Source organism: Azospirillum sp. TSH100 (assembly GCF_004923295.1).
In the GTDB taxonomy this organism is placed as follows: Bacteria; Pseudomonadota; Alphaproteobacteria; order Azospirillales; family Azospirillaceae; genus Azospirillum.
On the sequence record NZ_CP039634.1, the window covers coordinates 825,001 to 880,674 of the forward strand.

Annotated in this window: 57 protein-coding genes and 1 tRNA gene (1 of these 58 only partly in view); 35 read left to right on the forward strand and 23 right to left on the reverse strand. The window is 67.4% G+C overall.

The window, feature by feature from the left end; all coding sequences use genetic code 11:
- Positions 1-208: 208 nt before the first annotated feature.
- The gene (locus E6C72_RS03940) at positions 209-1,591 is read left to right on the forward strand and encodes a peptidoglycan DD-metalloendopeptidase family protein (protein WP_109085133.1); all 1,383 of its coding nucleotides are present in this window, start codon (positions 209-211) and stop codon (positions 1,589-1,591) included.
- A 44-nt stretch (positions 1,592-1,635) separates the two neighbouring features.
- Here the strand turns inward: E6C72_RS03940 and E6C72_RS31675 are convergent, their stop codons facing one another.
- The 4 genes from E6C72_RS31675 to E6C72_RS03955 all read right to left on the reverse strand — a co-directional run bounded on the left by E6C72_RS31675 (position 1,636) and on the right by E6C72_RS03955 (position 4,519).
- The gene (locus tag E6C72_RS31675) at positions 1,636-1,809 is read right to left on the reverse strand and encodes a hypothetical protein (protein ID WP_158280129.1); all 174 of its coding nucleotides are present in this window, start codon (positions 1,807-1,809) and stop codon (positions 1,636-1,638) included.
- 119 nt (positions 1,810-1,928) lie between these two features.
- A complete protein-coding gene (locus E6C72_RS03945; RefSeq protein WP_109085132.1) occupies positions 1,929-2,888 on the reverse strand; it encodes a GNAT family N-acetyltransferase in 960 nt (319 codons plus the stop codon).
- Positions 2,889-2,918: 30 nt separating this feature from the next.
- Positions 2,919-3,779, reverse strand: coding sequence for a flagellar motor stator protein MotA (gene motA / locus E6C72_RS03950; RefSeq protein ID WP_109074851.1), 861 nt, complete (start codon positions 3,777-3,779; stop codon positions 2,919-2,921).
- A gap of 365 nt (positions 3,780-4,144) precedes the next feature.
- Positions 4,145-4,519, reverse strand: a complete 375-nt coding sequence (locus E6C72_RS03955) for a hypothetical protein (protein ID WP_109085131.1) — start codon at positions 4,517-4,519, stop codon at positions 4,145-4,147.
- A 363-nt stretch (positions 4,520-4,882) separates the two neighbouring features.
- On the opposite strand from E6C72_RS03955, the gene E6C72_RS03960 reads away from it, so the two are divergent.
- On the forward strand, positions 4,883-5,488 hold the full coding sequence (locus tag E6C72_RS03960; RefSeq protein WP_109085130.1) for a glutathione peroxidase: 606 nt from the start codon (positions 4,883-4,885) through the stop codon (positions 5,486-5,488).
- 22 nt (positions 5,489-5,510) lie between these two features.
- On the opposite strand, the gene ccmB is transcribed toward E6C72_RS03960, so the two are convergent.
- Together ccmB and ccmA are read right to left on the reverse strand one after the other, a co-directional pair.
- Entirely contained in the window at positions 5,511-6,176 is a 666-nt protein-coding gene (gene ccmB, locus E6C72_RS03965; RefSeq protein WP_109085129.1) for a heme exporter protein CcmB, read from the reverse strand.
- Complete coding sequence (gene ccmA / locus E6C72_RS03970; RefSeq protein WP_109085128.1) at positions 6,173-6,868, reverse strand: heme ABC exporter ATP-binding protein CcmA; 696 nt, start codon at positions 6,866-6,868, stop codon at positions 6,173-6,175. The genes ccmB and ccmA overlap by 4 nt, the downstream gene beginning before the upstream one ends.
- Before the next feature lie 566 nt (positions 6,869-7,434).
- On the opposite strand from ccmA, the gene E6C72_RS03975 reads away from it, so the two are divergent.
- The 5 genes from E6C72_RS03975 (at position 7,435) to E6C72_RS03995 (ending at position 12,560) form a co-directional block, all read left to right on the forward strand.
- The gene (locus E6C72_RS03975) at positions 7,435-9,114 is read left to right on the forward strand and encodes a putative transporter (RefSeq protein WP_247875604.1); all 1,680 of its coding nucleotides are present in this window, start codon (positions 7,435-7,437) and stop codon (positions 9,112-9,114) included.
- Positions 9,115-9,251: 137 nt separating this feature from the next.
- Positions 9,252-10,058: an ABC transporter ATP-binding protein gene (locus E6C72_RS03980; protein ID WP_109085127.1), complete on the forward strand. Its 807-nt coding sequence runs from the start codon at positions 9,252-9,254 to the stop codon at positions 10,056-10,058.
- A gap of 86 nt (positions 10,059-10,144) precedes the next feature.
- The gene (locus tag E6C72_RS03985) at positions 10,145-10,999 is read left to right on the forward strand and encodes a lysine/arginine/ornithine ABC transporter substrate-binding protein (RefSeq protein WP_247875602.1); all 855 of its coding nucleotides are present in this window, start codon (positions 10,145-10,147) and stop codon (positions 10,997-10,999) included.
- A gap of 162 nt (positions 11,000-11,161) precedes the next feature.
- Positions 11,162-11,866: an ABC transporter permease gene (locus E6C72_RS03990; protein WP_109085125.1), complete on the forward strand. Its 705-nt coding sequence runs from the start codon at positions 11,162-11,164 to the stop codon at positions 11,864-11,866.
- 4 nt (positions 11,867-11,870) lie between these two features.
- A complete protein-coding gene (locus E6C72_RS03995; RefSeq protein WP_109085124.1) occupies positions 11,871-12,560 on the forward strand; it encodes an ABC transporter permease in 690 nt (229 codons plus the stop codon).
- A 72-nt stretch (positions 12,561-12,632) separates the two neighbouring features.
- Here E6C72_RS03995 and E6C72_RS04000 read toward each other — a convergent pair whose 3' ends face one another.
- Complete coding sequence (locus E6C72_RS04000; protein WP_247875601.1) at positions 12,633-13,790, reverse strand: penicillin-binding protein activator; 1,158 nt, start codon at positions 13,788-13,790, stop codon at positions 12,633-12,635.
- A gap of 104 nt (positions 13,791-13,894) precedes the next feature.
- Here E6C72_RS04000 and rsmI point away from each other — a divergent pair, with 104 nt between their 5' ends.
- From rsmI to E6C72_RS04030, 6 genes are all read left to right on the forward strand, one after another.
- Positions 13,895-14,800, forward strand: a complete 906-nt coding sequence (rsmI, locus tag E6C72_RS04005; protein ID WP_247882078.1) for a 16S rRNA (cytidine(1402)-2'-O)-methyltransferase — start codon at positions 13,895-13,897, stop codon at positions 14,798-14,800.
- Complete coding sequence (locus E6C72_RS04010) at positions 14,797-15,165, forward strand: YraN family protein (protein ID WP_042699844.1); 369 nt, start codon at positions 14,797-14,799, stop codon at positions 15,163-15,165. The genes rsmI and E6C72_RS04010 overlap by 4 nt, the downstream gene beginning before the upstream one ends.
- A 27-nt stretch (positions 15,166-15,192) precedes the next feature.
- Positions 15,193-16,035: a SirB1 family protein gene (locus E6C72_RS04015; RefSeq protein ID WP_109085121.1), complete on the forward strand. Its 843-nt coding sequence runs from the start codon at positions 15,193-15,195 to the stop codon at positions 16,033-16,035.
- A gap of 22 nt (positions 16,036-16,057) precedes the next feature.
- Positions 16,058-17,005, forward strand: a complete 948-nt coding sequence (gshB, locus tag E6C72_RS04020; RefSeq protein ID WP_109085120.1) for a glutathione synthase — start codon at positions 16,058-16,060, stop codon at positions 17,003-17,005.
- Positions 17,006-17,459: 454 nt separating this feature from the next.
- Positions 17,460-18,458 carry a tryptophan--tRNA ligase gene (gene trpS, locus E6C72_RS04025; RefSeq protein ID WP_014249259.1) on the forward strand — a complete coding sequence of 333 codons (999 nt, stop codon included), beginning with the start codon at positions 17,460-17,462 and terminating at the stop codon, positions 18,456-18,458.
- A gap of 27 nt (positions 18,459-18,485) precedes the next feature.
- On the forward strand, positions 18,486-19,175 hold the full coding sequence (locus E6C72_RS04030) for a pyrrolidone-carboxylate peptidase (RefSeq protein ID WP_109085119.1): 690 nt from the start codon (positions 18,486-18,488) through the stop codon (positions 19,173-19,175).
- 7 nt (positions 19,176-19,182) lie between these two features.
- On the opposite strand, the gene E6C72_RS04035 is transcribed toward E6C72_RS04030, so the two are convergent.
- On the reverse strand, positions 19,183-19,557 hold the full coding sequence (locus E6C72_RS04035) for a MarR family winged helix-turn-helix transcriptional regulator (RefSeq protein WP_085090502.1): 375 nt from the start codon (positions 19,555-19,557) through the stop codon (positions 19,183-19,185).
- Between the two features lie 942 nt (positions 19,558-20,499).
- On the opposite strand from E6C72_RS04035, the gene E6C72_RS04040 reads away from it, so the two are divergent.
- Positions 20,500-22,026 (forward strand): alpha/beta fold hydrolase, encoded by a 1,527-nt coding sequence (locus E6C72_RS04040; RefSeq protein WP_247875600.1) that lies wholly within the window; start codon positions 20,500-20,502, stop codon positions 22,024-22,026.
- A 21-nt stretch (positions 22,027-22,047) separates the two neighbouring features.
- Here E6C72_RS04040 and E6C72_RS04045 read toward each other — a convergent pair whose 3' ends face one another.
- Positions 22,048-23,580: a YifB family Mg chelatase-like AAA ATPase gene (locus E6C72_RS04045; protein WP_109085117.1), complete on the reverse strand. Its 1,533-nt coding sequence runs from the start codon at positions 23,578-23,580 to the stop codon at positions 22,048-22,050.
- A gap of 229 nt (positions 23,581-23,809) precedes the next feature.
- On the opposite strand from E6C72_RS04045, the gene E6C72_RS04050 reads away from it, so the two are divergent.
- From E6C72_RS04050 to E6C72_RS04060, 3 genes are all read left to right on the forward strand, one after another.
- A complete protein-coding gene (locus E6C72_RS04050) occupies positions 23,810-24,214 on the forward strand; it encodes a YeeE/YedE family protein (protein WP_109085116.1) in 405 nt (134 codons plus the stop codon).
- A 9-nt stretch (positions 24,215-24,223) separates the two neighbouring features.
- Complete coding sequence (locus E6C72_RS04055) at positions 24,224-24,682, forward strand: DUF6691 family protein (RefSeq protein WP_109085115.1); 459 nt, start codon at positions 24,224-24,226, stop codon at positions 24,680-24,682.
- Between the two features lie 100 nt (positions 24,683-24,782).
- A complete protein-coding gene (locus E6C72_RS04060; RefSeq protein WP_109085114.1) occupies positions 24,783-25,529 on the forward strand; it encodes a creatininase family protein in 747 nt (248 codons plus the stop codon).
- A gap of 55 nt (positions 25,530-25,584) precedes the next feature.
- On the opposite strand, the gene E6C72_RS32600 is transcribed toward E6C72_RS04060, so the two are convergent.
- Positions 25,585-28,377 (reverse strand): DUF4347 domain-containing protein, encoded by a 2,793-nt coding sequence (locus tag E6C72_RS32600; RefSeq protein WP_158280128.1) that lies wholly within the window; start codon positions 28,375-28,377, stop codon positions 25,585-25,587.
- 474 nt (positions 28,378-28,851) lie between these two features.
- Here E6C72_RS32600 and hrcA point away from each other — a divergent pair, with 474 nt between their 5' ends.
- From hrcA to E6C72_RS04080, 3 genes are all read left to right on the forward strand, one after another.
- On the forward strand, positions 28,852-29,892 hold the full coding sequence (gene hrcA, locus E6C72_RS04070; RefSeq protein WP_109085112.1) for a heat-inducible transcriptional repressor HrcA: 1,041 nt from the start codon (positions 28,852-28,854) through the stop codon (positions 29,890-29,892).
- A 56-nt stretch (positions 29,893-29,948) separates the two neighbouring features.
- Entirely contained in the window at positions 29,949-30,548 is a 600-nt protein-coding gene (gene grpE, locus E6C72_RS04075) for a nucleotide exchange factor GrpE (protein WP_109085111.1), read from the forward strand.
- A 158-nt stretch (positions 30,549-30,706) separates the two neighbouring features.
- Positions 30,707-31,072 (forward strand): response regulator, encoded by a 366-nt coding sequence (locus E6C72_RS04080; protein ID WP_109085110.1) that lies wholly within the window; start codon positions 30,707-30,709, stop codon positions 31,070-31,072.
- Positions 31,073-31,079: 7 nt separating this feature from the next.
- Here the strand turns inward: E6C72_RS04080 and E6C72_RS04085 are convergent, their stop codons facing one another.
- The 6 genes from E6C72_RS04085 to E6C72_RS04110 form a co-directional block, all read right to left on the reverse strand.
- The gene (locus tag E6C72_RS04085) at positions 31,080-31,964 is read right to left on the reverse strand and encodes a DUF1848 domain-containing protein (protein WP_109085109.1); all 885 of its coding nucleotides are present in this window, start codon (positions 31,962-31,964) and stop codon (positions 31,080-31,082) included.
- A gap of 82 nt (positions 31,965-32,046) precedes the next feature.
- The gene (locus tag E6C72_RS04090; RefSeq protein ID WP_109085138.1) at positions 32,047-32,604 is read right to left on the reverse strand and encodes a NifU family protein; all 558 of its coding nucleotides are present in this window, start codon (positions 32,602-32,604) and stop codon (positions 32,047-32,049) included.
- Between the two features lie 157 nt (positions 32,605-32,761).
- A complete protein-coding gene (locus tag E6C72_RS04095) occupies positions 32,762-33,271 on the reverse strand; it encodes a universal stress protein (protein ID WP_109085108.1) in 510 nt (169 codons plus the stop codon).
- A gap of 18 nt (positions 33,272-33,289) precedes the next feature.
- On the reverse strand, positions 33,290-34,075 hold the full coding sequence (locus E6C72_RS04100; RefSeq protein WP_109085107.1) for a TIGR02186 family protein: 786 nt from the start codon (positions 34,073-34,075) through the stop codon (positions 33,290-33,292).
- Positions 34,075-34,992 (reverse strand): sulfite exporter TauE/SafE family protein, encoded by a 918-nt coding sequence (locus tag E6C72_RS04105; protein ID WP_109085106.1) that lies wholly within the window; start codon positions 34,990-34,992, stop codon positions 34,075-34,077. The genes E6C72_RS04100 and E6C72_RS04105 overlap by 1 nt, the downstream gene beginning before the upstream one ends.
- 110 nt (positions 34,993-35,102) lie before the next feature.
- A complete protein-coding gene (locus E6C72_RS04110) occupies positions 35,103-35,636 on the reverse strand; it encodes a coiled-coil domain-containing protein 30 (RefSeq protein WP_247875598.1) in 534 nt (177 codons plus the stop codon).
- Between the two features lie 98 nt (positions 35,637-35,734).
- Between E6C72_RS04110 and E6C72_RS04115 the strand changes: the two genes are divergently transcribed.
- Entirely contained in the window at positions 35,735-36,214 is a 480-nt protein-coding gene (locus tag E6C72_RS04115) for a hypothetical protein (RefSeq protein WP_109085105.1), read from the forward strand.
- 106 nt (positions 36,215-36,320) lie between these two features.
- Here E6C72_RS04115 and E6C72_RS04120 read toward each other — a convergent pair whose 3' ends face one another.
- Positions 36,321-37,331, reverse strand: coding sequence for an adenosine kinase (locus E6C72_RS04120; protein WP_109085104.1), 1,011 nt, complete (start codon positions 37,329-37,331; stop codon positions 36,321-36,323).
- A gap of 198 nt (positions 37,332-37,529) precedes the next feature.
- On the opposite strand from E6C72_RS04120, the gene E6C72_RS04125 reads away from it, so the two are divergent.
- Together E6C72_RS04125 and E6C72_RS04130 are read left to right on the forward strand one after the other, a co-directional pair.
- Positions 37,530-38,225 carry an EI24 domain-containing protein gene (locus E6C72_RS04125; RefSeq protein WP_109085103.1) on the forward strand — a complete coding sequence of 232 codons (696 nt, stop codon included), beginning with the start codon at positions 37,530-37,532 and terminating at the stop codon, positions 38,223-38,225.
- 136 nt (positions 38,226-38,361) lie between these two features.
- Complete coding sequence (locus E6C72_RS04130; protein ID WP_109085102.1) at positions 38,362-39,240, forward strand: polymer-forming cytoskeletal protein; 879 nt, start codon at positions 38,362-38,364, stop codon at positions 39,238-39,240.
- A gap of 91 nt (positions 39,241-39,331) precedes the next feature.
- Here the strand turns inward: E6C72_RS04130 and nth are convergent, their stop codons facing one another.
- Positions 39,332-39,967, reverse strand: a complete 636-nt coding sequence (nth, locus tag E6C72_RS04135; protein ID WP_109085136.1) for an endonuclease III — start codon at positions 39,965-39,967, stop codon at positions 39,332-39,334.
- Between the two features lie 306 nt (positions 39,968-40,273).
- Here nth and E6C72_RS04140 point away from each other — a divergent pair, with 306 nt between their 5' ends.
- Entirely contained in the window at positions 40,274-40,750 is a 477-nt protein-coding gene (locus tag E6C72_RS04140) for a hypothetical protein (protein WP_109085101.1), read from the forward strand.
- 227 nt (positions 40,751-40,977) lie between these two features.
- On the forward strand, positions 40,978-41,424 hold the full coding sequence (locus tag E6C72_RS04145) for a DUF2244 domain-containing protein (RefSeq protein WP_247882080.1): 447 nt from the start codon (positions 40,978-40,980) through the stop codon (positions 41,422-41,424).
- 7 nt (positions 41,425-41,431) lie between these two features.
- Here E6C72_RS04145 and E6C72_RS04150 read toward each other — a convergent pair whose 3' ends face one another.
- The gene (locus tag E6C72_RS04150) at positions 41,432-41,917 is read right to left on the reverse strand and encodes a low affinity iron permease family protein (protein ID WP_109085099.1); all 486 of its coding nucleotides are present in this window, start codon (positions 41,915-41,917) and stop codon (positions 41,432-41,434) included.
- 127 nt (positions 41,918-42,044) lie between these two features.
- Positions 42,045-44,405: a mechanosensitive ion channel domain-containing protein gene (locus tag E6C72_RS04155; protein WP_109085098.1), complete on the reverse strand. Its 2,361-nt coding sequence runs from the start codon at positions 44,403-44,405 to the stop codon at positions 42,045-42,047.
- A 225-nt stretch (positions 44,406-44,630) separates the two neighbouring features.
- Between E6C72_RS04155 and E6C72_RS04160 the strand changes: the two genes are divergently transcribed.
- Together E6C72_RS04160 and E6C72_RS04165 are read left to right on the forward strand one after the other, a co-directional pair.
- Complete coding sequence (locus E6C72_RS04160; protein WP_199228715.1) at positions 44,631-45,356, forward strand: molybdopterin-dependent oxidoreductase; 726 nt, start codon at positions 44,631-44,633, stop codon at positions 45,354-45,356.
- Positions 45,357-45,428: 72 nt separating this feature from the next.
- Positions 45,429-45,505, forward strand: a tRNA-Arg gene (locus E6C72_RS04165).
- 28 nt (positions 45,506-45,533) lie between these two features.
- Here the strand turns inward: E6C72_RS04165 and ybaK are convergent.
- The 3 genes from ybaK to apaG all read right to left on the reverse strand — a co-directional run bounded on the left by ybaK (position 45,534) and on the right by apaG (position 47,558).
- Complete coding sequence (gene ybaK / locus E6C72_RS04170) at positions 45,534-46,016, reverse strand: Cys-tRNA(Pro) deacylase (protein WP_109085097.1); 483 nt, start codon at positions 46,014-46,016, stop codon at positions 45,534-45,536.
- 74 nt (positions 46,017-46,090) lie between these two features.
- Positions 46,091-46,717: a GTP cyclohydrolase I FolE gene (gene folE / locus E6C72_RS04175; RefSeq protein WP_199228716.1), complete on the reverse strand. Its 627-nt coding sequence runs from the start codon at positions 46,715-46,717 to the stop codon at positions 46,091-46,093.
- A 448-nt stretch (positions 46,718-47,165) separates the two neighbouring features.
- Entirely contained in the window at positions 47,166-47,558 is a 393-nt protein-coding gene (apaG, locus tag E6C72_RS04180; protein WP_109085096.1) for a Co2+/Mg2+ efflux protein ApaG, read from the reverse strand.
- Positions 47,559-48,016: 458 nt separating this feature from the next.
- Between apaG and E6C72_RS04185 the strand changes: the two genes are divergently transcribed.
- From E6C72_RS04185 to metK, 8 genes are all read left to right on the forward strand, one after another.
- Entirely contained in the window at positions 48,017-48,730 is a 714-nt protein-coding gene (locus E6C72_RS04185) for a GNAT family N-acetyltransferase (protein WP_109085095.1), read from the forward strand.
- A gap of 180 nt (positions 48,731-48,910) precedes the next feature.
- Entirely contained in the window at positions 48,911-50,305 is a 1,395-nt protein-coding gene (miaB, locus tag E6C72_RS04190; RefSeq protein ID WP_109085094.1) for a tRNA (N6-isopentenyl adenosine(37)-C2)-methylthiotransferase MiaB, read from the forward strand.
- Entirely contained in the window at positions 50,302-51,426 is a 1,125-nt protein-coding gene (locus tag E6C72_RS04195; protein ID WP_109085093.1) for a PhoH family protein, read from the forward strand. The genes miaB and E6C72_RS04195 overlap by 4 nt, the downstream gene beginning before the upstream one ends.
- Entirely contained in the window at positions 51,423-51,929 is a 507-nt protein-coding gene (ybeY, locus tag E6C72_RS04200) for an rRNA maturation RNase YbeY (RefSeq protein ID WP_109085092.1), read from the forward strand. Before E6C72_RS04195 ends, ybeY begins: the two co-directional genes overlap by 4 nt.
- Positions 51,926-52,882: a hemolysin family protein gene (locus tag E6C72_RS04205; protein WP_109085091.1), complete on the forward strand. Its 957-nt coding sequence runs from the start codon at positions 51,926-51,928 to the stop codon at positions 52,880-52,882. The genes ybeY and E6C72_RS04205 overlap by 4 nt, the downstream gene beginning before the upstream one ends.
- Positions 52,883-53,009: 127 nt before the next feature.
- Entirely contained in the window at positions 53,010-54,623 is a 1,614-nt protein-coding gene (gene lnt, locus E6C72_RS04210) for an apolipoprotein N-acyltransferase (protein WP_109085090.1), read from the forward strand.
- 130 nt (positions 54,624-54,753) lie between these two features.
- A complete protein-coding gene (locus E6C72_RS04215; protein WP_109085089.1) occupies positions 54,754-55,248 on the forward strand; it encodes a helix-turn-helix domain-containing protein in 495 nt (164 codons plus the stop codon).
- A gap of 302 nt (positions 55,249-55,550) precedes the next feature.
- Positions 55,551-55,674 carry the beginning of a methionine adenosyltransferase gene (gene metK / locus E6C72_RS04220; RefSeq protein WP_109865438.1) on the forward strand. 1,043 nt of this gene lie beyond the right edge of the window, so the window shows 124 of its 1,167 coding nt (coding positions 1-124); the start codon lies at positions 55,551-55,553; its stop codon lies beyond the right edge, outside the window.

Below are 55,674 nucleotides of genomic sequence, written 5' to 3' on the forward strand. Positions count from 1 at the left end.
CGTGGCCGGCGACCGTCCGTGCACGCCAATCGATAGTGTACCCCTTGGAAGCCATGGTGTTTCCAGCGGGCCCATCCCTGCGGTCTCGTGTCGGTTGACAGGGTCGGAGCGGTCCAGCATCGTCCGACCGATAGGCTTAACACCTTCGGTGACGGCCATCGCCGACAACCTGCTGGACGGCCACAGGGGTTACAGGAGGAGGACGACGGTGCGTTCGAGGCTTTCCCGCCTTCCCACGCTCGCCTTGCTTGCCATCATCACGGCCGGTGCGCTGACGCCTGCGACAGGTGTCGCGCGCAACGCCGATGCGCCGAATGGCAGGGCTCTCAATACCTATAAGCCGGCAGTAAAGCCGAACCCGGGTACGGAGGCCGCCACGGAGGCCAAGGACGACAATGAGGATGACGGCCCAGCCACCGGACCGGTCGATCGCCGTACCCTGTCGATCGGCCGCGGCGACACGCTGATGGATCTGCTGGCGACCGCCAACGTCCCGACCAACGACGCCCACGACGCCGTCGCCGCCCTGCGCGACGTCTACAACCCGCGCCGTCTCCAGGTCGGCCAGCATGTGACCGTACTGTTCGAGCCGCGCCGCGGCGGCGCCCGCAAGTTCGTCGGCTTCGAGTTCGCCCCCGATCCGCTGCGGTCGGTGTCGATCGCGCGCAAGGGCGATGCCGGCTTCACCTCAAGCCAGACCGAGAAGCCGGTGACACGCAAGCCGGTGGCGGCGCAGGGCGTCATCCGGTCCAGCCTGTTCGAGGCAGGGGCACAGGCCGGGGTTCCGATCTCGGTCATGATGGCCTTCATCCAGAACTTCTCCTACGACGTCGATTTTCAGCGCGACCTCCAGCCCGGCGACCGGTTCGAGATCCTGTATGAGAAGCTGGTCACAGCAGACGGCACCCAGGCCGGCGAGGGCGAGCTGCTGTATGCCTCGCTGACGCTGAGCGGCGACGACATGCCGATCTACCGCTTCAAGACCCGCGACGGCCGCATCGACTATTTCAATGGCGACGGCGAGAGCATCCGCCGCGCCCTGCTGCGCACGCCGATTGACGGCGCCCGCATCACCTCGGGCTTCGGCATGCGCCACCACCCGATCCTGGGCTTCAGCAAGATGCACAAGGGAGTGGATTTCGGGGCGCCGACCGGGACGCCGATCTATGCGGCCGGTCGCGGCACCATCGAGATAGCCGAGCGCAGCAGCTCCTATGGCAACTATGTCCGCATCCGCCACAACACCGAGATTTCGACCGCCTACGCCCATATGAGCCGCTTCGCCAAGTCGATCCGGCGCGGCTCGCGGGTCGATCAGGGCGACATCATCGGTTATGTCGGCACCACCGGCCGCTCCACCGGGCCGCACCTGCATTACGAGGTGCTGAAGGCCGGGCATCAGGTGAACCCGCGCTCGGTCGACCTGCCGACCGGAGAGAAGCTGGAGGGGCGGGAGCTTCAGGCCTTTCAGCAGGCGCGGCGATCCATCGAGAAGATGTTCGAAGAAAGCCGCAGCGGCATGCAGCTGGCCCGTACACCGGCGCCGGCCTCGGCCGAGGACAAAGGCTGCAACAAGGCCAGCAGCTGCTGACCAGCGGTTGAACGGAACACCGGCGGCGAGGGCTGCCGGTGCACCTACTCCTTGTTCATCATGTTGCGGATGGCACCGACGAACTGGCGGGCGTTGTCCTCGCTCTCCAGCATCTTCTGCAGCCTGTCACGGATGATCATCGCCTTGGGGCGCTGCTGCATCGCGCGTTCGATGGCGACGTCGGCTTCGCCGGGCTTCAGGGGTTCGAGGTCTGCCATGGCGGATATCCCATGCGGAAGAAATGGCCTTTGTGGAAGTGCCGTTGAGTCGGCACACAGGTAAGGATAACCGCAACGGCGGCGGCCTTCATCAGACAAAGCATCTCAACCGTAAAGCCTCAACGATACTGGCCGACGGTCTCCACCGCCTCCCCGCCGGTGCCGAGTTTAAACTCGGTGACGCCGGGGGCGGTGTCCGGGTTGCTGCCGCCGAGGTCGAGAGCGCGGACGCCGCGCTGCTTCAAGTCCTGCATCGCCTTCCACAGAACCAGCCGCATGGCACCGCTCTTGCGGCCGGACTCGCTGGCCCAGCTGATCTGGCTGGTGGCGCAGATGCCGTGACGGAAGAACAGGCCGCAGGCGACCGGCTTGCCGCCTTCAAGCGCGGTCACCATCACAGCCCCGTCGTTGCGGCTGCCGCCCTTGACCATGGCGTTGCGCAGGCGGACGGCCAGTGGCCCGGTCATGGCGCGAAAGCCCTTGCCCAGGGCCTGGTCATGTTCCTGCTTCATCAGCCAGGGCAGATTGTCGGCCTTCCAGTCGACATCCAGAACGAGGCCGGCCTTTTCCGCCCCGCGCAGACGCTGACGCCAGTCGCGGGCGAAGCCAGCGCGCATCGCCTCCTCGTTGCGGGTCAGGTCGAACCAGACGGTCTGATAGCCGGGACCGACCTTGCGGAAGCCGCAGCGGGCGAGTAGCGCCTCGTTCTCCGGGCCGGCCGGGAGTTCAGGCAGCAGGTTGGAGCGGCTGAGCGGGTTACCCGGACAAGCGCGGCGCAGCAGGCGGAACACCGCCTCCAGCGTGTCGGCATCGGGGATGGTGCCGTCCAGCCAGAGCGGACCGCGGTAGCATTGCCGGTCGTGGAACAGCTTCAGCATGCGGCGGTCGAGCGTCTGGACAACGCCGATCGGCTCGCCATCGCGGCGGATCACGCCGAGCCGCGGAACATGGCCGTAGGTGCGCCCCATGGCACGGCCATAGGCAAAGCTCTGCAGCAGGGTCGAGCGCGGAACCCGGGCGAACAGCGCATCCCAATCGCCGACGGTACCCTCGTTCCAGGCGATGTCGATGTCCGGCATCGGCGTCTTCTGCAGGATCAGGTGGCGGGGTCAGGCGGGCGGCAGGGCGGAGGTCGCCTCTTCCACCTGGGCGAAGGTCGGCCGGTATTCCGGTTCCAGCACGTTGCGGGCGTATTCCACGGAAATGGCGGGTGCGTAGCCGGACAGATGGGCGATCAGGCCGGTCTTCATCGCCTGATAATACTTGCCTTCGGCGTGATAGATGTTCTTCAGGCCGCTGGCGATCGGAGCAAGGAAGCCATAAGCGACCAGAATGCCGGTGAAGGTGCCGACCAGCGCGCCGCCGATCAGCTTGCCCAGAACTTCGGGCGGTTCGGTGATCGAGCCCATGGTGTGAATCACGCCCAGCACCGCCGCCACGATGCCAAGCGCCGGCACCGCGTCGGCCACCGCCTGGATGGCGTCGGCGATGCGCTGGTGTTCGTGGTGCATCGTCTCGATATCCTCGTCCATCAGGTCGACCAGCTCATGCGGGTTGTCGGCGCCGAGCGACATCAGACGAAGATAAGTACAGAGGAATGCGATGGCGTGATGGTCGCCATAGAATTTCGGAAATTGCTGGAAGAGCGGCGAGTCCTCCGGCTTTTCGATATGTTGTTCCAGCGCCAGAAGTCCCTTGGTCTTCGCGATCTTGAAGACCTGATACATCATGGTGAGGACCTCCAGGAAGTCCTCCTTCTTGTATTTCGGGCCTTTGAACAGGTGGCCCAACTCCTTGCCGGTGTGGGTGACCACTGATTTTGGATTGGCGATGAAGAAGGCACCGGCACCGGAGCCCAGGATGATCATGAACTCGAACGGCATCCACAGCACGCCCATATGGCCACCGCCGAGGATGTAGCCACCGAACACGCTGAAGATCACGATGCCGAAGCCGATCATCACGAACATTCGGTCTCTCCCTCCCTCATACCGACCACGGGCCGCAGGATGCTCCCGGCCGACACATGGCCGGACATCGGTTGAGTTTCCGTGAATCACCCGAACGGCCTACCGCCTTCGCGACAGGCCGGGCGATCCTAGCGGTGCAGGCGGGTCCTGTCACGAAAGGACTGAGGAGTCAGGGTTTTCAACAGGTGCAAGGCCGGTGGAGAGGAGCCGGGCCGAAGGATCGGCTGCCGGGGCGTGGAAAAGTCCAGGTGGAATGCGGCGGAAGGGCACAGGATGGTCACAGCCTGAAACGTCATGCTGAAATGCGAAACGCTCCGGCGCCGGAGAGTGACCGGATCGCCAGAGCGCTCGGGGAACAAAGAACATTACCGAAGCGGAATGTTCATCTGGACGCTGACGCCCGGCTGCGGAGGCGGCGGGGCGTAGATGACCGGGGGCGGCGCATAGGACGGGGCATACACGACGCGCGGCGGAGGTGGCGGAGCCGGGACCACGACCACCGGCGGCGGCGCGCCATAGATGACGACCGGGCCGTCATCGTCATGGTGATGCTTCTTGTGGTGGCCCCAGGCATGGCCGCGGCCATGCTCGCCAGGGTCGGCGAGGGACGGCGTCGACAAGGCGGCGCCGAACAGCAGCACGGCTCCGGCAATACCGGCGGCTTGCGTCGCGGCCAGGACCACCCGGCGCATCGCCGTCCGCGGCATCTGAGGCTCCTGCATGGTGGCTGCGGCGTTCATCGGCCTGTTCTCCTGGGATGGACTTGCATCGGCAGCGGGGCATGCGCGCGCCAGACGGGCGGGAACATACCCATTTCGATGGGATAGACTCTTATGCTCAGGCTTAGGTTCGATCGGGTGGGACATTTTTCGGGCGCTGCGCGGTCAACTGGTTCGGGTAAAAGGTCGGCAGCGGGAGAATGCCGCGTTCCCTCACCCATGAAGCTGTTGATCGACAGCCGCGGGCGCTACCCGTCCGATAGGGGTAGACCGAATGCGGGGACGGAGGTATGGCGCCGTGATGATCCGGTGGGCGCCGGTCCTCGTATCAGGCAACGTATGAGTAAGGATGCGCCCGCTCCAACCACACACCGAGCCACGTCGATGACCGTCCGAGCCAGCCTTCGCACCGCCGCCATGGCGGCGGTTCTCTCCATGATGGGAGCAGCCAGCACCATGGCCGCCAGCAGTGCCGTTCCAAACAACTCCACCCCGGGCAACGCTTACGACTTCACCTTCCAGGGCATCGACGGCAAGCCACTGCCACTGTCGCAGTTCAAGGGCAAGGCGATCCTGGTGGTCAACACCGCCTCGCAATGCGGCTTCACCCCGCAATACAAGGGGTTGGAGGCGCTGTGGCAACGCTACCGCGACCGCGGGCTGGTGGTGGTCGGCGTGCCGTCCGACGACTTCGGCGGGCAGGAGCCGGGAAACGCCAACCAGATCAAGGATTTCTGCGAGGTGAACTACAGCATCGACTTCCCGATGGCGGACAAGACGGTGGTGTCGGGCGACAGCGCCCACCCCTTCTACCGCTGGGCAGCCGACGAACTCGGCTTCCTCGCCAAACCGCGCTGGAACTTCCACAAATATCTGGTGGGGCCGGACGGCAAGCTGGTCTCCTGGTTCTCCACCATGACCGACCCCGAGGCGGACAAGGTGCGCGAGGCGATCGAGACGCTGCTGCCGGAGAAGGCGCCGAAGTCGTAACGGGTGCCGGCGCCTTCTCTCCTTACTCCACCGCCTGCCGCAGAGCCGCGGCACTCGCCCAGGGGGCGAGCGGCAGGGCGGCGGCGAGGATGCCGGCAAGCAGCAGCAGGTGCGGGCGCGGAGTCAGCCCGTTGATGGCGGCGTCGATGGCGCCGGCGCCGAAGATCAGCACCGGGATGTAGAGCGGCAGGATCAGCAGCGACAGCAGCACACCGCCGCGCCGCGCCCCCAGTGTCAGCGCGGCGCCGATGGCGCCGATCAGGCTGAGGATCGGCGTGCCCAGCATCAGGGTCAGCACCAGGATGCCGAACCCCTCCGCATCCATGTTCAGCAGGACGGCCAGCAGCGGCGCGGCGACGATCAGCGGCACGCCGGTGACCAGCCAATGGGCCAGCGTCTTCGCCAGCACCGCAGCTTCCAGCGGCAGGGAGGACAGCGACAGCAACTCCAGCGAGCCGTCCTCGTAATCGGTCTGGAACAGCCGCTCAAGCGACAGCAGCGAGGCGAGCAGCGCCGCCACCCAGATCACGCCGGCGGCGATGCGGGCGAGGATGTTCGGCTCCGGACCGACGCCGAAGGGGAACAGCACCACGCACAGCACGAAGAACATGACGGCGATGGTGGCGTCCGACCCCTGACGCAGCGCCAGCCGCAGGTCGCGCGCGACAAGGCGCAGGAAACGGCTCATGGCTCGGCCCCCTCTTCCTCATACCCGCCCTCGCCAACGTCTTCGACGCCGTCTTCGCCTTCGGCGTAGGGGGTAAAGTCGTCCAGATGCAGTTCCTCGCCGCCGGGGGTGGCGATGTTGGTGTGGGTGGACAGCACCACCATGCCGCCCTCCGCCCGATGTTCGGCGATCAGCCCTTCGAACAGCGCGATGGCGGCACGGTCGAGCGCCACGGTCGGCTCGTCCAGCAGCCACAGCGTCGCCGGTGCGGCGACAAGCCGCGCCAGGTTCAGCCGGCGCTTCTGCCCGGCCGACAAATAGCGGCCCGGCACACCCGCGATGTGCGGCACCCCCATCCGGTCGAGTGCCACCCGCGCGTTGGCGGCCGGGTCGGCGGCCCCGGCCAGCGCCGCCCAGAAGGCGAGGTTCTCCGCCGCCGTCAGAACCGGCTTCACCGCATCGAGATGGCCGACATACTGCACCCGCGCCCGGTGGGCGTCGGGGTCGTCGGCGACCGATACGCCGTCCCAGCCCAGCGAGCCTCGCAGCGGCTTCAACAGCCCGGCCATCACCCGCAGCAGGCTGGACTTGCCGCTGCCATTGGGGCCGAGCAGCACCAGAGCGCCACCGGGGGCGATGCGGAACTCCAGCCCGGTGAAAACCAGCCGGTCGCCACGCAGGCAGGTCAGCTCTGATCCGGCAAAGACGGGCATGGGGACGGGTCGCGCTTCCGGTTGAAGGAGGCGCTGCTATAGCACAGCGCGGCGGGAAAGCCGGAGCGAGAATACTGTCGCCGTCATCGCAGCAGTTCAAAGGCAGCAGGACAAAAGAAAAAGGCCACCGCGAGGGGGTTCTCGCGATGGCCTTGCGTCCAGCCGGGTCCGGCCGGTCGATACCTTGTGGAACGGCTTCGTTCGTCGCTGCGATGGCGCTAGGGGGGAACGCCGGTACGCGCGACCTCTGGGGCCGGTTGCTTGGGTTATCGTCTAAGGGAAGAAAGTGGCAAAATTTGGATGGAGTTCGAGGAATTGGATGCAGATGCCATGATGGGCCGAAGGCCTCGCAGCGCTGAACTTCCATGCGCGCACCGCAGCACCGGGTGCCGGGATTGTCATGGCGAAAGGCAGAACGCTTGTTCTGAATCAACGCCTTGGCCGCCGTCCTGACGCATCGTAACGCCGTCATTCCCCCGATAGAACGGGGACCGCCGCATCCATTCGAGGATTCTCAAGGCCACGGCGGCATCTGCCCCAATTGTGTTCAGGAAGCGAGTTGTCCCATGTCGGCCTTCGCAGACATCCTCCAGGCCATGCCGCCGATCGCGCGGGTGGTGCTCATGCTCGGTCTCGTGTCGGCGGCAGGCGTGGCGCTCGGCCACATCAAGATCCGCGGGGTCGGGCTCGGCATCGGCGGCGTGCTGTTCTCCGGCATTGCCGGCGGCCACATCGCCAAGGAGGCGGGCATCGCCTTCAATCCGGAGATGATGGACTTCATCCGCGACTTCGGTCTGATCCTGTTCGTCTACACCATCGGCATCCAGGTCGGCCCCGGCTTCTTCGCGGCACTCCGCCGCACCGGGTTGGCGCTGAACGGGCTGGCGCTGCTGATGGTGGGGTCCAGCATCCTGCTGACCGCGGCGCTGGTGTCGTCGGGGGCGCTGTCGCTGGGATCCTCGCTGGGGGTGTTCGCCGGTGCCGTGACCAACGCCCCGGCGCTGGCCGCCACCCAGCAGGTGCTGACGGAGGTCGGGGCGGGCGCCGGGGTGATGGCCCTGCCCGGCCTCGCCTTCGCCGTCACCTATCCGTTCGGCATCGCCGGCAACCTGCTGTCGATGGCTGCCGTGCGCATCCTGTTCCGCATCGATCCGGAGGCCGAGGCCACCCGCTTCGAGGAGTGCCGACGCGCCGAGGTGTCGACGCTGGAGACCATGGATCTGGCCGTGCGCAATCCGGCGCTGGAGGGCAAGGCGATCGGCTCGATCGAGCTGCTGTGCGGACAGGGGGTGGTCGCCTCGCGCCTGCTGTGCGATGGCAGGTTGTGCGTCCCGCATGACGGGACCTGCCTGAAACTGGGCGACGTGCTGCATGTGGTCGGGCCGCGACCGAAGCTGGAACAGGTCCGGGCATTGCTGGGTCAGGAGTTCGACCGGCCGCTGACCACCAAGGGCACCGACCTGAAATGGGAGCGCATCGTCGTCACCAATAACGCGGTGCTCGGCAAGTCGATCGCCGCGCTGAACCTGCAGGACGCCTATGACGTGGTGGTCAGCCGCGTCAACCGGTCTGGCGTGGAGCTGGTGCCGACCCCGGCGCTGAAGCTTCAGTTCGGCGACATCCTGACGGTGATCGGCCGGCCGGACAGCCTTGCCGCCGTCGGGCAGATCTTCGGCAACTCCGCCCGCAAGCTGCAGCAGGTGGAGATGATCCCGATGTTCCTCGGCATCGCGCTGGGGGCGGCGCTGGGTGCCGTCCCGATCTTCCTGCCGGGAATGCCGGCGCCGCTGCGGCTGGGCCTTGCCGGCGGGCCGCTGATCGTGGCGCTGATTCTGGGCCGCGTCGGCCATGTCGGGCCTCTGGTCTGGTTCATGCCGCCGGCTGCCAACCTGGCGCTGCGCGAGATCGGCATCATCCTGTTCCTGGCCGTGCTGGGCATCGCGTCGGGCGACCGCTTCGTCGCCACGCTGGCCAGCGGCGCCGGCTGGCCCTGGATGATGTGGGGCGTGCTGGTGACCCTGGTGCCGCTGCTGCTGACCGGGCTGGTCGCGCGCGGGCTGATGAAGCTGAACTTCCTGACCATCTGCGGCGTCCTGGCCGGCGCCCAGACCAATCCACCGGGTTTGGCCTATGCCAACGCGCTGGTCGCGTCGGAGGCGCCGGCGCTGGCCTACGCCACCGTCTACCCGCTGGCGATGTGCCTGCGTATCCTGGGACCGCAAATTCTGGTACTATTGTTGTGGTGACGCACCATTTTCCGACACAAGCGACACAACGTGCGCGCAGTGTGAAATCCGCGTTGCGGAACCCCTGCGCCCCGGTCTAGCCTGTGCCGCAATGGTCAGCCAATAACCAGCCCCCACAACCCAGCCGGTTCCCCCGCATGCATCGCCATCCGCCCGTCAGCGAGTCCGCTCCCGCCGCCGTCGTCGTGGAGGATTTGCACAAGCGGTTCGGCGAGCTGGAGGTTCTGAAGGGCGTATCGGTGACCGCGCGCGAAGGCGACGTCATCACGCTGATCGGCTCGTCCGGCTCGGGCAAGAGCACGCTGCTCCGCTGCATCAACATGCTGGAGATCCCGGACGACGGCCGCGTGGTGATCGGCGGCGAGGCCATCGCGCTGAAGAAGACGCGCGGCGGGGCCAGCGTCCCCGCCGACTCCCGGCAGGTGGAACGCATCCGCACCCGGCTCGGCATGGTGTTCCAGAGCTTCAATCTCTGGACCCACATGACCATCCTGCAGAACGTGATCGAAGCGCCGGTGCATGTGCTGGGCGTGCCGAAGGCGGAGGCCATCGACCGCGCCCGCATGCTGCTGGACAAGGTCGGCATCCTGGCCAAGGCCGACAGCTACCCGGTCCAGCTGTCCGGCGGACAGCAGCAGCGCGCCGCCATCGCGCGCGCGCTCGCCATGCAGCCGAAGGTGATGCTGTTCGACGAGCCGACCTCGGCCCTGGACCCCGAGCTGGTCGGCGAGGTCCTGCGCGTCATCCGCCAGTTGGCGGACGAAGGCAACACGATGATCCTGGTGACGCACGAGATGGGCTTCGCCCGCGAAGTGGCGTCCAAGGTGGTTTTCCTGCACCAGGGGCGGATCGAGGAGGAGGGGTCACCCGACAAGGTGCTGACCAACCCCGACTCGGACCGGGTGCGGCAGTTCCTCTCCCGCCATCTGTCCGGCGCGGCGTGAGGGGACGAGGCAGAGGGCAGGACCGGACCGTCAGAAACAGCCCGGCCCCGAACAGGGGCCAAAGAACGGGCGAACCGAACAGAGGAGTGTGTTCCTTGAAGAAGATCGTTTCGGCCCTGGCGCTCGGCGCCATGATGGCCGTCGCCGCTGCCGGCGCCGCCGGTGCGAAGGAATGGAAGACGGTCCGCATCGCCAGCGAGGGCGCCTATCCTCCGTGGAACGCCACCGACACCTCGGGCAAGCTGACCGGCTTCGAAGTCGATCTCGGCAACGACCTGTGCAAGCGCATGAAGGTCACCTGCGAGTTCGTCGCCCAGGATTGGGACGGCATCATTCCGGCCCTGCAACAGGGCAAGTATGACGCCATCATGTCGGCGATGACCATCACCGACGAGCGCAAGAAGGTCATCGACTTCTCGGTCCCCTACGGCACCGAGCCGTCGGTCTTCGCCGTGCTGACCGACTCGCCGCTTGCCAAGGCGCTGAACCTCGGCGCCGACCGCGTCGACCTGAACGACCAGGGCAAGGCCAAGCCGACGTTGGACAAGCTGGCCACGGCGCTGAAGGGCAAGTCGGTCGGCGTCCAGGTGTCGACCATCCAGGCCGACTTCATGGACAAGCATCTGCCAAAGGTGACCATGCGCACCTACGACAAGATCGACAATGCCGGCATCGATCTGGGCTCGGGCCGCGTCGACGCCATGCTGGGCGACCGTTCGGTCGTCGAGGCGGTGGTGAAGGCGACGCCGGGCAAGATGGTCATCGTCGGCCCGAACTTCATCGGCGGCGTGATCGGCGAAGGCATGGGTGTGGGCCTGCGCAAGGACAGCGCCGATCTGAAGGCGATGTTCGACAAGGCCATCGCCGCGGCGCTGAAGGACGGCACCGTCAAGAAGCTGAGCACCCAGCATTTCGGCTACGACATCTCGCCCACCAAGTAAGATGACCAAGTAAGGCGGGCCTGCGGGCTCTCCTGTCTGATCGGTACGGCGCCCGGCGGCCTTCATGGCGACCGGGCGCCAGTCGTTCAGTAACCTCCGTTCGCTGACCCCCGTCCGGCCGGCGCTCCGCGCCGCGCCCGGCGGGCCTTACCGGGCGTGCCAATGCTGGAACTCCTTTCCTTCGGTCCCAACGGCTGGGGCGGACAGCTGCTGATGGGCACCGCGATGACGGTCGCTGTCGCCGTGTCGGCCTTCGCTTTCGGCATCCTCGTCGGATCGCTCGGCGCCTCGGCCAAGCTCAGCCACAGCATGGCGCTGAACGTGGTGGCCGACATCTACACCACCGTCGTCCGTGGCATTCCCGAACTGCTGGTGATCTACCTGCTGTTCTTCGGCGGCAGTGGGGTCGCCACCTCCATCGCCGCAGCCTTCGGCTATGACGGGCGGATCGACCTGAATGCCTTCACCATCGGCGTGCTGGCGGTCGGGCTGATTTCCGGCGCCTATTCGACGGAGGTGATCCGCGGCGCCGTGCAGTCGGTCCCCTTCGGCCAGATCGAGGCGGCGCGCGCCTGCGGGATGAGCCGCTGGCTGATCCTGCGCCGGGTGCTGGTGCCGCAGACCCTGCGCTTCGCCCTGCCCGGCCTCGGCAATGTCTGGCAGCTGACGTTGAAGGACACGGCGCTGGTGTCGGTGACGGCCTTGGCCGAGTTGATGCGCATCACCCATCTGGCGGCAGGCGCCACGCGCCAGCCCTTCCTGTTCTACAGCACCGCCGCAGTGCTGTACCTGATGCTGACCACCGTTTCGACGGCGCTGTTCAATCGCGCCGAAATCTCCGCCAATCGCGGCGTCCGGAGGGCCTGAGGCCATGAACTGGCAACTGATGTGGGACAGCCTGCCCCGCATGCTCGGCGGGCTGTCGCTGACGCTGCAACTGATCGTCGGCTCGCTGGCGCTGGGGGCGCTGGTCGCCTTCGCCGTGGCGCTGCTGCGGCTGTCGGGCAACAGGGTGGTGGAGACGCTGGCCGCGGCCTATGTCTTCGTCTTCCGCGGCACGCCGCTGCTGGTGCAGATCTTCCTGGTCTATTACGGGCTGGGCCAATTCGAGTTCATCCGCGACAGCATCCTGTGGCCCTTCCTGCGCGAACCCTACTGGTGCGCCATCCTGGCGCTGACGCTGAACACCGGCGCCTACACCAGCGAGGTGCTGCGCGGTGCCATCCTGTCGGTTCCCTCGGGACAGGTGGAGGCGGCGCGGGCCTGCGGCATGTCGCGGGCGCTGGCCTTCCGCCGCATCGTCCTGCCGGTGGCGATCCGCCAGATGCTGCCCGCCTACGGCAACGAGGTGATTTTGATGGTCAAGGCGACCTCGCTCGCCAGCACCATCACGCTGATGGAGGTCACCGGCATCGCCCGCCGGATGATCGCCCAGACCTTCGCGGTCTTCGAGCTGTTCATCGTCGCCGGCGCGATCTATCTGGTGCTGAACTTCATCGCCACCCGCCTGATCAAGTTCGCCGAATGGCGCCTGACCCCCTACCTGCGGGCACGGGCGTAAGTAGGGGGCGTAAGTAAGGATACCAATGAAAAGGCTCTCTCCCGGTTCGGGAGAGGGCCTTTTTCGTATCCGTCACTGCCCCAGCATCTCGAAGGTCGGCGGCGCCGGGTCAACCACGCGGGAGCCGGTGGGGGTGATCTCCATCACTGCCAGACCACGCTCGACCAGACCGTCGGCGCGCAAGCGGAACAGGCCGTCCAGCCCCTCGAAGCCGTTCGGGTTGGTCATCGCCATGCGGTCGAAGGGCACCGGGCCGCCGCTGCGGGTCAGCACCGCGGCAATCGAGGTCGCGTCATAGGCCAGCGTGGCGATGCGCGGCGGCTTGCGGCCATAGACCTGCTCGAACTGCGACTCGAAGCGGGCGCGGGTCTGCGGCGCCGGTGCGGCGTAGAGCGCACCGACCAGCGCCGGCTCCTGCCCGAGCGCACCCTGCGAGGTGTCGTCCCATAGGCCGGTGCCCAGCAGCTTGACCTGCTGCGGCTGCACGCCATTGGCGGCCAGCGCCTGGGCGATGCCCTGGGCGCGCGGACCGCCTTCAGCCAGCATCACCGCCTGCGGCTGCGGAGTTTCCTGTGCCACCTGCTTGGCCGGGGTCGACAGGTCGGTGACCGCCGGGTCATAGCGCTCGACCTGGGTGGTCATGGCACCCAGCCGGGGCGCGATCTGCTGCATCGCGTTCACCACCGCCTCGCCATAGGGCGAGCGCGGCGCCAGCACGGTGAAACGCGTCGCCCCGCGCGAGCGGGCATAGCCGGCGACGCGGCTGACCTGATCTGCCGGGACGAAGCCCAGCACATAAGTGCCGTTGCCGGCCTGGGTGGCATCGTTGGTGAAGGCCAGCACGTCGACGCCGGCATTCTGGGCGATCGGCCGCACCGCAGCGACGTCGGCAGCGAACAGCGGGCCGATGATCAGGCGGGCACCCTCGGCCAGCGCCTGGCGCGCTGCGTCGGCCGCCCCGCTCGGTGTACCCTTGGTGTCGCGCGGCAGCAGTTGCAGCTGGTCGCCAGCCATGTCGAACAGCGCCATCTGCGCCGCGTCCAGCATGGCCTGCCCGATGGCGGCGCTCTGGCCGCTGAGCGGCACCAGGACGGCGACTTTGATCGGGCCCTGCGCTTCCGGCAGGGGAGCCACCGGAGCCGGGACCGGTTGCGGCGCTTGTGCCACCCGCGGCGGCGCGCTTACAGTCGAACAGGCCGACAACAGGCCGGCGACCAGCAAGGCTGCCACGCCGTGACGTTTCAGACCCTGTGAGAAAGCTGTTGCCAAGCGTGCCACCAATCGTCTCCACATCTGCTGAAACGGCCGCCGATACCGAAGGCGAGACCCAAGGCATGGTCCCCGCCGAGCCGGCCGAAAGTGGCGCTCAAGGTAGCCCCCTCGCCGCGCCAAGTAAACTCGCGGCCGGCTTGTATGTGGTCGCCACCCCCATCGGGAACGCCGGGGACATCACCCTGCGGGCGCTCGATACGCTGAAACGGGCCGACGCCATCGCCTGCGAGGACACGCGCGTCACCGCCAAGCTGATGGGCATCCACGGCATCCACACCCCCTTCGTTTCCTACCACGAACACAACGCCGCAAAGATGCGTCCGATCCTGATCGAGCGCATGAAAAAGGGCGAGGCCATCGCGCTGGTCACCGATGCCGGTACGCCGCTGGTCTCCGACCCCGGCTACAAGCTGGTGCGGGACTGCGTGGCGGAAGGGGTGGCGGTGACCACCCTGCCCGGCGCCTCGGCCCCGCTGGTGGCGCTGGTGCTGTCCGGCCTGCCGACCGACCGCTTCCTGTTCGCCGGCTTCCTGCCGAACAAGAGCAGCGCGCGCCGGGCCACCGCCGGCGAGCTGAAGGGCGTGCCCGCCACCCTGGTCTTCTTCGAATCGCCGCAGCGCCTGCCGGAGTCGCTGGCCGACCTCGCCGAAATCCTGGGCCCGCGCGAGGCCGCCGTCGCCCGCGAGCTGACCAAGCTGTACGAGGAGGTGCGGCGCGGCACCCTGCCCGAGCTGGCCGCCCATTACGCCGAGGCCGGACCGCCGCGCGGCGAGGTCGTGCTGGTGATCGGCCCGCCGGGAGAGGAGGCGACGCCAGGCGAGGCCGATGTCGACGCCCTGCTGCGCGAGGCGCTGACCCGCCTGTCGGTGCGCGACGCCGCCGCCGACGTCGCCGCCCGCACCGGCCAGCACAAGCGCACCGTCTATGCCCGCGCGTTGGAACTGGCGCGGGAGGGAAAAGCGAAATGACCGACCTGGATGCGCGGCGCCTGCGTGCCGAAAGCCTGGGCCGCCGGGCGGAGGCGCTGTGCCGCCTGTCGCTGCGGCTGCGCGGCTACCGCATCCTGGCCAGCCGCCTGCGCACGCCAATGGGCGAGATCGACATCGTGGCGAAGCGCGGCAAGACCATCGCCATCGTCGAGGTGAAGGCGCGCGGCGACTGGGACACCGCCAACGAGGCGCTGAACGCCCGCCAGCGCGGCCGGCTGGCCCGCGCCGCCCATGCCTTCCTCGGCGCCAACCCGCGCTATGCCGGCTATGTCTTGCGCTTCGACGTGATGCTGGTTACCCCTTGGGCTTGGCCACGCCATCTGGTCGATGCCTGGAGGGCGTGAGAGGGCCGTTATGAGGGGGCGACAGTCTTGAGCAACCGCGCGGAAGCCCGCGAAATCCTGCGCCGCATCGGCGACCAGCCGGACGACGAGATCGATCTGGCCGAAGCCGGCCTGGCGCTGGGCGCGCTGGAGCTGCCGACCGCTGACCTTGCCCCCTACCGCGCCCATATCCGCGCCATCGTCGGGGATCTGGCCGCCCGTGTCGCGGCACAGGATCCGGAGAGCGACAGCCTGGAGACCCGCATCGCCCATCTTCATGCGGTGATCGGCGAGCGCCACGGCTATTCCGGCGACCACGACACCTACGACGATCTGCAGAACGCCAACCTGCTGCGGGTGGTAGACCGCCGGCGCGGCCTGCCGGTGGCGCTCGGCATCCTCTATATGCATGCCGCCCGCTCGCAGGGCTGGCCGATGGTCGGGCTGAACTTCCCCGGCCATTTCCTGGTCCGCATCGAGAAGGACGGCGCCCGCGCCATCCTCGACCCCTTCAACGATGGACAGACCCGCAGCGTCGTCGACCTGCGCGACCTGCTGAAGGCCACCGCCGGCAGCGCCGCCGAGCTGGAGCCCGGCCATTACCAGCCGGTGTCGAACCGCGACGTGCTGCTGCGGCTGCAGAACAACATCAAGCTGCGCCACCTGTCGGCGCACGAGGTGCCGAAGGCGCTGGAGGTGCTGGAGGCGATGCGCCTGTTCGCCCCGCACGAGCCGGCGCTGTGGCGCGAGACCGGCCTTCTTGAGGCCCATGCCGGCAACCTGAAGGACGCCATCACCGCGCTGGAGACCTTCATGGCGCTGACCGGCGACGACCATCACCGGCACCAGACCGCCTCCTTGATCCAGCAGTTGAAGAACCGCCTGAACTGACCCCGTTCCAGAGGGACCCGTCATGAGCCTCGCCGTCGCCTTCCAGATGGACCCCATCGAGTCGATCAACATCGACACCGATTCCAGCTTCATGATGGCGCTGGAGGCGCAGAAGCGCGGCCATCGCCTGTACCACTACCACCCGCGCGACCTGATCCTGACCGGCAACCGCCTGACCGCGCGGGTGCGCGAGATGACGGTGGTGCGCCAGCGCGGCGCCCATTACACGCTGGGCGAACCGGTGCCGACCGATCTTACGACCATGGACGTCATCCTGCTGCGGCAGGACCCGCCCTTCGACATGGCCTACATCACCTCCACCCATCTGCTGGAGCATGTGCAGCCCAAGGTTCTGGTGGTCAACGACCCGGCCGAGGTGCGCAACGCGCCGGAAAAGCTGTTCATCACCAAGTTCCCCGACCTGATGCCGCCGACGCTGATCACCAGCGACAAGCAGGCCATCCTGGAGTTCCGGGCCGAGCACAAGGACATCATCGTCAAGCCGCTGTTCGGCAACGGCGGGGCCGGCGTCTTCCACCTGAAGCCGGACGACGAGAATCTGGGATCGCTGCTGGAGCTGTTCACCCAGCTCTACCGCGAGCCGGTGATCGTGCAGAAGTACCTGCCGGAGATCCGCCAGGGCGACAAGCGCATCATCCTGGTCGACGGCGAGCCGGTGGGTGCCGTCAGCCGCATGCCGCTGGAAGGCGAGGCCCGCGCCAACTTCCACGCCGGCGGCAGCGCCAGGAAGACCGAACTGACCGCGCGCGAGCGCGAGATGTGCGCCGCCATCGGCCCGGTGCTGCGCGAGAAGGGGCTGGTCTTCGTCGGCATCGACGTGATCGGCGACTACATGACCGAGATCAACGTGACCTCCCCCACCGGCATCCAGGAGATCAACCGCCTGAACGGCGTGGCTCTGGAAGCCCTGCTGTGGGACGCCATCGAGCGCCGCCGCGCGGAAAAATGAAAATGCGCCGCCGCGCGGGGAAGTAAGGATACGGCGCGGGAATACGCTGGGCGATTGTGCAATTTTTTCGGGAATGGAACACCCGCATACCCTTGCAGGGCATAAGGGTTGATATTACCTTGAACCGTGGGAGCGGCGGCTCCGACCCCGCCGCTCCCTGGTCCAGCCTTAACCCTGGCAGAGTTCAAGCAGACGCTTGATGATCTCCAGGATCAGGACCAGAAGGATAAGGATCTCTTTCATCCTTCTTCTCCTTCTCGTGTGGCGGGGGCGGCGGGTCCGCCCCCTCCCAACCACACGAACGCGGCGGTAGCATACAAAGGCGCGCAATACAACCGTGACCATGCGCCTGCGGCGATCAGCGTGGATGGCGTGTTGAACGCACCGCGCCTTGACCGGCGGACTTCGGGGGGCGATAACTGCCGCCTCCCAGAGTTTTCGAGCGAGACCACCCGTGAACCGCATTTTCTCCGGCATGCAGCCGACCCGGCAGCTTCACCTCGGCAACTATCTGGGGGCGCTGCGCAACTGGGTGGAGTTGCAGAACAGCTACGAGTGCATCTTCTGCGTCGTCGACCTGCACGCGCTGACCATCGACCAGGATCCGGAGGTTCTGCGCAACAACATCCGCGAGGTCGCCGCGGCCTACATCGCCGCCGGCATCGACCCGGACAAGAACATCCTGTTCAACCAGTCGGTCGTGCCGGGCCATGCCGAGCTGGGCTGGATCCTGTCCTGCCACACGCCGCTGGGCTGGCTGAACCGCATGACCCAGTTCAAGGAAAAGGCCGGCAAGCAGAAGGACATGGCCAACCTCGGCCTCTATGCCTACCCGACGCTGATGGCCGCCGACATCCTGCTGTACAAGGCCACCCATGTGCCGGTGGGCGAGGACCAGAAGCAGCATCTGGAACTGGCGCGCGACATCGCCGGCGCCTTCAACCGCCGCTATGAGACCGAGTTCTTCCCGCTGCCCGAACCGCAGATTCTGGGAGAGGCGACGCGGGTGATGAGCCTGCGCGACGGCAAGAAGAAAATGTCGAAGTCGGACGAGTCCGAATATTCGCGCATCAACATGACCGATGATGCCGACACCATCGCGCAGAAGATCCGTAAGGCCAAGACCGACCCGGAACCGCTGCCGGAAACCGTGACCGAGCTGGAGGCCCGTCCGGAGGCCGACAACCTTGTCACCATCTATGGCGCCCTGGCCAGCCAGTCGCGCGAGCAGGTGCTGGCGCAGTTCGCCGGTTCCCAGTTCTCCGACTTCAAGAAGTCGCTGGTCGACCTCTCGGTGGACAAGCTGGCGCCGATCACCACCCGCATGAAGGAACTGCTGGCCGACAAGGCAGAGATCGACCGGCTTCTGAAGAAGGGCGGCGAGCGTGCCGCCGCGATTGCGGAAAAGAACCTGAACGACGTGAAGGACATCATCGGCCTGCTGCGACCGTAAGGATGAGACCATAAGGATGTCCTGCCCGTGACGGCCCCCATCCTGATCACCGGCTTCGCGCCGTTCGGGACACTCCCGGACGGCGAGCCGGAACCCGCTCCCGCCGATCATCCTGCCGCCGATCATCCCCTCACCGGTCATCCATGGACGGCCGATCCGACCGCCCTGCTGATGGAGCGGCTGGCGGCGGAGCCGGGGGTCGTCACCGCCACCCTGCCCCCTCTCTATGACGCCTGTGGCGACGTGTTCGCCGAGTTGCTGGCGGAACACCGGCCGCTGGCGGCGCTCGGCTTGGCCTATTGGGAAGAGAGCGATTACATCCGGCTGGAACGGCTGGCCTGGAACCGCGACGAAAGCCCGCTGGCCGATGCCGCCGGGACGGTGCGGGAGCACGCCGACATCGTGCCCGGCGGGCCGACCGCCTATGGCAGCACCCTGCCGGTGCCGCGGGTGATGCGCGAACTGTCGATGGCAGGGCTGCCGGTGACCTTCGGCGACTTTTCCGGTGGCTTTCTCGGCAACCATCTGTTCTACCGGGCACGCCACATCATCGAGAGCGCCGATCTGGACGTGCCTTACGGCTTCTTCCACCTGCCGCCGCTGCCGGACCGGGCAGCCCAGCTGCGCCGTTACGGCGGCTTGAGCCTGGAGCGGCAGGAACTGGCGGTGCGTACGCTGGTGGGAATGCTGCGCCGGGCGCTGAACGGGATCGCCTGAAGAGCGATCAGGCCGTCCTGGCGGGGCGGCGCTGCTCGGGCGGGTTCACGATGGCGCGCAGCGCGTCCAGGAACTCACGGCCCTTGTCGGTCAGGGTGACAATCTTGCGGCGGCGCTCGCGCGGGTCTTCCTGTGCCTGCACCAGATCGAGGCCAGCTTTGCCGAAGCTGTGCCAGCGGCTGAGCGCGGCGACGTTGCGCGACGCAGAGGATTGGGCGATGCCCAGGCGTTCCGCCAGTTCGCCGATGGAGATGCCTTCGCTCTGCGCGATGGTCATGAAACTCAGCGCATACTGGATGGGCAGATCGGGGTCGAGCTTGCGGAACGCCTCAAGCACCTGGACGACGGTAAGGACCTCGTCATGACGAACGCGGGCCGGCATTCAGCAGGTCTCCGCGACGCCGCGCGCTATGCAGCGCGGGAGGGTGGTCCCCAACGGGCCGGTGTGTAGATGATGTTCAGGCGTCCAAGCCATAGGATGACTTCCCCGTTTTCACGCCTCAGGTCGAAGGACCCGGCCGGCGATGCCCAGCGGGCGTGTTCAACGAAGAGACGATGACCGCAAAAACCCAGAAAGACACACATGGGATCCTCTCGATATCCGGAATTCACGCTCGAAGGGTGCGGGAAGAAGACGGGCCGGCTGGGCATGATTGGCGGCCATATGGGCGGCGGTGATGGCCGGGTCGCCCGATCGGCGAGTCCAGGCAGTGGCTACGATGGCTTTCATCGAAACTCTCCAGGGGTTGAGTGATGCCGGCGTGAGAGACCGGCGGATCCGGTATCGCCGGTCAGCGATACGGTTGCAAGGTCAAAAATGTCCGCGCGTCCGATAGGTTCCGATCGCGGATGTGAAAAGGCGGAAGACGGCAGGTGGGTGGGGGCTCTTCGCCATCCCCAACGTCTCCGTCCGTCAATCCGATATCGCGCCGCAGGTGTTCGCACAGTCGGCCCGGTCCGGAGGATGCCCCGGAATCGAGCCAGCGGCTCCGCAACGCCGTCCACAAGGTCGGCATGATCTGCTCCTACAATAACTGAGAGGCTCCACCGATCGGGCCTCTGATAGCGAAATAATTCCGTGTGCGGATGTATTCCGTCAACCGGTTCCTCCGGAGATGTCCGTTCGTCTGCATATGGCGTGACCTTCGCCGCACGGCTGTTGCAAATCAGCACCGCTTTTCCGCCGTTTCACCATCCGCCGGGATGTCGCCGGGCGACTCTGGACAAGCGGAGGTCGGTCGGTCAAACACAAAGCCGACGGCAAAAGCCGTCCGCGGTACTCCGCCCATCGGTCTCATATCCATCAGGTTCAGGTCGTCCGTCCGTGTCCATCCTCCCCTCTCCCGCATGGTCGACAGCGGTAGGCTCCGCCCGCAGGTTGCTGGCGGCGGTCGCGGTGGTGGGCGCCCTTTGGACCCTGCCCGCGGCGGCGGAGGCGCGCTTCACCCCCGGCCCCTGCTGGTTCACCGTGCCGGACGGCGAAGCGGCGCTGTGTGGAACGGTGGCGGTGCCGGAACGACGCGACCGTCCCAACAGCCGCAGCCTGCGCCTGCCGGTCGCAGTGCTGCTCAGCACCGCCCGCCAGCCGGCCCCCGATCCCGTGCTGTTCCTGGAGGGTGGCCCCGGCGCCTCCCCCTTCGGCAGCGGCGAGGCGACGGAAGAACGGATGGAGGTGTGGTGGGAACTGTCGGCCCCCTTCCGCCGTACTCGCAACCTGATCCTGTTCGACCCGCGCGGCGTCGGCCGTGCCGAACCCGACACCGACTGCCCGGAACTGGATGCCGTCGGGGCGAGCCGCGGTGCCCGGCCGCTGACGCGTGAGCAGCGGGCGACGGCAGAGCGATCGGCGGTCAGCGCCTGTTCCGCGCGGCTGCAGGCAGCCGGGCTGGACGCCGCCCAATTCTCCACCCCCGTCGCCGCCGAGGATGCGCTGGACGTCGTGACCGCGCTGGGTGCCCAGCGCGTGAACCTGTTCGCGGTGTCCTACGGCACGCGGGTCGGGCTGGAAATCCTGCGGCGACAGGGTGGGCGCGTCCGCACCGCCGTCTTCGACAGCGTCTATCCGCCAGACGTGAACGCGCAGGAGGAGATGCCCTGGCTGGCCCAGCGCACCTACCGGCGGCTGTTCGACGACTGTGCCGCCAACCGCGCCTGCCGCTCCGCCTTTCCCGATCTGGAGAAGCGTTTCCTTGCCCTGGTCGAGCGGCTGGACCGCAACCCGGTCGAGATCGTCGTCGGCGACCATGAGACGCGCCGCGTCCTGCGGCTGACCGGCGGGGCGGCCATCGCCGCCGGGCTGGAGGCAATGGCGGTCAGCGAAGCGGTGCCGGCCCTGCCGATCATGATCGACCGCGCTGTCCGCGGCCAACACGCCACGCTGGCCGAATGGGCACCGACCAACTGGTTGGGCGATCCGGAGGTCGCCGACGGGCTGGCCTTCTCGGTCGAATGCCGCGAGTCGGTGACCACCGCCGACCCGCTGAAGCGCGCCGACAGCGCCCGCCGCTATGCTCCCTATGGGCTGGTCGCAGCCGACGACCCGGGCCAGCGCGTCTGCCGCCTTTGGCCCGCCGGCCATCAGGAGCCGACCGAACGCCTGCCGGTCGCCAGCCCGGTCCCGGTTCTGCTGCTGTCCGGCGCCTATGATCCGGTCACCCCGCCGGAGTGGGGCGACCGCGCCGCCGCCACCCTGCCGAAGAGCCGCCATCTGGTCTTCCGCGCCGCCAGCCACATCGTGACCTCCAGCGAGGATTGCGCCATGGTCGCTGCCGTCGGCTTCGTCGAGCAAGAGACGCTGCCGGCGACCGCCTGTCCCGGAGCGGCCAAGCCGCCAGTGTTCGAGGGACCGTGAGAGGTGGGCGGCGGTTTCCCCTCACCGCCCCGGCGCGATCCGCCGGTAGCTCAGCGCCTCGGCGATATGACGCCGTCTGACCCCCTCGGCCCCGTCGAGATCGGCCAGCGTCCGCCCCACCCGCATCACCCGGTGATAGCCGCGGGCGGACAGTTTCAGCCGCTCCGCCGCCTCGGTCAGCAGGGTGCGGCCTGAGGCATCAGGAGAGGCCACCTTCTCCAGCAATTCGCCATCCGCCTCGGCATTCGTCCGCACCGCCCGCCCGGCCGGGTAAGGACCGAAGCCGCCATAACGCTCCGCCTGGATGGCGCGGGCGACGGCGACGCGGGCGGCGATGTCGGCGCTGCCCTCCGCCGGCGGCGGCAGGCTGAGATCGGCGGGACTGACCGCCGGCACGTCGATGTGCAGATCGATGCGGTCGAACAGCGGTCCACTTATTTTAGATTGATAATCGGCCGCGCATTTCGGCGCGCGGGCGCAGGCGAGCGAGGCATCGTCCAGGTGGCCGCAGCGGCAGGGGTTCATCGCCGCCACCAACTGCACACGCGCCGGATAGGTCACGTGGTGGTTGGCGCGACTGACCACCGCCTTGCCGGTTTCCAACGGCTGCCGCAGCGCCTCCAGCAGCGCGCGGGGAAACTCCGGGAGTTCGTCGAGGAACAGAACGCCCTGGTGCGCCAGGGAGATCTCGCCCGGCTTCGCCCTTGTGCCGCCGCCGACCAGCGCCGGCAGGCTGGCGGACTGGTGCGGCGCACGGTAGGGGCGCTGGCGCAGCAACCGGCCCTCCTCCAGCAGACCGCCGACGCTGTGAATCATCGACACCTCCAGCGCCTCCGCCGGGTCAAGCGGCGGCAGCAGGCCGGGCAGGCGGGCGGCCAGCATCGACTTGCCGGACCCCGGTGGCCCCATCATCAGCAGATTGTGCGATCCGGCGGCCGCCACCTCCAGCGCGCGCTTGGCGGTTTCGTTGCCCTTGACGTCGCGCAGGTCGGGCGGCGGGGCGTCCTGTTCCTGCATCCGCGGCTTGGGCGGGGTCAAAACCTGGGTGCCCTTGAAATGGTTGATGAGGGCAAGCAGGTTGGCCGGCGCCAGCACGTCCAGATCGGGCCCGGCCCAGGCCGCCTCGCCGCCGCAGGCCGCCGGACAGATCAGGCCGCGGTCGTTGGCCAGCGCGTCGATGGCGGCGGGGAGCACACCGGCCACCGGGGTCAGGGCACCGTCCAGCGCCAGCTCGCCCAGCGCGACATAGCGGGCCATCTCCGCATCCGGCAGCACCCCCATCACCGTCAGCAGGCCGAGCGCGATGGGCAGGTCGAAATGGCTGCCCTCCTTCAGCACGTCAGCCGGGGCGAGGTTGACGGTGATCCGCTTGGCCGGCAGCGCCAGCCCCAGCGCATGCAGCGCAGCGCGCACCCGCTCCCGGCTTTCGCCCACCGCCTTGTCCGGCAGGCCGACGACGGTGAAGGCGACGATTCCGCCGGACATCTGGACCTGGACGTCGATCCCCAGCACCTCGATGCCCTGGAATGCGACGGTGTTGATGCGGGCGACCAAGGCGGACCCTCGTTGCAGAACCTCATTGACTGCAAATGTATGGCGGGTACAGATACGGATGGTCAATCCCGTTCGGCGATGATGCTCTTATGAAAACTCCCATAGGATGCGGAGTGGCAAAGCCATGGGATCATCAAGCCTCTTCATATTAGAAAAAATATATGTAAGAATGACTGTCATCGTGATGCGGTGTGGCTACAGCCGCCGGGATTTGGGGTGAGAGGGTGTGATGACAGGGCCGATCGAGGCTTTGGCCGGTGGCGCGCTGATTGGCGCGGCGGCGGCGGGAATGCTGCTGGTGAACGGGAGGATCGCCGGCATCAGCGGCATTCTGGCGCGTGCGGTGCGTCCGGGAGCAGCCCCCTGGCAATGGGCCTTCGTCGCCGGTCTGCTGGCCGCCGGACTGGCCGCCCGTCTGTCGGGGATCGAACCGGCGCCGGCCTTCGTGCTGCAACCGGTGCCGATGCTGATCGCCGCCGGACTGATCGTCGGCATCGGTACCCGGATCGGATCGGGTTGCACCAGCGGACATGGCGTTTGCGGGCTGGCCAACCTGTCGCCACGCTCGCTGGTCGCCACGCTGGTGTTCATGGCCGTCGCCGCGGCGGCGGTCTTCGTCACCCGCCATCTGTAGGAGAGCCCCATGCGCAGTCTCACCGCCGGCCTCTTCGGATTCGTTTTCGGGCTTGGGCTGATCGTCGCCGGGATGACCGATCCGGCGCGGGTGCTGGGCTTTCTCGATGTCGCCGACATCTGGACCGGGAGCTGGGATCCGACCCTGGCCTTCGTCATGATCGGCGCCATCGCCGGCGCCGCCCCGGCCTTCGCCATCGCCCGCCGCAAGCCGGTCTCGGTGCTGGGCGACCCCATCTCCCTGCCCGACCGCCGGTTGATCGACGCCCGTCTGGTGGGTGGGGCCGCCCTGTTCGGGTTGGGCTGGGGGCTTGCGGGGATCTGCCCCGGCCCGGCTCTGGTACTTGTGGGCAACGACGGCCTGTCTGCGCTGCTGTTCGTGGCATCGCTGCTCGCCGGTGGCTGGGTCGCCGATGTCCTGCCGCCCATCCTGCGCAGGTCGCGGACCGGGACGCGCCGGACCGCGTAAGCGTCCGTCGCATGGCTCCCGCCACACCGGACGGGGTTGGTGGGGAAAATCCACCGGCCTATGTTGGTGGAACCAATCACCCCGGCGGGAAGAGGCAAGCGTGCAACTGCATCTCAGCACCTGGAGCGAGGTCGAGGCCTATCTGAAGACCTCCAAGGGCATCATCATGCCGATCGGCTCGACCGAACAGCATGGGCCGAACGGGCTGGTCGGCACCGACGCCATCTGCGCCGAGGTCATCGCGAAGGGCGTCGGCGACGCCACCGGCGCGCTGGTCGGCCCGACGATCCCGGTCGGCATGGCGGTGCACCATATGGAGTTCCCCGGCTCGATGACGCTGAAGCCGTCGACACTGATCGCCCTGCTCCGCGACTATGTCGGCTCTCTGGCGGAACACGGGTTCGAGCGCTTCTTCTTCGTCAACGGCCATGGCGGCAACATCGCCACGGTCCGCGCCGCCTTCTACGAGATCTATGCGGAGAACCGGGCGCTGCGCGGCCGCGACGCGCCGGACCTGCGCTGCACCCTGGTCAACTGGTGGGAGAATGCCGAGGTCGGCCGTCTGTCGCGCGAGCTGTACCAGGGCAAGGAGGGGTCGCACGCCACCCCCAGCGAAGTGTCGCTGACGCAATACGCCTATCCCAACTCGATCAAGACCGCGACGATGGAGCCGGAACAGGCGCCGGCCGGCGGCTTCCATGACGCCCGCGACTTCCGCCGCCGCTATCCGGACGGCCGCATCGGCTCCGCCCCCGGCCTCGCCCGCCCCGAGCATGGTGAGCGCCTGTACGAGGCGGCGGTCGGTGCCATCGCCACCCAGTACCGCAACTTCCTGGCGGAAGACTGAGACGGCAGCCGCTGAGACGGGGACCACGGGGCGGTGGCCCCCGCCTCAGCGGTGGTCAGAGGTAGAAGTTGGACGCGGACAGGGTCAGTGTCCCGGACAGCGACAGCTCCATGTCCGGCAGACTGTCGCCGTTCCTGTCGGCGGAGACCCGCGTCGTGCCGTCGGCGAGCGTCCGGTAGGACAATTGCCCGGCAACTCCGCTGAAGGCGGCAGTGCCGATGAAGGTGAAGGCCTGATCGCCCCACAGGGCGCTGTTGGCGTCCACCTTCCGCAGGTCGATGATGTCCTGACCGGCGGCGAAGTCCTGGATCAGGTCGGCGGCGGCGCCGACGCCGCTGTCGATGTGGCTGGTGAGGACGAACAGGTCGGCGCCAGCCCCGCCGATCAGGGTATCGGCACCGCCGCCACCGGTCAGCGTGTCGTCCGCGGCACCGCCGGTCAGCCGGTTGTCCAGCGCATTGCCGATGCCGTCGAAGGATCCCGCACCGTCATAGATCAGGTTCTCGACATTGTCGGTCAGACGGTAGGACGAAATCAGCGAGTGGACGGTGTCGATGCCTTCGTTCAGGAATTCCCTGACGAAATCACTGCTCATGTCGACATAGTAGATGTCGTCGCCGAGATCGCCGCGCATGGCGTCGGAACCGGTGCCGCCGTCGAGGATGTCGTTCCCGGCACCACCGATCAACCCATCGGCGCCAGCGCCACCGAGCAGCGTGTCGTCACCCGCCCCGCCCCACAGGTTGTTGGTGCCCGCAGCGCCGATCATCAGGTCGCCGTAGGCCGTTCCAATGACGTCGTCGATGCTGATCAGCACATCGCCGGCAGCAGCGCCCCCATTCACCCCGGTGGCGAAATCGATGACGATCGGACCCGTCTCTCCAGCGTAGGTCACGGTGTCCACGATTCCGTCGCCGCCGTCCAGCGTGTCGGCCCCGGCGCCGCCGATCAGCGTGTCGTTGCCGCTGCCGCCAAGCAACCAGTTGTTGCCGGCATCGCCGATCAGCGTGTCCTGGTAGGACGAGCCCCGGATAATCTCGATCCCGTCGAAGACGTCGCCGGCCGCGTCACCGGTATGCTGCCCCGTCGCCAGATCGATCTTCACCGACGTGGTATAGCGCACGGTGTCGATGCCGTCGCCGCCGGACAGCAGGTCCGCCCCGGCGCCACCCTCCAGCGTGTCGTTGCCGGCCCCGCCCTGGAGCTGGTCGTCGCCGCCGGCCCCGTACAGCAGGTCGTTCCCCGCCCCGCCGAGCAGCGTGTCGGACAGCGCGTTGCCGGTCAGGTTGTCGTTGCCGGCCCCGCCGTCGATCGTCCAGTAATCGGGAGCGCTGGCGACGAAATAGTCGTTGCCGGCATAGCCGGTATAGGTGCGCTGTTCCACCAGGTTGGTGACGGCGATGGTGAAGGTCTGGTCGTTGCTGATGGGCTGGCCGTTGCTGTCGGTGGCGCGGACGACGATGCTGCGGCTGTCACCGATCCCATAATCCAGCCACTGGTTGGAGGCGACGGTGACCACCCCGGTGGTGGAATCGATGGCGAAGGAGCCATATCCGTTGTCGGCGAGGCTGTAGGTGACAGTTTCGCCGATGTTGGGATCGGTGGCGAACGCGGTGATCCCAACCACGGTGCCGACGGCTGCCCGTTCCGAGACCGTGTTGGCCGCCGTATCGACATCCACCGGCCGGGTCGGCCGGTCGTTGCCGTCCAGCACGGCGATGGTCATGGTGGTGGTCGTGGTGATCGAGCCGTCGCTGACGGCAACGACGATGTCGTGGCTGGACGCCGTCTCGAAATCCAGCAGGGTGGCGTCGGCCACCGTCACCAGACCGGTGGCGGAATCGATGGCGAAACGCCCGCCGGCATCGTCGGCGAGGCTGTAGGTCAGGAAGGTGCCTTCCGAATCGACAGACCGGGCATACAGCCCCACGGTGTCACCATTTTGCGCGGCCTCCGACACCTCGTTCGGAGCGTCGTCAATGTCGATGGAGAAGGTCGGCGCCAGATTGATGTCGACCACTTCGTCGTCGAAGATCAGCCGGTCGATGCCGGACATGGTATCGGTGTCACCCGACGCCAGATGGATCACCAGCCCCGGCTGCGACAGGTCGTAATCGGCGCGGTTGCCGGTGAAGACCGCGATATCGAGCCCATCATCGCCGATCAGCGAGTCGCTTCCGCTTCCGCCGATCACTATGTCGTTGCCGGCATCACCCCAGAGCAGATCATTGCCGTTGCCGCCGATGATGCTGTCGTCGCCATCGCCTCCGCCCAGATTGTCGTTCCCGTCATAGCCGAGCAGGGTGTCGTTTCCGGCATAACCGACAAGGGTATCCTCATACAGATTGCCCTCCAGGTAATTGTCTCCGGCATCGCCTTCGAGCTGGACCAGCAGATGCGGCCAGGACTCCCGTCCCGCGCCCGGCGCCGGCGCCGCCGACGGCGACCCGGCGGTCACATCCAGATCCCAGCACCCGCCCTGCCCGGCATCGCCCACCGGGCGGCTGGCTGCGGCGACGCCGCCACCACTCCATGCCGCCAGCGCATCGACGAAACGCCGACCCGCCGCACCGGCACCGGTCCCGCAGCCGTAGAGCAGCAGATCGGCGGAAGACGAACCGCTGGGAACAGCTTCCAGAAGCCGCGCCCGGTCGAGCGGGCGGCGACCCAGCCTGATGCGCCCCGGTTCGCCATGGGCGACCAGATGAATGGCCGCCGGTTCTTCAGCCAACGCCGCGGTCAGCGCAGCAAAGCCATCCTCGTCAGACCCGACCAGCCGCACCTCGACCCCGTCGCGGCAGGAGCGCAGCAGCCGGTCGAGGTCGGGAAGGGCGGCATCGGCCAGCATGATTTCACGTGGAAGCCCACGACCGCGATCGGGGGTTGTGACGCCTGACCGGAAGTGATGCGACGCGCAGGAGGCCATGGATCGTTCCCTTCATTGCATTATGCCGGCTTTGCCGGGCCATATCGATCTCGGACAGAAAGTTAGGTAGTGAATTATCTTTGCTTTCGTCCTTTACGGAGAGTATTGGCAAAAGTTATCAACTTTTTAAAAAAAGATACGGATTTTCCTTACCCATGGGTTGTCCCCTGGGGTGGGACGACCTCATGACCCCCGATGGGCGGCGGTGGAGGCAAAACCGGAAGCAAAGGGACAAGGGCGAAATGCCGCGGGTAGGAGCAGCACAGCGTGGCGTCGGCGCGCATGGTTGCGGGCTTATCGGCCCGACACGTTGATTCGGTGATCGGACCTGCCTAAATTCGGACCCGTCGGCACTCCGGTCCGACAGCGGCAGCAGACCGAACCGTCAGAAGGCCCATGATCAACGAGCTGAACCAGCGATCGCGCGAGATCTTCCGGCTGATCGTCGACGCCTATGTGGCGTCGGGCGAGCCGGTCGGTTCGCGCACGATCTCGCGGCGGCTTGGCATGGCCTTGTCGCCCGCCACCATCCGCAATGTGATGGCCGACCTGGAGGAGCAGGGGCTGCTCTACGCCCCGCATACGTCGGCTGGCCGCATCCCGACCGACGCCGGGCTGCGCATGTTCGTGGATGGCCTGCTGGAGATCGGGTCGCTGACCGAGGACGAGCGCGCCTCGATCGAAGCGAAATGCTCCGCCTCCGGACGCGCCTTCGCCGACGTGCTGGGCGAGGCGTCGACCATGCTGTCCGGACTGTCGCACTGCGCCGGGCTGGTGGTGGCGCCCAAGACCGACCGGCCGCTGAAGCACATCGAGTTCGTGTCGCTCGGCCCCGGTCGCGCCCTGGTCGTCCTGGTCAACGAGGACGGTCTGGTCGAAAACCGGGTGATCGAGGTGCCGATGGGGGTGCCGACCTCCACCCTGCAGACGGTGTCGAACTTCCTCAGCGCCAAGCTGGCCGGCCGGACGCTGGAGGAGGCCCGGCAGGACGTCATGCAGGAGATCGAACAGCAGAAGACCCAGCTGGACGAGCTGTCGCGCAAGGTGGTTGCCGCCGGTCTGGCGACCTGGGCCGGCAGCGGCGGGTCGAACGCCGGCCAGCTGATCGTCCGCGGCCAGTCCCGCCTGCTGGAGGACGTGACCGCCCTGTCCGATCTGGAGCGGGTTCGCGGCCTGTTCGAGGCTCTGGAGACCAAGGAGACGATGCTGCGCATGCTGGACGCCACCGGACGCGGCGACGGCGTGCAGATCTTCATCGGCGCCGAGAATGTGCTGTTCAGCCACTCCGGCTGCTCGATGATCATCTCCCCCTTCCAGAACAGCCGGGAACAGGTGATCGGCGCCATCGGCGTCATCGGCCCGACCCGCATCAACTATGCCCGCATCATTCCGCTGGTGGATTACACCGCGAAGGTGGTCAGCCGGCTGATCGGCTGAACACCACCCCCGCCTCACTCCCTCCGCCTTTTGACGAAGCAAGAATTGAGAAAACCATGAGCGAAGAGCAGAACAAGCCCTCCGACGCCACGGTGGAGCCGACCGAGGCCGCCGCCGACACCGCCGCCACCCAGACGGATTCCGGTTCGCCTGAGGACCGCGTCGCCAAGCTGGAGGCCGAGGTCGCCAGCCTGAAGGACCAGCTTCTGCGCGCCATGGCGGAGACGGAGAACACCCGCCGCCGTGCCCAGCGCGACCGTGAGGACGCCAGCAAGTTCGCCGTGTCCAGCTTCGCCAAGGAGCTGGTCTCGGTCGCCGACAACCTGCGCCGCGCGCTCGACGCCGTGCCGGCCGAGGGACGCGAGCAGGACGAGATGCTGAAGGGTCTCGCCGTCGGCGTCGAGGCGACCGAACGCCAGCTGTTCGCCGCCTTCGACCGCGCCGGCATCAAGAAGCTGGACCCGGCCGGCGAGCCGTTCGACCCGAACTTCCATCAGGTGATGTTCGAGATCGAGAACACCGGCAAAGCCGCCGGAACCGTCGTGCAGGTCCTGCAACCCGGCTACACCATCCACGGCCGCCTGCTGCGCGAGGCGATGGTCGGCGTCGCCAAGGGCGGGGACGCCGGCGGCCAGCATGTCGATACGAAAGCGTAACCATATCGCTTCTGCAAAGCCCCCGCTTCGGCGGCACTGCCGACGGGCCGGGGGCTTCCGTGTTATGTGGTATAAGGGACGCCAGCGGTTGACGGTTGGCGGGAAATTGCCTAGGGCTTTCCCGTAATTCTTTCGGCCTACAACCGGAGCCGCCAGCTATGCCCAAGAGCGTCCTGACCGTCGACGATTCCAAGACCATCCGCGACATGGTCGGGTTCACGCTGAAAGGCGCCGGCTATGAGGTGGCGGAGGCGTCGGACGGCAATTCCGGCCTCGCCCTCATCAACCAGCGCAAGTTCGACTGCATCATCACCGACCTGAACATGCCGGGGCTGGACGGGCTGGCGCTGACCCGCGCCATCCGCGGATCGACACTCAACCGCGCCACCCCGGTCCTGCTGCTGACCACCGAAGCCGACCCCGCCAAGAAGACCGCCGGCCGCGAAGCCGGCGCCACCGGCTGGCTGGTGAAGCCCTTCAATCCGGAAAAGCTGGTCGAGACGGTGCGGAAGGTCTGTCCGTAAGGATGGATCAGGGAGCGGGAGCCCGCCGCGCCACCAGAAACTCCTCTTCGGGATCATGCGCGGCGAACCGCCGTCGCGCCATTCCGCGTTCGGCAACGGCATAGCAGTAGACGCAGCCGTGCGGACAGCTGTCATAGTCGCCGATGTCGCGGCTTTCCGCACACAGGCAGCCGGGCCGGTTGCCCTTCTCCCGCGCAGTCACCGGATGTCCCGCAACGTCCGACATCCGGGTCGCGTCGACGCAGCGCGCCGGTGCCGTGCCGGGTATGCCGGCCAGCTCCGGCTGGGTACAGAGAGTCAGCGCCATCCCCTCCCCCGCCGCGATCCCAGCCAGTTCCACCAGCAGCGCGCGTTTTTCTTCCCCCTTCGGATCGCGCCAGCCGATGCCGGCAGCGGCAAGGTTGCGGGCGGTCTTGCGGTAGGGCTGGAGGAATGACACCACCGTTTCGTCGGTGATCCCACGCAAGGCATGGGCGATCCGGGCGAAGCTCTCGCGGTGCCAGTCCAGCGGGGTGGCGTCGGTCAGGGCGATGGGATCATAGCGCCAGACCGCGGCACGTGGTCCCCAGCGCTCGCGCACCTGTATCATGTGACGGACCGCCATCTCCCAGGCGGGGACCGAGCGCTCAAGTACGGTCGGCAATCCGGTGATGCTGTACTGCACGACGAAGGGAAAGCCCCGCTCAGCCACGCTGTCGAGCGCCGGCAGGAACGGTCCCAGATTCTTGGTCCAGAAGATGAAACCGTCGACCGCAGGCCGGGTCAGGTCGATGCGGTAGGTCTGGCCGCCGTAAGGATTGACCATCCGGCAATGACCGGCGTCGAGGCGGTTCAGAAACCAGCGCCCGTAGAAGGCGGGAATGTCGGTCTTGTAGCTGGCGGATATGATCATGCAGCCAGCATGGGAATGCCGGCCCGCCGCATCAAGGGCGGACCGGCATAACCAGGGCCCGGCATGACCGGATCAGCGATCCTTACTGGACCGCGCGGACTTCGACCACTTCGGGAATATAGTGGCGCAGCATGTTCTCGATGCCGTGCTTCAGCGTGGCGGTGGAGCTGGGGCAGCCGGAGCATGCCCCCTTCATCGCCAGATAGACGACGCCGCGCTCGAAGCCCTGGAAGGTGATGTCGCCGCCATCCTGGGCGACCGACGGGCGGACGCGGGTGTCCAGCAGCTCCTTGATCTGCTCGACGATCTCCTCGTCGTCGGCGTTCGCCGCCGCGGCATGGCCGTCGCCGCCTTCCTCCAGCAGGACCGGGCGGTCGGCGGTGAAATGCTCCATGATGACGCCGAGGATCGACGGCTTCAGCAGGAACCAGTCGCGCGCGTCGGTCTTGGTGATGGTGATGAAGTCGGCGCCCAGGAACACGCCGACGATGCCCTCGATCTCGAACAGGCGCTGGGCGAGCGGCGAACGGGCGGCATCCTCGCGGCTGGTGAAGTCGGCGGTGCCGCGTCCGAGCACGTCACGCCCCGGCAGGAACTTGAGAGTCGCCGGGTTGGGCGTCTGCTCGGTCTGAATGAACATGGTCTGGTCCTCCATCGGCGGCGGAATGGAACCGCCGGCGCGCCCGGGATTGGGCCGCGGCACGATTGGGGGGAAATTTGGGCCGAAACGCCGGGCGGATCAAGGACCCGGACTGTGTGGGTATTCGGCATCCGGCATGCGTCGGCCCTATCCTTACTTATGTGATCGCCTCCAGCGCCTCGTTGCTCAACCCGCCGGGGACGATGGTCAGCGGGATGCGCAGCCGCCCAAGGCCGCGGCCGGTGTAGTAGGAGATCAGCGGACCGGGGCCCTCCGGATCGGTGCCGGCCGCCAGAACCAGGATGGAGATGCTCGGCTCCTCCCCGATCAGGGCCAGCACCTCCTCGGTGCGGTTGCCTTCGCGGACATAGAGCGCCGGCAGGGTGCCGGTCAGCTGGTTGACCTCGCGCGCCAGCTTCTGGAGCATCTGCTCCGCCTCGGCGCGCTGTTCCTCGCGGATCAGGTTCTCCACCGCCAGCCAATGCTGCATCTCGCCCTTTTCCAGGACGGTCAGCAGCGCCACCTTGCCGCCCGACTTGCGGGCGCGCAGGCAGGCATAGCGGAGCGCCACCTTCAGCTCCGGGCTGTCGTCGACCACCACAAGGAAGATGCGCACCGGCTTGGCTGCCTGCGGTTCCGGCGTCGTGGACTGCGTCGCGTCGGTCATCTCTGTAACCCTCTCGGCTTAGACCCGGCGGAATGCGGCGCCGGCCGCCCAGCCGGCCGCGATGGCGCCGATCACGGCGGCCACCCCGTAAGTGACCGGGCGGTTCCGGGCGAAGTCCGACACTTCGGCGCTGAACCCGATCTTGGACACCACCAGCGGCGTGGTCTGGGCGCTGACCACCTCGCCGTCACGAATCAACAGGGCTTCGACATTGTAAAGCCCGGTCGGGACATTGGCCGGGAAATATATGTTGGTGCGGAACAGCCGTTCGCCCAGGAAGGCGACCTGCCCCATGGAGATGGCGTAAAGTCCCTGGCGCTGCTTGTTGCGGATCAACGCGCTGCGGTAGGCGGCGAGTTCTTCCGGCGGCAGGGTGGTATCGGCTGCCAGTTGCAGCTGCGGCAGGCCGAGCTGGTGGCGTTCCAGCACCGGCCGTCCCACCAGCTGGTCGAGCGGGCGGCTGACCGCCACCGTGTAGAAGCTGGGCACCTGGTCGAAGCGCAGGCTGTCGGTGTTCATCCACATGCCGGCCACCCGCTGCTTGCGGCGGACGGTGGCGGGAGCGCGCGGGCCGGTGACGACGATGGCGACGTCGCCCGCCCCGTCGGTGGTGCCGAACAGCACGACCTCGGTTCCGGTGAAGCCGGTGGTGATGGCGATCAGATGGCTCGACAGGTCGGCGACCAACTGCTGCGCCCACACCGTCGCCGCCACCGTGCCGCCCAGCAGCAGCCCGGCCAGCGCCGCTGTGGCCTGCACCAGTCGACGTTTGGCCGGCCGGCGTTTCGTGCCCCCTGCCGCCATCACCGCAATCCCATGGTCAGGGTGAACAGGTCGTCGGGGCGGGAGAACAGGTCCCAGGCCAGCTTCAGCGCCACCGCCACCACGATCAGAGACAGCGCCATCCGGGCGGTCTCGCCGCGCAGCCGGGTGCCGGCCTTGGTTCCGAACTGCGCGCCGATCACGCCGCCGATCAGCAGCAGAAGCGCCAGCATGGCGTCGACCGTCTGGTTGGTGGCGGCCTGGAGCAGGGTCGCCGCCGCGGTGGTGAAGATGATCTGGAACAGCGAGGTGCCGGCGACCAGACCGGCCGGCATGTTCAGCAGATAGATCATCGCCGGCACCAGGAGGAAGCCGCCGCCGATGCCCATGATCGCCACCAGCATGCCGCCGACAGCACCGATCCCCGCCGGCAGCAGGGCGGAAATGTACAGCTTCGATCGCTGGAACCGCATCTTGAAGGGCAGGCCGTGCAGCCAGATGTGGCGGTGCAGCTTGCCGCGCTTCGCCGTCGGCGCCCGGCGTCTCAGGATGGCGCGGCTGCTCTCCACCAGCATCATGCCGCCGATGGTGCCGAGGAAGAAGACGTAGGACAGGGTGATGGCGATGTCGATCTGGCCCAGCCGCTGGAGGATGCCGAAGATCCACACCCCGAACGCGGTGCCGACCACACCGCCGCCCAGCATCACCACGCCCAGCTTCACGTCGACGTTGCCGCGCCGCCAATGGGCCAGAACGCCCGACACGCTGGCGGCGACCAACTGGTTGGCCTGGGTGCCGACGGCGATGGCGGGGGGAACGCCAATGAAGATCAGCAGCGGCGTCATCAGGAATCCGCCGCCAACCCCGAACATCCCCGAGAGGAACCCGACGAGCCAGCCCATGCCGAGCACCAGAAGCGCGTTGACCGACATCTCGGCAATCGGCAGGTAGACTTGCATGGAGGGGCGCATCAGTCGGCAGCGGCGGGAGAGGCAGCTTACCCGAGCCGGTGCCGGTGCGGAAGACCGCAGCACCAGCCTTTGGGGTTAGGACCGGGACCGGACAGACCTCAGGATACAGGTGCGTGGAAGAAGACCTGATAGCCGGCCTTGTGCGGGAATACGTGCTCCGCCTCGCGGCGGGCGGACGGAAGATCCAGGGCGTGCACCACCACCCGGTTTCCATAGCGCCAGGCCGGGTTAACCGGCTTTCCGGCGGCGCGGGCAGCGGCGGCGACGGTGGTGTCGTACTGCGCCTCCGCCCGGAAGCCACGCCGGTTGCCGCCGGGAGTGCCGAGGATGTGGAGAAAGACCGGCGGCTCCTTGTCCAGCGTGTCGATCTGGCGCTGAAGATGGTTGACCCGCTGGTCGGCGGCGGTCAGCCTGCCCTTCGCTTCCTCCAGCCGGCAGGTCAGGTCGGCCAGCGCCTCGGCCTCGGCACGCTGGCGTTCCTTGAGCGGAACCACCGACTGGCGCAGCCGGTCGAGCCCGGCGACCCGTTCCCAGCTGCGCCGGATGCCGACCCAGCACAGATGGCACAGCACCGCCAGCGCCGCCACCAGCGGAACCGCCGAGTCGAGGATCGTCCGCACCGCCTCCATCATCCCTCACTCCCCGATGCGCCGGCGTCAATCGTTGGCACGCCCGTTGCTGAACTGCCGCCGCAAGCACGCAAGGAGCGTGCCGGGAACGCGGAGGGACAATGGGCGCGCAGACGCCGCTGCTGCTCGTGCTGGAGATGGTGATCCTGATGGCCTGCCTCAGCTGGATCACCGTGTCGATCCTGCGGATCGGCAACCGGATCGCCTCCGTGCAGCGCCGGCGGGCGCAGCTGCATCAGGGCAGGACCGAACTGACCCAGACGACCGACTCCCTGCGCCGCGACCTGCGCCGCCAGGAAACCGAGCTGCGCCAGCTGGAGGACACCATCGCCGTGCGCAACGCCCAGGCGGTGGAATTGCAGACCCGGCTGAACGAACTGCGCCGCCACGGGCCACGGGAATACACGCTGATGAACGAACGCTTCGGCGAGAAGGACCGGCTGTGGCTGCTGACCGTCCCGCGGCCGGACCGGCCGGAGCGCTGGGCGGTGGCCGCCCCGGACAGCGGAACAGCGCTGGCGCTGCTCTGCGCCAGGATCACGGTGCCGGAACGGCCGGTGGTGGACGACCAGCTGAACTGATCCCGAAACGGAAGCCGCACAAACGGAACCGGCCACAGTTGCAAAATGCAACGCGGCCGGCAACGTTTTCGCGATCTGAGGTGCAGTTCGCCCCTGGGGAGTTACTTCAGGCCACAATGCCCTTCGCAGCGACCAGCTCGCGCAGGTTCACCTCCGGCCGGGCGCCGACATGGCTGATGATCTCGGCGGCGGCGACGGCGCCCAGACGGCCGCAGACCGCCGGAGGCAGGCCGCGGGTGTGGCCGAACAGGAAGCCGGCGGCATAGAGGTCGCCGGCGCCGGTGGTGTCGACCACCCGCTCCACCGGCTCGGCCACCACCTCGACCACCTCGCCGGCCGACACGATGACGGCGCCCTTCTCGCTGCGGGTCAGTGCCGCGGTCTTGCCCAGCCGTTTCACCGCCGCCAGCGCGTCCTCGAATTTGTCGGTGCCGTAGAGGGCGCCGATCTCATGTTCGTTGGCGAACAGGATGTCGACATGGCGTTCCACCAGATCGACGAACTCGGCATGGTGGCGGTGGACGCAGAAGCTGTCGGACAGCGACAGCGACACCTTTCGGCCGGCGGCGTGCGCGATCTCCGCCGCCTTGCGGAAGGCCTCCTTGGCGCGGGGCGGGTCCCACAGATAGCCTTCCAGATAAGTGACCTGCGAGCCGGCGATCAGCGCCTCGTCGATGTCCTCCGGTCCCAGCTCGACGCAGGCGCCGAGATAGGTGTTCATCGAGCGCTGGGCATCCGGCGTGACGAGGATAAGGCAGCGGGCGGTCGGCGCCCCGCCCAGCAGCGGCGCGCTGTCGAAGGCGACACCGGCTGCGCGGATGTCGTGGCGGAACACGTCGCCCAGCTGGTCCTTGGCGACCTTGCCGATATAGGCGCCGCGCCCGCCCAGCATGGCGATGCCCGCCATGGTGTTGCCGGCCGAGCCGCCGGAGACCTCGACGCCCGGCCCCATGCGGCCATACAGCTCCTCGGCGCGGGCGGCGTCGATCAGCGTCATCGCCCCCTTCTCGATGCTGTTGGCGGCGAGGAAGGCGTCGTCGGCGTGGGCGATCACGTCCACGATGGCATTGCCGATGCCGGTGACGTCGTAGGCGGCATCGTGGGTGGACGTGGTCATTGGCTCTCCTGACAGGTCGTACGGTGAAGGTGATGTTGCGGCGCGAGTATAGCCGCCGCCGCCCGCATCACAAGCGCGGCCCCGGCCCGCCACCCATGGAGAGGCGAAATAGCGCGACCGGGGCTGGAACCCGGCGCCCGGCCACCGTAGATATGCGGGCGGTTGTGCGTCCATTCCCCACCGCCTTACGGACCGCCGATGATCCGCGCCCTTCTGCTTGCCTTCGCCCAGCTGTCCGACCCGCGCGTGCGCCGGGTGGTGTGGATCGGGGTGTTCGTCTCGCTGATCGCCTATGTCCTGCTGGCCGCCGCCGCGTCATGGGCGCTGTCAGCGACGCCGCTGACCGGCTATGGCTGGGTCGACGCCACCATCGACGTGTTGGGTGGGTTGGGGGTGCTGGTGCTGGCGTGGCTGCTGTTCCCGGCCACCGTCGGCACGGTATCGAGCTTCTTCCTGGACGAGGTGGTGGAGCGGGTCGAGGCCCGTCATTACCCCGCCCTGCCCGCCCCGCGCCATGCCGGCTGGCTGGAGGAACTGGCGACCGCACTGCGCTTCCTGCTGCTGGTGCTGGCGGTCAACCTGCTGGCCCTGCCGGTCTACATCTTCGCGCCGGGCCTGAATCTGATCGTCTTCTACACCATCAACGGTTATCTGCTGGGGCGGGAGTATTTCGAGATGGTCGCACACCGGCGGATGGACCGTGCCACCGCCCGGATGATGCGCCGTGCCACCCCGCTGAAACCTTTTTTGGCCGGGGTCGTCATTGCCTTTCTTTCGACAATCCCCTTCGTCAATTTGCTGGTCCCGGTCGTCGCCAGCGCCTTCATGGTTCATGTCCTACAGTCCATGTCGGCGCCCCTTGCAGCAGGCCGGACGACCGTGATACGCCGCTAGGCGGCACGGCTGCAAACCGTCGCCCGCCCGGACACCGGCCGCGGCGACCGCCTAACCGGCGGTGCGCCTCCGGCACCGGGCCTCTCGACTTCCAGGCCATCCCGCCACCCGCATGTCCAGATTGGGGGAACCGCTCATGCTGTTCGGACGAAAGACACCGCCCGCCGCTCCCAAGGCCGACAGCCCCGTCCCGCCGCAGCCGGGTGTCCGTCCGTACACCCCGGGCGAGCCCGGCGCCGTGTCGTCGCCGCTCGCCTCCCTCAACACTCCGGCACAGCCGCCGGGCCCGGGAACGCCCGCTCCGGCTTCCGCCCCGACCACCGCTGTCGCTGCCGGAGCCGCCGCCCCCAGCATGGCCCACGCCCTGGCCGACACGCAGCAAGCCGCTCCGGCCTATCCCGACCTGCCTTCCGCCTCGAAGGGACCCGACATGAACAGCATTCCCAAGCCCCCGTCCGCGCCGTCCGTGCCGGGTGCCGGCTTCAAGACCGACGTGCCGCGCCGTGTCGTCGACATGCCGGGCTCGGCCCCGCGCCAGCCGTCGATCCCCGTCGCCACCCCGGCGGCCGCTCCGGTGGCACAGGCTCCGGCTGCCCCGGCCCCGATCGCTCCGGCCATGCCCGAGCAGCGGCGGCTGACCGTCGGCCGCGACATCTCGCTGACCGGCGAGATCGGCTCCTGCGACGTGCTGGTGGTCGAAGGCACGGTCGAGGCCAAGCTGCGTGAAGGCCGGCTGGTCGAGATCGCCGAGAGCGGCCTGTTCAAAGGGTCGGTCGACATCGAGGAGGCCGACATCGCCGGCCGTTTCGAAGGCGACATCGCCGTCCGTGGCCGCCTGACCGTGCGGTCCACCGGCAAGATCACCGGATCGATCCGCTATGGCGAACTGGCGGTGGATGCTGGCGGCCAGCTGGTCGGCGACATTCAGCTCTACAGCGCCAAGACGGCCGCCGCTCCTGTCCAGGCCGCGCCGGCTCCCGTCGTCGAGCAGGTCCCGGCGACCGAGACCGTCTGACCGCCGCCGTCGATCGGCAAAAATGCGAAAACGCCCGGCATGGCGACAGCCAGCCGGGCGTTTTCGCGTTCCGGTCCAAGCCTGACCTGACTCAGGCGATGATCTTGTCCTTGAAGGCGCAAAGGTCGGCGACCGGGCAGACCGGGCAATCGGGCTTGCGCGCCTTGCAGACATAGCGGCCGTGCAGGATCAGCCAGTGGTGGGCGTGACCGCGGTAGAATTTCGGCACCACCTTCAGCAGCTTCGCCTCCACCGCGTCCGGTGTCTTGCCGGGGGCGAGCCCGGTGCGGTTGCCGACGCGGAAGATGTGGGTATCGACCGCGATGGTTTCCTCGCCGAAGGCGACGTTCAGGACGACGTTGGCGGTCTTGCGACCGACGCCGGGAAGCTCCTCCAGCGCCTCGCGGTCGCGCGGCACCTCGCCGCCATGGCGCTCGATCAGCAGTTCCGACAGGCGGATGACGTTCTTGGCCTTGGTGTTGAACAGGCCGATGGTCTTGATGTAGCCGCGCAGCCCCTCCTCGCCCAGTGCCACCATCTGCCGGGGCGTGGTGACGACCTGGAACAGCGGACCGGTGGCCTTGTTCACGCCGACATCGGTGGCCTGGGCCGACAGCACCACGGCGACCAGCAGCGTGTAAGGATTGACGTAGTCCAGCTCGCTCCGGGGCTCCGGGTTGGCGGCGGACAGGCGGCGGAAGAATTCCTGGACGGCAGCGGGCTTCATGACCGCCACCATAGCTGCAAGGGCCGTGCTTGCGCCAGAGGCGGAACAGCCGGTGATGTGGACCGGCACAATGGGGCAGACTCCTGCCGCAAACGGCAAACCAAACTGCAGCGTTGCGTCGCAAATTGCGACAAAATTTGGAATAAGTGACGGTATTCCAACAGAATTGGTCGCAGGAATACCACTTTCCCGCCTCTTCGGTGGTGGCGTATGATTTGCTGACTGCCAAGACACCGGTTGAACGCCTGTAAATGAACCATGGATCACCCTGGTTGTGGCATTCCAATCGGATAAGGGTATCTTGATATGACTGCGTCTTATCTTGTGGAACTGAAGGACTGGGGACTGCATGTCCGGTTGCAGGGCACCCTGTCGCTTGAGCAGCGCAACGCCGTCGCCCGGCAGGTGGAAGCGCAGTGCACCGCTCTGGGTGCCCGCGGCATCCCGTGGAGCGGTCTTGTCGAGTTGGACCGGTTCGAGGCCGACGGGTTCCGCCCGGAAATCGTTGTCGCCCTGATGAGGCTGGCCCGGCGGTGCGGGCAACTGCGTTGTGCCGTGGTGATGACCAATTGGGATTGGGCTTCGGTGATGGCGGAGGTGATGATCGCCGCCGGGATCGACGATCAGGCGCGGATCTTCGTCCTGGCCGAGGTTCTCCATGCCGGCAGCAAGTTGGCCGGAGAGCTTGAAGGCGGACCGGCCGCCGAATTCGCCGGAATGGACAGTGCCATGGCCTGGGTGCTGAACGGTGGTCTGGTGCCGCTGGTGTCGAAGGCGGCATAACCCCGCCTACCTCACGGTTTTTTGCCGGGCGGCACTGGGTTAGGATGGCCGCCATGCCCATCGACATCAGCGGCCCGCAATCCGACGGCTCCCGGCCGGTTGACCGGAGGCCCGATGACCATCCCTTCTCCGCGGAAAGCAGCGGCGGAAGCGGGTCGGTGCGTGTGTTCTTCGATGCCATCCTCCATCCACACCGTAGTCTGGGCCGGAACGGCTTTCGCGTTCTCATGGCGGTGGTCGTTGTGATGAACCTGATCGTCGCCGGCATCTTCGTCGCCCATGGCGCCTGGCCGGTGGTGCCCTTCTGCGGGCTGGACGTGCTGGCGTTGTGGCTGGCCTTCCGTGTCAGCTACCGCTCCGCCCGCCAGTATGAGCGGGTGCGGCTGACCGAAACCGCACTGACGGTGCAGCGGGTCCATTGGAAGGCGCCTGAGCGGCGCTGGTCCTTCAACCCCTATTGGCTGCGGATCACCCACAACGAGCCGGCCGACCACGACCGCCGGGGCACCGCCGGGCAGGTGACGCTGAGTTCGCACGGCAAGTCGGTGGGGGTCGGGTCCTTCCTGTCGCCGGACGAACGGTCCAGCTTCGCCCGCGCCCTGGACGATGCGTTGTGCGCTTGGCGCCGCCCGACCGGCCACCGCCCACCCTGCCCGCCGGCACCGGCCGGATAAGGCCGTCCTACCGGCCCTGGAGCCGATCGGCCGGGTCGGGCAGGCCGCGTTCTTCCAGCTCCTCATCCACCTCGCGCTCTACTTCACGTTCGACCGCGCGTTCCACCTTCTCGTCGATGCGGTGGTCCAGGCACTCGGCCGTTTTCGCGAGATGTTCGAAGCTGCGCTTCACCTTCGCCAGCTCGGTTTCCGGCATCTCCTCCACGTCGATCATTCCGTTGCGGGCGGAATGACTGGCGCGGATCAGCTCGTCCAGCTTCAGGTGGATCGCCTGGGTGTCGCGGTTCTGGGCGTTCTGGATGATGAACACCATCAGGAAGGTGACGATGGTGGTGCCGGTGTTGATCACCAACTGCCACGTGTCGGAGAAGTGGAACAACGGCCCGGTCAGGCCCCAGACCAGCACGACCGCGAAGGCGGTGACGAAGGCGCCCGGCCGGCCGGACTGACGCTCCATCCAGCGGGCGAAACGGGAAAAGGCATCGCTGACCATTCTGCGGCAGGCTCCGGCTTATCGGACGTACATAAGGAAAACGCCCGGCAAAGCCGAGCGGTTCCCTGTCTGAAATGCCGGAGCCTGTGCTTATGGGCAGCAACCCTGGCGGTCACGCCCCCCGCCCTTACGATCCCTGGCTAAGCGCTTCCGCAAGCGCGCGGTCTTGCGGGTTCTGGCCGACGACCAGCTGCATCGACTGGGTCGGCATGGCGATGCCCAACTCGTCGAACTTCTTCTTCAGCAAGCGGTTGAACTCGCGGCTGACCCCCCACTGGCGGGTCGGGCGTGTCTTGAACTGGGCCAGGATGATGATGCCGGTGTCGGACAGCTTGTCAACGCCCAGCACCTCCAGCGGAGTCAGGATGTCGGCGGCGAACTGCGGCTGGGCCTGCACCTCGGCCCCCGTCTCCTTGAGGACGGCGATGATGCGGTCGGGATCCTCGCGGTTCGACACCGTGACGTTGAAGGCGGTGACCGAGAAGTCCTTGCTCATGTTCTTCACGGTGGTGACCGCGCTGAAGGGCACGGAATGGACCGCACCCGCCCCGTCGCGCAGGCGGATGGAGCGGATCGAGATCGCCTCCACCGTGCCGGAATGGCCGCCGCCGACATCGACCACGTCGCCGACCGACACCGTGTCCTCGAACAGGATGAACAGGCCGGTGATGATGTCCTTGACCAGCGTCTGCGATCCGAAACCGATGGCCAGACCGACGACACCGGCACCGGCCAGCAACGGAGCGATGTTGACGCCCAGCTCCGACAGGGTGATCAGCGACACCATCGTCACCAGCAGGATCAGGAAGGCGTTGCGCAGCAGCGGCAGCAGCGTGCGCATGCGGGCGCTGCGTTCGATGCGGGTGCCGTTGCGGTCGGTGGTGCGCAGGAAATGCTCGATCAGCGCGCTTACCACCTCCCAGGCGACGATGGCGCCGGCCAGCAGCAGGCCGATGGAGATGGCGCTGCCGACGATGCGGCGGCCGGCGGCGGATTCGACCAACCCCAGCGTGTCGATGCCCCAGCCGTTCAGCGCGGCCCCCAGCGCCACCAGCCATATGACGATCTTGCCGATGCGCTGGACGATGGGGAGATAGTGGAAGGCGCGGGTGTGCAGCTGCGGCAGGTTGCCGGCCAGCTCACGGTTCATGGTCAGGCCGCGGCGCAGGGTCCGGTTCAGCCCGGTCACCAGCAGCCGCGCCACCACCACCGCCACCATGGTCACCGCGGTGCCGCGGGCGAGATACTCGAACCCGCCATAGACGTTCAGCACCCAGACGCCCAGCGTCACCACGACATAGAGGATGGCCAGCACATGCCAGATCTCGGCGAAGCGGCGGCGCGCGGTGCGCAGGACCGCCCCCTGCCCTTCCGCTTCGCGCCGGGCGGTCGCCAGCGGATCTCCGTCGCCCGACAGCGGGTTGCCGCGCATCCAGTCGGCGACGCCGACCCGGTTCTGCAGGATCAGCGCGATCAGCATGCCGGCGATCACCACGCCCAGCAGCTTCAGCAGCGCGCCGTAGGCGCCCAGCGGCAGGCCCAGCACATAGGCCCCCTCCGCGACGAAATAGCCGTAGACCGCGACCGCGATCAGCCGGCGCGACCAGATGTAGCAGCGCCTCGCCCCGGCCTCGCTGGTGTGGACCATGCGCAGGTTGGGGGCGTCGGGCGCGAACAGCATGCGCACCAGGATCAGCAGCGCCTGGGTGATGACGGTGGCGTTCACCACCGCCAGCGCCACCAGCCGCACGCGCGGCGCCGGCTCGGTCACCGACAGGATCGTGTAGGCGACGACGATGAAGCCGAGGATCGGCGCCAGTTCCAGCACCGCCCGGCCCAGCAGCATGGGGATGCGCAGCAGGGCGGAGCCGACATGGCGGGCAGCGAGCGCCTGGCGCGGACGGCCGAGCAGCCAGCCGATGCCGCGCGCGGCCACCGCACCGATGCCGAGGATCAGCGACAACTGGATGGCGATCTGAACCCAGCGTTCGCGGGCGGTGTCGTCCTGCGCCTGCCGCTGCACCCAGGACAGCGCCCCCGGCAGATCGGAGAAGACGTTGGCGACCTGCACCAGCTGGCGGCTGACCACGTCCATCCGCGCCGCCAGGAAGGCCAGGGCGCGGGCGCCGATGGTCTGCGGCAGCGCAGACTCGCCCTCCGCCTCCTTGGCCTGGGCAAGTCCACGCTGGGCGGTGATCAGGTTGCGCAGCTGGGTGACCAGCTGGGTGCGTGCATCCTGATTCTCCAGCGTGCCGACGAGCGCCTCCAGCTGCTGCAACGTCGCCTCGTCCACCACCACGGGAGCGGCGGGGGCGGGAGCACCGGCTGTCGGGGCCGGAGCGGCGGCGGGAGCAGGCGAAGCGGCGAGCGCCTGCGCCCCCGCCCCGGCGAGCAGAACCGCGAGAAGCAGGACGGCGAGGCCGCCGGACAGGAACAAACGCCAAGCGCGTGCGAACGGGGATGCGGCGGGCGCTGCGGACCGGATCATCGGCAAATCACTCGGGTGGTCTCGGAGATGGCGGCGAAAACGGGGTCGGCGGAAAACGGCCGGCCGGCACCCTGGCGTGGAACTGTGGCTCTAATAAGCCGGGGCTCCAGTATGCCGGGTTTCGGGAAGTTAGTTCTCCCGCTTCCGCTTGCCAACCCGACTGTCTGTTCCTTTTTTAAGCGGGACCCATGCTGGAAGAGCCGGAATCGGAGAAAAGGACGAGCCATGAACGACACACCCCCCATGCCGGACAAGGATGCGGACAGGACCACCGGGCTCGAGCCGGGCCAGAAGGTAGAGCAGGAGGGGGCCGTCCGCGACAAGCTGGTCGCCACCAAGGAGCAGTGGGCGCGCGACGGCCGCGCGTTGACAGGCCATGCCGCCGACCCGGCGCGCGAGCGTCTGCCGCCCGGCCAGCGTCTGGTGACCGACTGGCCGGTGCTGGACCTCGGCATCACGCCGAAGGTGACGACCGCCAACTGGACGCTGACCGTCGACGGGCTGGTGGAAAACCCGCTGTCCTGGAGCTGGCAGGATTTCCAGGCCCAGCCGCAGGAGAGCTTCGTCTCCGACATCCACTGCGTCACCACCTGGTCGCGCTACGACAACCGGTGGGAGGGCGTCAGCGCCCGCCGCCTGCTGGAACTGGCCCAGCCGAAGCCGGAGGCGCGCTTCGTCGTCTTCCATTCCTTCGACGGCTACACCACCAACGTCGCCCTGTCGGACTTCGATGACGACGGCGTGCTGCTCGCCACCAATTGGGAAGGCCAGCCGATCAGCCGCGACCATGGGGGACCGGTACGGATCATCCTGCCCAAGCTGTATCTCTGGAAGAGCGCCAAGTGGGTGAAGCGGATCGAGCTTCTGGCCGGCGACCGCAAAGGCTATTGGGAGGTCCGCGGCTACAACAACCACGCCGATCCTTGGCTGGAGGAGCGCTATTCCGACTGATACGGTGAAGCGGCACATTCACCAAAAGCCACTTTCACCTTGCCGGCGAAACCGTTAAGGTGCGGCGCAAGTGGCCCCGTAGCTCATCAGGATAGAGCGCGAGTTTCCTAAACTTGAGGCAGCAGGTTCGAGTCCTGCCGGGGTCACCACCAGCATTCCGGTTTCCGTGCGCGGCCTTCAATGCGCGACGATGGCACAGACTGTCGCCCTCGTCGCCTTGGCCAGATCGGCGGGCGCCAGCACGATCTGCAAGCCGCGCCGACCACCATTCACCACCATTTCCGGCAGCGCCTCGGCGCTCGCGTCGATGAAGGTCGGCAGCGCCCTCTTCTGGCCCAGCGGGCTGATTCCGCCGACCAGGAAGCCGGTGGTCTTTTCCGCCAGCGCCGGGTCGGCCAGATCGGCCTTCTTCGCCTTGGCCGCCGCGGCGATGGCCTTCAAATCCAGCTTGGCCGCGACCGGAATGACGGCGCAGGCCAGCGCCTTGGGCTCCAGCTGGACGATCAGGGTCTTGTAGACGATGGCGGGATCGAGCCCGAGCGATTCAGCCGCGTGCAGGCCGATGGCGTCGGCCGACGGGTCGTACTCGTACTCCATCAGCCGGAAGGAGACGCCCGCCGCCTTCGCCGCATTGACCGCCGGTGTTACTTTCGCCGCCATGCTCCACACCGCTCACCAAGAAATAGCGGCGGGAGCTTGGCAGGCGGGGCAATGGGTGTAAAGCCCTGCGGACCTCACTCCCCGCCGCGCGAGGACGGGTTGCCGATCATCGTGAGGAATTCGCGGCGGGTCGACGGGTCGGTGCGGAAGGCCCCCAGCATGCGGCTGGTCACCATGGTGACGCCCGTCTTGTGGACGCCGCGGGTGGTCATGCACTGGTGTTGCGCCTCGACCACCACGGCAACGCCCTCGGGTTGGAGGACCTCGTCGATGGTGTTGGCGATCTGCGCCGTCATCTTCTCCTGGATTTGCAGACGCTTGCCGTAAGCCTCGACGAGGCGCGCCAGCTTGGAGATGCCGACGACGCGGCGGCGCGGCAGATAGGCGACATGGGCCTTGCCGATGATCGGCACCATGTGGTGCTCGCAATAGGACTCCACCCGGATGTCGCGCAGCACGACCATCTCGTCGTAACCGTCGGTCTCCTCGAAGGTGCGCGACAGAATCTCGACCGGATCGATGCCATAGCCGGCGAAGAATTCCTCATAGGAGCGGACGACGCGGTCCGGCGTGCCGACGAGCCCTTCGCGCGACGGGTCGTCGCCGGCCCAGCGGATCAGGGTGCGCACCGCCTCCTCCGCCTCGGCGCGGGACGGGCGGGCGGCGGCGTCCGTCCGGGACAGGCCGGGGCCGCGGAGCACGTTGTCGACCACCGGAGGCTTGGCGTGCGGGGTCTTGGTAGCCGTCACGGGAACATCCTTTCCATAACTGGGAAAAACACCCTGCGTGGACCGCCGGACACCGGACCGACGGCTATCGCGCAACACGCCCATCGTGTCTGGCGTCACTCGTGTCTAGCGTCAGTACGCAGCCGTTGCCTCGGCGGATCAACCGAACGGCTCGTAAGACGAAAATGAGCTATCTATAAACGGAATGGCAGCGTCCGCCTTCCCGTTTCCGCCCGGTTTCTGTCGCCGGGCGCCATTCGGAAGTCCCTAGATAGGGCCCGGCCAATGGCCTTCAAGCTGAGAACAAAGTAAGGGCAGCAATGCGGATTGTCAAAGCCGCGTGTTAATTTCTTCCAATATCCACACACATTCTATTGTATTATTTGCCCGCGTATTGTTCGCCTGCGCTCGGATTTGCCAATCAGTTCAGCTGCATCGGCTGATGCGGGCTGTCGAGCGAAAAGGCCGGGATCGTCACGTCGAAGGCCCGGCCGTCCTGCCCTTCCATGCCATAGGTGCCGGTCATGATGCCGGACGGCGTGCCGAGCGGGGTGCCGCTGGTGTATTCGAAATGGTCGCCGGGCTCCAGAACCGGCTGTTCGCCGACAACGCCGGGCCCCCTCACCTCCTGCAGGCGGCCCATGGCGTCGGTGATGCGCCAGTGGCGGGTGCGCAATTGCACCGTTTCCTTGCCCTCATTCTCGATGCGGACATGATAGGCCCAGACGAAACGCCCCTCGGCTGGCGAGGACTGGTCTTCCAGGAACACGGGCTGGACGGTGACGCGGATGTCGTGGGTTACGGCGGTGTACATGGCAGACGATCCGATGAACGGCGCCGGCCGGAAAACGGGCCGGCGGCTGGGGGACTCCGGGTGGCCGGGCGGCGGTTGGCCTTAGAATAAAGTCCCCCCTCCGCACTGTCCAGAACCGGCCCTGACAATCCTGCGACATCCACCCATTGAGCCCGCACCGAGATGGATACAGTCATGCACAGTCCTCGGGTCTCGATGGTCTTGCGACGGGGGGACGACGATGATATATGCGCAAGTCCCAGCAACGGCCGAAGAGCCTTGTCCATGTCTCGTCCGCACGCCCTTCGCATCCGACGACGGAGCCTCGCACCGCGCATCGCGGTTGCGGCCGTCCTTGGGTCGCGTGCGGACGCCAAAGGCACATCGGGGACCTGACACCCCCGGCCTTCCGGCGGCGGCGCGATCCGCCCTTCAGAAGCCTTCTGAGAAGACCTTCTTCCCGCCGGGAGCCCCACCTGATGATCATCACCGTCGAAGAGCCGAAGCACGCCGCCGCCATCGAAGCCCTGCTGGACGCCTCCTTCGGTCCGGACCGCTTCGCCAAGACCGCCTACCGGCTGCGCGACGGCGTCGACTCCATCGCCGCCCTGAACCTCGTCGCCATCGAGCATGACGAGCATGGGCACGAGGTGGTGGTTGGCACCATCCGCTATTGGCCGATCCTGGTCGGTGGCGCCACCCCGTCCATCCTGCTCGGCCCCATCGCGGTCGCCGCCCATCTCCAGGGCAGCGGGCTCGGCAGCAAGCTGATCCGGATGAGCCTGAACAAGGCGGTGGCGCTGGGTCACAAGTCGGTGATCCTGGTCGGCGACGCTCCCTATTACGAGCGGTTCGGCTTCTCCCGCGCCCTTACGCTGGGCATGGAGATGCCGGGCCCGGTCGACATGAACCGGCTGCTGGGGCTGGAGCTGGTCGAAGGCTCGCTGGCCGCCGCCGCCGGCATGATCGGCAAGCCGGAACAGGCCGACGCGCTGGATGCAGCCATCGGAGCCACGCCGGTTCTGGCCCCGGCGCTGACCGGCGCGGCCGGCAATGCCCCGATCCTGGCGGGAGACACCCCCGTCCCTTTCAGCGCCCTGTTCAGCCGGACGGCGGCGGAGCGACTTTGGACTGACCGGGTGCGCCGGACCGACTGGTTCTGGCGCGACGGCCTCCAGGCCGGGGCAGCGTGACGATTATCGATTGCGGGAACCACAGTTCTGCAAACATGGGTGGGGTGAAGCGGGATTGACTCGATTTGCCCCACACGCGATACCATCTTTTCAGGAGCGACGCCGGACCGACGGCGTGCCGCGCGCCACGTATCATCGTGAGCGCGCTATTCGTTTTTGTTCCAAGCGGAAGGGTGCGGGTTGACCAAGAAGCTGTTCATCAAGACCTGGGGCTGCCAGATGAACGTGTACGACTCCACCCGGATGGCGGACGTCCTGGCACCGCTGGGCTACCAACCGGTCGATGAGCCGGACGGCGCCGACATGGTGATCCTGAACACCTGCCACATCCGCGAGAAGGCGGCCGAGAAGGTCTTCTCCGAGCTTGGCCGGCTGCGCCAGATGAAGGACCGCAAGGCGGAGGCCGAGGATGGTCGGATGATCCTGGCGGTCGCCGGCTGCGTCGCCCAGGCCGAAGGCGAGGAGATCGTCGCCCGCGCCCCCTTCGTCGATATGGTCTTCGGCCCGCAGACCTACCACACCCTGCCGGAGATGGTGGCGAAGGCCAGCCGTGCCGCCGGCAGCGTGCTGAACACCGATTTCCCGGCCGAATCCAAGTTCGACCTGCTGCCCGAGGAATCCGGTGCCCAGGGCGTCACCGCCTTCCTGGCGGTGCAGGAGGGCTGCGACAAGTTCTGCACCTTCTGCGTGGTGCCCTACACCCGCGGTGCGGAGTTCTCCCGCCCCGCCGGCCAGATCCTGGCCGAAGCGAAGCGGCTGGTCGCCGGCGGCACGCGCGAGATCACCCTGCTGGGCCAGAACGTCAACGCCTGGCACGGCGACGGGCCGGACGGCGCGACCTGGGGCCTCGGCCGGTTGATCCGCGAGTTGGCGGAGATCGACGGGCTGGCGCGCATCCGCTACACCACCTCGCACCCGCGCGACATGGCCGACGACCTGATCCGCGCCCATGCCGAGGTGCCGCAGCTGATGCCCTACCTGCATCTGCCGGTGCAGGCCGGGTCCGACCGCATCCTGGCGGCGATGAACCGCAAGCACAGCGCCGACGATTACCGCCGGCTTGTCGACCGGCTGCGCAGCGCCAAGCCCGATCTGGCGATGTCCGGCGACTTCATCGTCGGTTTCCCCGGCGAGACGGACGCCGACTTCGCCCAGACGCTGAAGCTGGTCACCGAGATCGGCTATGCGCAGGCCTACTCCTTTAAATACAGCTCACGTCCCGGCACCCCGGCCGCGGTCGAGGGCGCCCAGCTGCCGGAAGAGGTGAAGGAGGCGCGGTTGGAGGCGCTCCACCAGCTGCTGGACGCCCAGCAGATCGCCTTCAACCATGGCTTCGTCGGCCGCAGCGTGCCCGTCCTGTTCGACCGCATCGGCCGCCGCGACGGCCAGCTGCTGGGCCGCAGCCCGTGGATGCAGTCCGTCCATGCCGAGGCGGACGAGCGGCTGCTCGGCCGCATCGTCGAGGTGCGGGTCGACGCCGCGCGGGCCAACAGCCTCGCCGGCACCGTGGTGACCGGGGAGTATGTCACCGCCTCTCCCTTCCAGCCTGCCATAACCTTGGAGGCAAGCGCTTGAACGGTCTGCCCGAACGGCGCATCGACGTTCAATTCGATGACAACCGTCTTCTGCCGATGCTGTACGGGGAGCATGACCGCCACCTCGCCCGCATCGAATCCCTTCTCGGCGTGTCGCTGATCTCGCGTGGCAACACCCTGACCATCTCCGGCCCGTCCGACGCCGCCGAGACGGCACGGACGGCGCTGAACGGCCTGTATGGCCGGCTGACCCGCGGCCAGACCATCGACGGCGGCGAGGTCGACGGCGCCGTCCGCATGGCGACCGCCGAGGCCGGTTTCGCCGGTGTTTCAACCGGTGGTGTGTCTGGCGGCGAGGAGCCGCGCGCGCCCGGCCCGCAGGCGACCATCACCCGCGCCGAGATCGCGCTGCGCACGCGCCGGCGCGGCCCGATCACCCCGCGCACCCCCACCCAGGCCGCCTATCTGCAAGCCCTGGCTGAAAGCGAGCTGGTCTTCGGTCTCGGTCCGGCCGGCACCGGCAAGACCTATCTGGCGGTGGCCCAGGCGGTGGCGCTGCTGACCACCGGTCAGGTCGACCGCATCGTGCTGTCGCGCCCGGCGGTCGAGGCCGGCGAGCGGCTCGGCTTCCTGCCCGGCGACCTGAAGGAAAAGGTCGATCCTTACCTGCGTCCGCTCTATGACGCGCTGCACGACATGCTGCCGGCGGAACAGGTGAAGAAGCGGCTGGAGTCCGGCGAGATCGAGATCGCGCCACTGGCCTTCATGCGCGGCCGGACGCTGGGCAACGCCTTCGTCATCCTGGACGAGGCACAGAACACCACGCCGATGCAGATGAAGATGTTCCTGACCCGTCTCGGTGAAGGCGGGCGGATGGTCGTCACCGGCGACATCTCGCAGATCGACCTGCCCACGGGCACCCGGTCGGGCCTGCGCGACGCGCTGGACATCCTGCGCGGGGTGGAGGGTGTGCGCTTCGTCCGCTTCACCGACGCCGATGTCGTCCGCCACCCGATGGTGGCCCGCATCATCCGCGCCTATGACCAGGCCGATGCCCGCGAAGCGGAGCGCAGGCAGGCCCGCCGCACCAACGCCGCACCGGCCGGTTCCGCATCCGAAACGACCATTGGAAACGATGGGACCGTTGGAGAACCGGAATGACAACCGCGGTCGATATCACTGTTTCACGTGAAGCCGGCGACTGGGCCGAGGACGCCGAGTGGCTGGCGGAGCGCGCGGCGCTTGCCGCCCTGGGTGCCGCCTATGACGACGAGGAAGGGCCGGCCGAGCTGTCGGTCGTGCTGGCCGACGATGAACTGGTCCACCGGCTGAACCGCGAGTATCGCGGCAAGGACAAGCCGACCAACGTCCTGTCCTTCGCCCTGACCGAGGCGGAGGAACCGGAACCCGAGGATGGGGTGCCGGTGATGCTGGGCGACGTCATCCTCGCCTATGAAACGGTTGTACGCGAAGCCGCCGAACAGCGGAAAAGCTTCAAAGACCACATGACTCACCTTGTGATGCATGGTGTTCTGCATCTGCTGGGTTATGATCACGAGACGGACGACGAGGCCGAGGAGATGGAGGCGCTGGAAACCCGGTTGCTCGCCACGCTTGGAATCGCCGATCCTTACGCCGCCAACCACCAACCGCCGGACCGATGAGCGATATATCCGACAGTCGCACGCCCCGTGATGACCACGGGGCCGAAGACCATTCCCTGGGCCACCTGTTCAAGGGGTGGCTCCGCACCGTCTGGGGCGGCCGCGAGGACAATTCCCTGCGCGGCACCATCGAAGAGCTGATCTCCGGCCTGGACGATGCGGCCAGCGCGGACGGCGAGGATTCGCTGGGCGCCGGCGAGCGGGCGCTGCTGACCAACATCCTGAAGCTGCGCGACCGCAGCGTCGCCGACGTCATGGTGCCGCGTGCCGACATCATCGCCGTCGACATCGATACCCCCTTTCCCGCACTGGTCCAGCGCGTCGCCGAGGAAGGCCATTCCCGCCTGCCGGTGTTCCGCGAAACTTTGGACGACGTGGTCGGCATCATTCACATCAAGGATGTGATGACCCTGATGGCCAGACAGGCCGTCTCCGCCGAAGGACTGCGCCAGAAGCCGGACCTGACCGGCATCATCCGTGAGGCGAAGATCGTCGCCCCCTCCATGCATGTGCTCGACCTGCTGGTGCAGATGCGCCAGACCCGCCAGCACATGGCGCTGGTGGTGGACGAGTTCGGCGGGATCGACGGACTCGTCACCATCGAGGATCTGGTCGAGGAGATCGTCGGCGAGATCGAGGACGAGCATGACGAGGCCACGGCCCCGCGGTTGGTCGAGCGTCCCGACGGCAGCCTGATCGCCGATGCCCGCCTGCCCATCGAGGATTTCGAGGACCGCGTCGGTCCGGTGCTGACCGAGGAAGAGCGCGAGGACATCGACACACTCGGCGGTCTGGTCGTTTCCATTGCGGGCCGCGTTCCGGGATTGGGCGAGCGGCTGGTGCATCCCTCGGGCCTGGAGTTCGAGATCGTCGACGCCGACTCCCGCCGTTTGAAGCGCCTGCGAGTTCACAATGTCCCGGCCAACAGCGTCGAGCTGGCGGAGACGGCGTAAGGGGATGGGTGGGGGTCCACCTCCCCACCCCCACAACTCAGCCCCGCCCACAAGTACCTTGGCACCCCTGTCCGGCCGCATTACCTATGGCGCCGCCCGCCTCCCCGCCGCTGCCGGAGTTTCCGCTTTGACCGCCACCGACACCCTGCCCGTCCCGGCCCGGCTGGGCCGCGTTTCCGCGCGGCTGACCGCGTTGAGCGGTTGGCGCCGGCTGGCCGCCGCGGCGCTGCTGGGCGGGCTCGCCACGTTGGCGCTGCCGCCAGCCGACCTGATGCCGGTTGTCCTGGTGGCGTTTCCCGGCCTGATCTGGCTGCTGGAAGGCGTGCAGACGAAGAAGGGAGCCTTCGCCGTCGGCTGGTTCTTCGGCTTCGGCCATCACCTGCTTGGGCTCTATTGGATCAGCGCCGCGCTGTTCACTGACATTGAACGCTTCTGGTGGGCGCTGCCGCTGTCGGCGGTCGGCCTGCCGGTCCTGCTGGCGATGTTCAGCGGCGGCGCCACGCTGACCTTCCAGTTGCTGCGCCGGCGCGGCTTCGGCACCGGGCTGGGCCGGCCGCTGCTGTTCGCCGCCTGCTGGTGCGTGTGGGAATGGCTGCGCGGCCATGTCTTCACCGGTTTTCCCTGGAACCTGATCGGCTATGGTTGGGTCGGCGTGCTGCCGGTGCTGCAAACCGCCTCACTGGTCGGCATCTATGGCCTGACGCTGGTCACGGTGCTGGTGGCGTCGTTGCCCGCCGCCCTGCCCGACCGCGACACCACGCCCGGCCGTGCCCGCGCCACCTTTGTCTCCGGACTGGCTCTGTTGGCGGCCCTCGGCGGCTGGGGTGCGTGGCGGCTGGCCGGTGCCGTCGACGAACCGGTGCCGGGCATCCGGCTGCGGCTGGTGCAGGCGGCGATCGACCAGCGGCTGAAATGGGCGCCCGGCGAACGGGTGCAGAATTTCCAGAGCCATCTGGCCTTGTCCGCCGCCCCGCCGGTCGATCCCGCCGCCCCGCCGCCCAACGTCATCATCTGGCCGGAAACCGCGGTCCCCTTCTTTGTCGAGGAGGATGCGCGGGTGCGGCAGGCCATGGGATCGGTCACGCCGCCGGGCGGGTTGCTGATCACCGGCGCGCCGCGCACGACGGTGGATGCCGACGGCGAGCGGCGCTATTTCAACGGCATGGTCGTGATCGACGGCAGCGGCGCCGTGGTCGCAGACTACGACAAGTTCCACCTCGTTCCGTTCGGCGAATATATGCCGCTGCGGCAATGGCTGCCGGTCGGCGCCATCGCCGGCAATGGGGCGGAATTCTCCCCGGGTCCCGGTCCACGCACCCTGCATCTGGCCGACCGCATGGCGGGCCTGCCGCCTTTCAGCCCGCTGATCTGCTACGAGAGCATCTTCCCCGGCGCCGTGGTCGACGGCGCCGACCGGCCGCAATGGCTGCTGAACCTGACCAACGATGCTTGGTACGGCCGCACTGCCGGTCCGCACCAGCATTTCGCCATCAATCAGGTCCGGGCGGTGGAGGAAGGATTGCCCCTCGTCCGTGTGGCGAATACGGGGATATCCGGAGTGGTGGATTCCTACGGTCGTGTGCGACAATTGCTCGGACTGGGTGAGCGTGGCTTCATCGATACCACATTGCCGAAAGCTTCGGTTGGCGTCACAGCCTATGCCCGCATGGGCGACTGGATTTTCGGCATAGTGCTTCTGGGCTGTTTTATCGCGGCCTTGGCCTCGCGATATCACCGGTGACGCAGCAATACGGGCAATCCGCCCACCACTGGCAGATTAAATTCGTGTAAACGGGTTGACCGTACCGGGCTTGACTGCATACGTGGATATGTCGTAACTAGGTTGCACAACCGTTACAGGGATAAACGAGATGCAGACTGAAACTGGGGCGCCGCGCGGGCGCCGTGCGGGTGCGGGCCGTCCGAAGACCGGAAAGCCGAATCCCATCGACGTCCATGTCGGATCCCGCGTCCGTCTCCGCCGCACGCTGCTCGGAATGAGCCAGGAAAAGCTGGGCGAGGCCATTGGCCTGACCTTCCAGCAGGTTCAGAAGTACGAGCGTGGTGCCAACCGGATCGGCGCATCGCGTCTGTTCGATCTCAGCCGCGTTCTGGACGTGCCGGTTTCCTTCTTCTTCGACGATATGCCAGCCGAGGCCGCCGCGGCCCGCGTCGAGGACGACGATGAGGCGGGTGCGTCGGACGAGCGGTCCGCCAGCACCTATGAGCCCGATCCGATGGCCAAGCGCGAGACGCTGGAACTGGTTCGCGCCTATTACAAGATCAATGATCCGTCGGTGCGCAAGCGCCTGTTCGAGCTGACCAAGGCTGTGGCCAGCGCCGCCGTGGCGGAAGCCGCCGAGTAATTTTCTGTAGCAATGCCTGGCTGTAACGACTGCCAGTAACATCCGTCTGCAGCTGCCGCCGGCTGCTTGCGGCATGTGATACCCACCGAATGGGGAAGACGCGGCACGGCCGTGTCCACCCCCTTCGTGTGGTGCCTGCGATGATAGGACCAAGGCGTTACCGCCGGCCTTACCGCCGGTAGTCTTCTTGACCCCAGACGGAAACCTTGTCAAAACCGGTTTTGGACCGGTGTCTGCGGCCGCTGTACCGGTCTGCCGTTTCGGCTCATGAAATAGCGTGCCGCCGAATGCCGAGGTTTCCCGTGGCAAAGCTGAACTACGTGTTCACCAGCGAGTCCGTGTCGGAGGGTCATCCCGACAAGGTCTGCGACCGCATCTCCGACGCCATCGTCGATCTTTATCTTTCGCACGACCCGCAGGCCCGCG

Bases quoted from the DNA above. Each gene is read 5' to 3' on its own strand.
- E6C72_RS31675 (WP_158280129.1), bottom strand. From the start codon at position 1,809: ATGGCAGACCTCGAACCCCTGAAGCCCGGCGAAGCCGACGTCGCCATC.
- E6C72_RS03945 (WP_109085132.1), bottom strand. From the start codon at position 2,888: ATGCCGGACATCGACATCGCCTGGAACGAGGGTACCGTCGGCGATTGG.
- motA (WP_109074851.1), bottom strand. From the start codon at position 3,779: ATGTTCGTGATGATCGGCTTCGGCATCGTGATCTTCAGCGTGTTCGGT.
- E6C72_RS03955 (WP_109085131.1), bottom strand. From the start codon at position 4,519: ATGAACGCCGCAGCCACCATGCAGGAGCCTCAGATGCCGCGGACGGCG.
- E6C72_RS03960 (WP_109085130.1), top strand. From the start codon at position 4,883: ATGACCGTCCGAGCCAGCCTTCGCACCGCCGCCATGGCGGCGGTTCTC.
- ccmB (WP_109085129.1), bottom strand. From the start codon at position 6,176: ATGAGCCGTTTCCTGCGCCTTGTCGCGCGCGACCTGCGGCTGGCGCTG.
- ccmA (WP_109085128.1), bottom strand. From the start codon at position 6,868: ATGCCCGTCTTTGCCGGATCAGAGCTGACCTGCCTGCGTGGCGACCGG.
- E6C72_RS03975 (WP_247875604.1), top strand. From the start codon at position 7,435: ATGTCGGCCTTCGCAGACATCCTCCAGGCCATGCCGCCGATCGCGCGG.
- E6C72_RS03980 (WP_109085127.1), top strand. From the start codon at position 9,252: ATGCATCGCCATCCGCCCGTCAGCGAGTCCGCTCCCGCCGCCGTCGTC.
- E6C72_RS03990 (WP_109085125.1), top strand. From the start codon at position 11,162: ATGCTGGAACTCCTTTCCTTCGGTCCCAACGGCTGGGGCGGACAGCTG.
- E6C72_RS03995 (WP_109085124.1), top strand. From the start codon at position 11,871: ATGAACTGGCAACTGATGTGGGACAGCCTGCCCCGCATGCTCGGCGGG.
- rsmI (WP_247882078.1), top strand. From the start codon at position 13,895: ATGGTCCCCGCCGAGCCGGCCGAAAGTGGCGCTCAAGGTAGCCCCCTC.
- E6C72_RS04010 (WP_042699844.1), top strand. From the start codon at position 14,797: ATGACCGACCTGGATGCGCGGCGCCTGCGTGCCGAAAGCCTGGGCCGC.
- gshB (WP_109085120.1), top strand. From the start codon at position 16,058: ATGAGCCTCGCCGTCGCCTTCCAGATGGACCCCATCGAGTCGATCAAC.
- E6C72_RS04035 (WP_085090502.1), bottom strand. From the start codon at position 19,557: ATGCCGGCCCGCGTTCGTCATGACGAGGTCCTTACCGTCGTCCAGGTG.
- E6C72_RS04050 (WP_109085116.1), top strand. From the start codon at position 23,810: ATGACAGGGCCGATCGAGGCTTTGGCCGGTGGCGCGCTGATTGGCGCG.
- E6C72_RS04055 (WP_109085115.1), top strand. From the start codon at position 24,224: ATGCGCAGTCTCACCGCCGGCCTCTTCGGATTCGTTTTCGGGCTTGGG.
- E6C72_RS32600 (WP_158280128.1), bottom strand. From the start codon at position 28,377: ATGCTGGCCGATGCCGCCCTTCCCGACCTCGACCGGCTGCTGCGCTCC.
- hrcA (WP_109085112.1), top strand. From the start codon at position 28,852: ATGATCAACGAGCTGAACCAGCGATCGCGCGAGATCTTCCGGCTGATC.
- grpE (WP_109085111.1), top strand. From the start codon at position 29,949: ATGAGCGAAGAGCAGAACAAGCCCTCCGACGCCACGGTGGAGCCGACC.
- E6C72_RS04080 (WP_109085110.1), top strand. From the start codon at position 30,707: ATGCCCAAGAGCGTCCTGACCGTCGACGATTCCAAGACCATCCGCGAC.
- E6C72_RS04085 (WP_109085109.1), bottom strand. From the start codon at position 31,964: ATGATCATATCCGCCAGCTACAAGACCGACATTCCCGCCTTCTACGGG.
- E6C72_RS04090 (WP_109085138.1), bottom strand. From the start codon at position 32,604: ATGTTCATTCAGACCGAGCAGACGCCCAACCCGGCGACTCTCAAGTTC.
- E6C72_RS04095 (WP_109085108.1), bottom strand. From the start codon at position 33,271: ATGACCGACGCGACGCAGTCCACGACGCCGGAACCGCAGGCAGCCAAG.
- E6C72_RS04100 (WP_109085107.1), bottom strand. From the start codon at position 34,075: ATGGCGGCAGGGGGCACGAAACGCCGGCCGGCCAAACGTCGACTGGTG.
- E6C72_RS04105 (WP_109085106.1), bottom strand. From the start codon at position 34,992: ATGCAAGTCTACCTGCCGATTGCCGAGATGTCGGTCAACGCGCTTCTG.
- E6C72_RS04110 (WP_247875598.1), bottom strand. From the start codon at position 35,636: ATGATGGAGGCGGTGCGGACGATCCTCGACTCGGCGGTTCCGCTGGTG.
- E6C72_RS04115 (WP_109085105.1), top strand. From the start codon at position 35,735: ATGGGCGCGCAGACGCCGCTGCTGCTCGTGCTGGAGATGGTGATCCTG.
- E6C72_RS04120 (WP_109085104.1), bottom strand. From the start codon at position 37,331: ATGACCACGTCCACCCACGATGCCGCCTACGACGTCACCGGCATCGGC.
- E6C72_RS04125 (WP_109085103.1), top strand. From the start codon at position 37,530: ATGATCCGCGCCCTTCTGCTTGCCTTCGCCCAGCTGTCCGACCCGCGC.
- E6C72_RS04130 (WP_109085102.1), top strand. From the start codon at position 38,362: ATGCTGTTCGGACGAAAGACACCGCCCGCCGCTCCCAAGGCCGACAGC.
- nth (WP_109085136.1), bottom strand. From the start codon at position 39,967: ATGAAGCCCGCTGCCGTCCAGGAATTCTTCCGCCGCCTGTCCGCCGCC.
- E6C72_RS04140 (WP_109085101.1), top strand. From the start codon at position 40,274: ATGACTGCGTCTTATCTTGTGGAACTGAAGGACTGGGGACTGCATGTC.
- E6C72_RS04145 (WP_247882080.1), top strand. From the start codon at position 40,978: ATGGCGGTGGTCGTTGTGATGAACCTGATCGTCGCCGGCATCTTCGTC.
- E6C72_RS04150 (WP_109085099.1), bottom strand. From the start codon at position 41,917: ATGGTCAGCGATGCCTTTTCCCGTTTCGCCCGCTGGATGGAGCGTCAG.
- E6C72_RS04155 (WP_109085098.1), bottom strand. From the start codon at position 44,405: ATGATCCGGTCCGCAGCGCCCGCCGCATCCCCGTTCGCACGCGCTTGG.
- E6C72_RS04160 (WP_199228715.1), top strand. From the start codon at position 44,631: ATGAACGACACACCCCCCATGCCGGACAAGGATGCGGACAGGACCACC.
- ybaK (WP_109085097.1), bottom strand. From the start codon at position 46,016: ATGGCGGCGAAAGTAACACCGGCGGTCAATGCGGCGAAGGCGGCGGGC.
- apaG (WP_109085096.1), bottom strand. From the start codon at position 47,558: ATGTACACCGCCGTAACCCACGACATCCGCGTCACCGTCCAGCCCGTG.
- E6C72_RS04185 (WP_109085095.1), top strand. From the start codon at position 48,017: ATGATCATCACCGTCGAAGAGCCGAAGCACGCCGCCGCCATCGAAGCC.
- ybeY (WP_109085092.1), top strand. From the start codon at position 51,423: ATGACAACCGCGGTCGATATCACTGTTTCACGTGAAGCCGGCGACTGG.
- E6C72_RS04205 (WP_109085091.1), top strand. From the start codon at position 51,926: ATGAGCGATATATCCGACAGTCGCACGCCCCGTGATGACCACGGGGCC.
- E6C72_RS04215 (WP_109085089.1), top strand. From the start codon at position 54,754: ATGCAGACTGAAACTGGGGCGCCGCGCGGGCGCCGTGCGGGTGCGGGC.